The sequence below is a fragment of the Halomonas citrativorans genome, from assembly GCF_014898005.1.
GTDB lineage: Bacteria > Pseudomonadota > Gammaproteobacteria > Pseudomonadales > Halomonadaceae > Vreelandella > Vreelandella citrativorans.
In genome coordinates this window covers 1-54,615 of record NZ_JABUYX010000023.1, presented here as the reverse complement: position 1 = coordinate 54,615, position 54,615 = coordinate 1, and the positions used below count along the sequence as shown (strand labels likewise).

Below are 54,615 nucleotides of genomic sequence, written 5' to 3'. Positions count from 1 at the left end.
GGTTAGCTCAAAGCGGCCTGCAGGGCTTTTCATGGTCTTGGGAGAGCCCCCGTTTTTGCGGTTGGGCGTCTCTTGATTGTCGAGATGCGCGTCGAGCTCCGCCTGCATGGCAGCCTCGGTCAACTGCTTGATGAGCGGCGTCAGAATGCCCTCCTTGCCGGTGAGATCTTTCCCTTCTCGCAGGGCTTTCAGCGCCGCGTCCATGTCAAATGTTGCTTGTGTCATACATCACCTCTTTCCTCTTAGGGTAGAAGTGACACAGAATTCTGAACACTACCCATCTATTAGGTATTTCTACAACGTTAGTTAATTTTATGATTCGCGATGCGCTGACCCATTGCCGCCAGTCGATACAAGGTCAGTCGTTGCCAGATTAGTAAGCCTATGTTCCATCCCCTCTTTGTGGTCGCTTTGTTACAATGTCAAAGAACTACGATAGCGCTGAAATTCCTAGGCGTTTACCGAGTCGGTTGACCGATGGCAGGCAGCAGTAGCGAGGTTTGACAGTAACGATGGATAACGACAGCGGCGATGATGCCGTTTGGCAAACGGCGCTAGACTGGCTGATGCGCGAGCACGAAGAGGCGTTGAGTGATGCTGATCGCGAGGTGCTTCATGCGTGGTTAGCGGCTTCTTCTCAGCATCGCCGTGTATTTCGTGAAGCCGAACAGCTATGGCTGTTAACGGGGATGATTCCAAGTGGCGATGAGCGCAGCTAATGAGGCTCTTTTTTACTCTCCTTTTTCGATTGTTAGGCTAACTAAATAGTCGCTTGCTAAAGCTGCCTCCTACTGGTGGAATTTTTAGCCTGCCAAGAGTAATTCAATGCCGCTGCCCTAGCGGCTCCTTGTCTAGTTTTTCTATTTTATTCCTCCTTCGCGTTAAATTTTCACGTACCTCAGTCGTCATTAAGGAATGAGAAGTAATTGCTTTTTGTTTCTCATTCCTTAATGACGACTGAGGTTAGCCCCATGACAAGCTGTTTTGATCGTGAAGATGGTGTCTTCCGCGTATTAGTCAACCACGAAGAGCAGTACTCCCTCTGGCCCGAATGGAAAGCGATTCCCGCTGGCTGGACCGATACCGGCGTGCTCGGCGATAAGCCAACCTGCCTCGACTACGTCGAAAAAACCTGGACTGATATGCGGCCGCTGTCGCTACGCCAGTGGATGGATGCGCAAGCCAAAAGCGAGGCGGAGCAGGTGGATGCAGGTTAAGCGTTTAAGACTGCTCTGCCTGCCCTGCGCCGGGGCTAGCGCCACTATGTATCTGCGCTGGAAGCGTCAGTTTCCCGCCTGGATCGAGGTATGCCCCGTCGAGCTGCCTGGGCGTGGTGAGCGCCTGGGTGAGTCGCTTATCGATGACTTCGAGACCCAGGTCGTGCGGCTATGCGAAGAGCAAGCAACCCGGGTGCGCGGCGACTTTGCCCTGTTCGGTCACAGCATGGGGGCGTTGTTGGCCTACGGCATGGCGGCACGCTTGCGCGATGTGGGGCGCCCTCAGCCGCGGATGCTGTTCGCCTCAGGCAGCGCGGCACCCTCAATGCGTGACTCAGAGCGCTTGGCGGGGCTTGATAACGATAAGGCCTTAATCGCAGATCTGCGCCAACAGGGCGGCACTCCAGAGGAGGTTTTCGAAAGCCCGGAGCTGCTGCGACTTACCCTCGATATCTTGATGGCGGACTATCGCCTCTGCCGCAGCTTTCGCTATCGCGGTGGGACGTCGCTTGCTTACCCCCTACAGGTACTCGCCGGGCGTGAAGACGATATTGAGCAAGAGCGTCTGGAAGCGTGGAAGCGGGAAGCCGGCGGGGCGTTCTCTTTAGACTGGTTCGAAGGGGGGCACTTCTTTATTCGTCAACAGCAACCGCAAGTGCTGGAAACCCTAAAGCGGGCACTGGCCCGACGGCTTGAGGAGGTGCCTCATGAAGCGCCTGCGATTAGCTGAAGGGGTGCCTGAGGGGCTTGAGGTATGGCGCTTAGCGCTCGACCTGAATGCCCCGGTAGCCGACGACGATGATCGGCTGCTGAGCCGAGCCGAGTGGCAGCGCGCCCAGCGGCTTCGCCATCACGCCGATGTCGTGCGCGCCGTGGCAACCCGCGCTGCCTTGCGACGTTTGCTATCAGCGCACACCGGTATAGCGCCAGAAAAGCTGGAGTTCACTCAGAACGCTTACGGCAAACCCGCCTTGGAAAATGCTGATGGGCCTGCTTTCAATGTTTCCCACTCTGGCAATGTCGCCTTGATTGCACTAGCCCCCAGCGGCGCGGTGGGAGTTGATATTGAGCGTCGCCGACCCGAGGCCGAACTGGCGCCGCTACACGGGCTGGTGCTATCGCCGAGTGAGCAGCGCGACCACGCACGTGACAGCTCCGCGCTGCTCTTTATGGAGCGTTGGGTGGTTAAAGAGGCTGTGCTCAAAGCCCTGGGTCTGGGCATTGCTGATCATTTGCGGTTGCTCTCGATCACTTCCTCTTTAGGGCCGCCAGGCACCTACCGCCTTGAACACTCGCTTCCCGTTTTATCACCTTTGCAAGCATGGCCGCTGCCAGCGCCGAGTGGCTATTCCGCTGCTCTGGGTTATGTCGATATGGCGCATGTTACCTGCGGGGTTGGGACTATAAAGCGTGAGTACACCGCGGCACTGCCAAATTACCAACGTTATTTACTGACTCACTATCTCCAGGATTCGAACTTTTAGTAGGTACGCATATGGATACAAGGCACGCCCAGACAACTCGCAGTAGCCAGTCCCACAACGATGTTTCTAAAGACTATGTTTTTAGAAGCTATGTCGAGCATTTAAGTCGCCTGGCACGGGAAAGGCCCAGCGACAGGGCGCTGATTGTAGTGAACGCTCAAGGTGAGACCACCCTTGACTACGCCACCCTGGAACGGCGTTCCCGTGCCCTGGCCAGCGAACTCCAGCAGCGGTTCCCGGCTGGTGAGCGTGCCTTAATTCTGCTGGATAACGATGAACACTATGTGGTGGCGTTTTTCGCCTGCCTGTATGCCGGGGTGATTGCCGTGCCGGTCTTCCCTCCGGAGTCGGCCAAGCAGCAGCACCTGGCGCGTCTGCTCGCCATTGCCGCCGACTCCCAGGCTGCCTGTGTGCTTACCTCTACAACGATTATCGATGTGGTCGCATCTGCAAGCGAAGGCTTCGGCAGCGCCGAACTGATCCCCGTGGATGCCGTAGATGAGAGCCGTGCTGAGCACTGGATTGAGCATCACCCAAAGCGTAGTGATATCGCCTTTTTACAGTACACCTCAGGTTCCACGGCCACTCCCAAAGGGGTGATGGTGAGCCATGGCAACCTGATGGCGAACGAGCGTGCTATCGAGACAGGTTTCTCGATTGGTGCTGATGATGTTTTCGTCAGTTGGCTGCCGCTTTACCACGACATGGGGCTGATCGGTGGCCTGCTGCAGCCCATCTATCGCGGTATCCCTGCGGTATTGATGAGCCCCACTTTCTTTTTACAGCGGCCGGTACGCTGGTTGGAAGCGATCTCCCGCCATCGGGGCACCATTAGCGGTGGTCCTGATTTTGCCTATCGACTGTGCCTTGAGCGTATCCGTGATGAGCAGCTTGAGACACTCGATTTATCCAGCTGGCGGGTCGCGTTCTCAGGCGCCGAGCCGGTACGCCACGCAACCCTCACTGGCTTTATTGAACGCTTCCGCCCGGCGGGCTTCGCCGCTGATACCGCAGCCCCTTGCTATGGTCTAGCTGAAGCCACGCTGCTGGTTAGCTGTAATCCGCGCGGTACGGGCGTGGTGGGCAAGGCTTTTTCGCAACAGTCGCTGGCCGAGGGGAAGGCCGCTTCAGCGGTTGAAGGCAATATGCTGGTAGGCTGCGGCACCCCGGAGCCAGGTCACACAATCGACATTGTTGATCCCGAGGAGCTTCATTCTTTGCCCGAAGGAGACGTCGGCGAGATCTGGGTCAATGGGCCAAGCGTGGCACATGGGTATTGGCAAAATCCCGAAGCCACGGCCAAAACCTTTGTTACCCGGGATGGCGTTAGCTGGCAACGTACCGGGGCTGACGATAGCGACGCTTACGATACCAATGCACAGGGTCACGACGCCCAAGACGCTCGCTGGCTACGCACCGGCGATTTAGGCTTTCTGCACGAAGGGCAGCTGTATATCGCCGGGCGTATTAAAGACCTGATCATTCTGCGCGGCAATAACGTCTACCCCCAGGATATCGAGAGCGCTGTTGAGGCGGAAGTGGAAGCAGTGCGCAAAGGGCGCGTGGCGGCCTTTGCCGTGACCACGCCGGAAGGCGCTGAAGGAATCGGCGTTGCGGCAGAAGTCTCCCGGGGTATGCAGAAGCTGGTACCCGCTGAGAAGTTGATTGAGGCATTAAGGGAGACGGTGGGATCCGCCTGCCATGAGCCGCTTTCTGTTGCGCTACTACTCAACCCCGGTGGCCTGCCCAAAACCTCCAGCGGCAAGCTACAGCGCAGCGCCTGCCGTCAAGGCTGGGAGGCGGGCAGTCTTGATGCCTACGCCATTCACGCCTTTGGGCATTTTGTTAGCGGCGGCGACGATGAGGGCGCTGGTGGTGGAGAGTCATCACAATCTACTGCGGAATCAGGGAGCGAAACCGAGCAGACGTTAGCGATGCTCTGGCGCCAAGTGCTGGGAGACAACAAGGAAACGCCACTGGGAAGTAATGCTCACTTCTTCGCCAGCGGGGGTAATTCTCTGGCGGCGGTGCAGTTGGCTTCACGCATTAGCGATCATTGGGCGATTGATTTCCCTACTAGAGCGGTCATGGAAAAGCCGCGCTTTGGTGATGTGGTTGATGAAGTAGAGCGCCGGTTAGCGAATCCTTCGGTCTCCCATCAGGGAGGTGGTCAGAAGCCACTGATACCGATTTCCCGCCATGCGGAACTACCTTTAGCACCTGTCCAGCGTCGGCTCTGGTTAGTTGATCGCTTGGCGAGTCAGGCGGATGACCGTGAGCGAGCCGCCTACAACCTTCCTGCGCTGTTTTCCCTGACAGGGGAGTTGAATATAGAGGTTCTGGAACGAACCGTTAATACCATCGTTGCGCGACATGAAGCATTGCGTACCCACTACCCCGAAAGTGAGCGTGGCGATCCCATCGCGGTTATCGAAGATCAGCGAAACATCGAACTGCCTGTTTTGGATTGCAGCGATCTTTCAGAGCAAGAACAGCAGCGATATCTGCAAGATACTTTCTCCGAGTATGCGAACACACCGTTTGATCTTGTCACTGGCCCTTTAATAAAGGCGGGCTTGCTGCGTTTTGGCGCACAAGAGCATGCCTTGGTGCTGACTATTCACCACATTGTGTTCGACGGTTGGTCAACGAGCGTTTTCATTCGGGAATTTGCCACTTTGTACGGGGAATTACTGGAAGGGAAGGAATCTGAGTTACCCAAGCTGGGTATTCAGTACGTGGACTATGCCGCTTGGCATGAGAAAGCATTGTCGGGAGCGGCCTTTGAGCAAAGCGCAACCTTCTGGCGTCGCTATCTAAACAGTGCCCCACTGCTCTCAACTCTACCGGCGGACTTCGCCAGGCCCAGCCAAATATCGCATGCCGGTAGTGCCCTGAGCATGACACTGAGTCCAGACCTATCACAAGCGTTGAACAAGCTTGCCGCACAGCGTGGCACCACGCTATTTACGCTTCTATTGGCGAGTTTTCAGCTGTTGATGCATCGCCAGACCCGTCAACACGACCTGATTGTGGGAACCGATGTCGCTGGCCGTAGCCATCCCGATGTTGAGCCGTTAATTGGCTTTTTTGTCAATGTAATCCCGCTGCGGTCTCGTTTGTCTGATGGCCAGATTGATTTCGGCCACTGGCTTGAGCAAGTACAGACCAGCGTGCTGGATGCCTTCGATCATCAAAATGTTCCCTTCGACAAAATTGTCGAGCTTTCGGGGATTGGTCGTGAGCGCGACCGTCCCCCCCTGATACAAACCCTCTTCGTACTACAAAACACGCCAACCGAGCGGTTCTCAATTCCGGGCTTGGAAGTGGAGGTAATGCCTCAGCCTCGGCAAGAGTCGAAGTTCGATATGGCGATATTCGTCAATGAGAGTGACACCGGACTATCAGTCGAGTGGGTCTACGCCACCGCATTGTACCGACGCGAAACCATTGAGCACTTAACCGGTGCCTGGCAGTCGCTACTAGCGCAGATCGTGGAAGCTCCCAACACGCCCGTCGAGGAGTTTCGCTTACCCCAAATGGAGAAACACGCTATGCAAAACAAGCTTTCAAAAGGTTCCAAACTCAACAAGCTTGGCAGCCTGAAATCCCAGCCAGGTGCGCGCCCCTCGACCAACAGTGACTCACCGATACGAACGGCATTGCTCGACGAAAAAAGAGTCTTTCCTCTCGTGATCGAAGCGACGGACGCTGACCTTGATGCGGTGGCGTGGGCAACTTCCCAGCGTGACTTCATCGAGCAACACTTACGCACGCATGCAGGCATCTTGTTCCGTAACTTTGGTCTGACCACACCGCAAGAATTTGAAGCCTTTGCCGAGGCTATCCAGCCGGGCCTTTACGGCAATTATGGTGACTTGCCCAAGAAAGAAGGGGGGCGCAATACCTACCGTTCAACCCCCTATCCCGAGCGCCAGATGATTCTCTATCACAACGAAAGTTCGCATTTGGAGCGCTGGCCGCGCAAGCAACTGTTCTTCTGCGAATTCCCTTCTCCCGTGGGGGGCGCTACCCCGATCGTTGACTGCCGGGAGATGCTACGCCAACTGCCCTCCGATGTGGTGGAGGAGTTCGAGCGTAAAGGGCTGCTTTATGTGCGCACCTTCACCCGCAACCTGGACGTGAGCTGGCGAGACTTTTTCAAAACGGATAGCAAGGAGGAGGTTGAAGCGCGGCTCAAAGAAGCGGGAATCGAGTGGCAGTGGTTAGGTTATGACGAGCTGCAGACGCGCACGCGCTGCCCTGCGGTAGTCACTCATCCAGTGACCGGTGACCGGGTGTTCTTCAATCAGGTGCAGCTCCACCACGTTAGTTGCCTTGAGCCTGATGTGAAAGAAGACCTGCTTGGCATGGTTGGCCAGGAGCGCCTGCCGCGTAATGTCTATTTCGGCGACGGCTCCGTGATTAGCGACGAGATGATGAAGGTTGTCGGCGAAGCCTACGAAGCCTGTGCCGTGCGCTTCGACTGGCGCCGGGGCGATGTGGTGATGGTTGACAACATGTTAGCAGCCCATGCTCGGGATCCCTACGAGGGGCCACGCAAAATCGTCGTGGCGATGGGAGACATCTATGAGCGTTCGGCGCTGGAAGAGGCCCAAGGGGTAAATGCCGATGCCGAGTTGGTCGGTCAATGAAATCACGGGGTTCGGGAGTCAATAAATGAATGCGATAACGGAACAGCAGAGCCTTGCCCATTGGCCGCTTAGCCCTGAACAGCGCGCAGTGTTGGTGGCGGCAGAAGCTAATGAAGGTGATACCCAGCAGGCAGCATCGGCGCAGGCTAATGTCATGGTGGTCGATATCCAAGGTGCGCTTGATAGCTCGCGGCTGGAGTGCGCACTGAGCGACCTGAGGCAGCAGCATGAAGCCCTATCGACGGCTTTGAAGAGCGTGGCCGGGTACCGCGGGCTGCGGCACCAAGCGCTTGAAAGCCTTCCTGCCATTGAGTGGTGGCATAAGGACTTACGCGGCAGCGATGATAAGCCATCGCTGCTCAACGGTGATCTCAACAACGCTCTTAATGACTATCGCGAGTCACTCAAGCGCCGGCCCATGGCTATCGAGAGTGGCGAACTGCTGCGTCCGGCGCTGCTGCGAACTGGCGAAACAACCTGGGTATTAGTACTGGCTGTTTCGGCGTTGGTGGCGGATCGCGGCAGCCTGCAGTCGCTGTTCTCGGGGCTGGTGGAGGCTTACGATCAGAGCGGAGGAGCCGATGATGATCCCGCGCTGCAGTATTCCCAGTTTATCGAGTGGCGCGCTTCGCTTGAAAACGACGATGACGCTGAAGAGGGCCGTGAGTATTGGCAACGGCATCAGCAATATGCCGAGCAGGCAGGCGCATGCCGCTTACCTGCCCGGCAAGCGAACCGCCATGATGTGCGGGTAGAACATGAATATGTGGACTTGGAACTCGAACCAGACCTCGTAGCGCGTATCGATAGCCTGGCAGATGAGCTGCAAGTATCCGCTGAGGCAGTATTACAGGCGGCCTGGTGGGCGTTACTCGCCAGAATTAGCGGCAGTGAGCGTGTGCTAGGTGGTTGGCAACACGACTGCCGCCAGGATTACGAGGTGATGCAAGGGGCGATCGGGCTCTTCGACAAGGTGCTGCCGGTGCTGGTTGAAGGCGTCGCTGATAGCGACTTCTCTAGCTGGATCGCCTGTTTAGCAGAGCAGCTAGAGTCGCATACCCAGGCCCAAGAGTACTGGTCAATTGATGCGCTGCCTGATAAGCGCCACCTGGTCGCGGGGTTCGCATTTTCAGAAGGCGTGAGCGAGTTAGATACGGCAGGTTTGCAGTGGTGCTTGCAAGAATTGCCTGGGCCATCGGCAGAATTTGAACTTGCCTTGCAGATTGGCCGCAGTAAGAGCGGAGCGGTGACAACCCTTTACACCGACCCATCATGCTATAGCCGAGCAGCGGCTGAGTGCCTGCTGGGCCAGTACCAAGCGATGCTACAGGCGGGCCTGGCTGACCCCGCGCAAAAGCTATTTTCGGTGCCGCTGATTTCCCCAGAGCAACAGCAGGGATTACTGTCGAGTGAGGAGAGTGTGCTCGACGTGGGCGAGCGTAACGTAGCGGCCCATATCGCCGCTTGGGCTGCCTCTACGCCGGATGCCATTGCCATTGAGGAGCAGGGCCGCACGCTGAGCTACGCTCAATTAGAAACCCGCATTAATGGTATCGCGCAGTGGCTGGATAACCAGGGCGTCAAACATGGAGATTATGTAGCGCTCAACCTGTTCCGCTCCACCGATTTGGTCGTGCTGCTACTGGCAGTATGGCGTGTAGGTGCTGCTTACCTACCGCTTGATCCAGATTGGCCCTTAGCCCGTAAGCGGCGAATGCTTGAGGATGCCCAGCCCGCGCTAGTGGTGAGCGCTGAAAACGACGAGGCGGAACCCACTTCACTGGCCCTTCCCGGCATCCGCAGTGTGGGGCTGCCAAAAGAAGTGGATGAAGCGGGTAGCGCATTGTCGTTTCCAGAGCCTGACCTCGGCGAGGTGGCTTACCTTCTCTATACCTCTGGCTCCACCGGCACGCCAAAAGGCGTGGTGATTGAACATGGTCAACTGCTCAACTACGTCGCCGGTGCCACAAAGGCCATGGGGCTATCGGTATGCCAGCGCTGGGCACTAACCGGGTCGCTGGCCACGGACCTGGGTAATACGGCGCTGTTCGGTGCCTTGTTCAATGGTGCCCGCCTGATGATCGCCGTACCTGATGATATGCAGGATGGCGATCACTTTGCGCGCTTTATGTCGGCGGCCGGTATCGATGCGCTCAAAATAGTGCCGTCTCACCTGGAGGCCCTGCTTGAGTGCGACGCTCCACGGTTGCCAAAAACACTAATTCTAGGCGGCGAGGCCCCTTCACCTGCCTTACTTTCGAGCATCGCGCGGATCTCCCCCGAATGCCAGCTATACAACCACTATGGCCCTACAGAAGCCACGGTGGGCGTGATGGTACACCCGGTATCACTTTTGCAGGATATGGCAGGCCCGCTGCCGCTAACCCAGTTGCTGCCGAACTGCCGCTGCCGAGTGCTTGACGAAAACTTGCACGCGACCCCCACCGGTGGCGTGGGTGAGCTGTATCTGGGTGGCGCCCAATTGGCGCGGGGTTATCTCAATAGCGATGCTTCGGCGTTTGTCGAGGATCCCTTCATTGCCGGTGAGCGGCTCTATCGCACCGGTGATTTGGCGTGCGTGCTGCCCGAGGGAGGCGTACGCCTTATTGGGCGAGCTGACGACCAGATCAAGTTGCGCGGCTTTCGTGTGGAACCTGCGGAAATCGAAAGCGTGTTGCAAGCACAGCCAGGGGTTAAACAGAGCCTGGTTCGCCTGATGGGAAGGGGCGGTGATACCCAGGAGCTCGTAGCGTTCCTGATTGGAGACGCCGAGGCGATGTTTGCTGAGGGCCAGGCCCAGCTTCGCGAGCAACTGGCTGTGCTACTGCCTGAACCCATGCGTCCTTCTCGTTTTATCCCTGTTGAGCATTTCCCCCGCCTGGGTAACGGAAAGGTAGACACCTCCGCGCTGGAAGCCTTGGCCCAAAAAACTGCGGAGAGAAAAACCTTGGTGAAGCCCCGGGATGCCGTGGAAGCCAACCTGTGCCAAGCCATGGCCGAGCTGCTTGGTCGCGATGAGGTAGGCATCGAGGACGATTTCTTCGAGCAGGGTGGGCACTCCTTGCTGGTGATCAAGCTGGTGGCGCGTATCCGTAAGCAGTTCGGGATCGAGATTGCCCCAGGCGTGGTATTCGACCATCCCACCGTCGCTGAGCTGGGTGCCGCTCTACGCGAGAGTTGTGCTGAGACCAGCACGAGCGGGCTAGCTGAGCTTGATAGCAACTGAGATGCCAAGTTTGCCTAGTAACATCATTTGTAACGCGGTACAGGAAGAGGATTTAGCGATGAAGGAAGTGGCTCATCCACAAGATGTGGCAGCACCTGGTAATGGCAGGGAAGGGCAAGATGGAGTGTCTGAAGCAGTTCGTGAAGATGATGTATTGCCGTTGTCATACTCCCAGCAGCAGCTTTGGTTCCTGCATCGTTATTCGCCGGATCTTACCGCCTACAACCAGCCGCGTGCCTATCAGCTGACCGGGAACGTGGATGCAAGGGTGCTAGAGCGCGCCTTTCAAGCACTGATTCAACGCCATAGCGTATTGAGAACACGATTCTTTGAGCGTAACGGCGTGCCGCAGCAGGTGGTACTCTCCCGTGCTCCTTTTTCTCTGAGTCAAGAAGACCTCTCTGAGCTGGCTACACCAGAACAGGACAAAAGGCTGGCACGGTCGATTGAGCAAGTCGCGCAGCATGTATTCGACCTTGGTGAGCCACCGTTGCTAGTGGCTCGGTTGATAAAGATAGAAGAGCGCCGACACGTTCTGGTTGTCTGCCTGCATCACATCATTTCAGATGCCTGGTCTAACCGCATCATCGAATCCGATCTGAGTGAAGCCTATCGTAAGGCGTTGGGCCAAAACGGAGATGCGCAGCTTCCAGGCTTGCCCGTACAGTATGGTGACTATGTTCTGCAGCAACAGAAGAGAGTGGCAACGGGCGATATTGCTAAGGAACTTACGTATTGGAATGAGCATCTTGGAGACGATGTCCCACCGTTAGAAATCACCACTGACTATGGCTATCCCAAACAGCAAGAGTTTCGGGGGGGCGCAAAGCGTTTCGTGTTGGATAGCAGCCTCGCCAACTCCCTAAAAGCCTTTTGCCAACAACAGCGCTTTACTCCTTTCGTGCCACTCTTCGCTGCCTGGCAAGTAGTGCTGGCCCGCTACTGTGGGCAGCAAGACTTCGCTATTGGCGTACCGTCGTCAGGTCGCCAGCAAGAGGAATTTCAGGAGGTCGTTGGCTTTTTTATCACGACACTGCCTTTTCGAGTTCGAGTGAATCCAGCCATGACGCTGCGTGACGTATGCCGGCAGGTTAAACAGGATGCAGTGGGCTCGCTCAACTATGCTGATATGCCGTTGGACGTCTTGCTAGAACACCGAAAAGTAAAGCGGGATCCCGTTCGACAGCCATTGTTTCAAGTCATGTTTGGTCTCCAATTCAGATCTGACGAGGAACAGCTTCAGCTAGATGGTGTGTCTGTCGAACTGATCGACCTTCCTCAGACGAGTGCAAAGTTTGAGCTGTCGCTGGATATTGTCATCGAACAGGAGCAAGTAGTTGGTGCTCTAGAATTCAATACCGATCTGTTCGATGAACAGACCATCCAACGTTTGATAGGTTACTACCAGAAAGTACTGAAAATTTTATTAGAAAAGCCGGAAACACGGCTCACCTCTATCGAACTACCTGATAACGCGGAAAAAGCATTGCTGCTCGATTGGGGAAACCGCGCAGCAACCGATAATCCGGTCGAACCCATTCATCACGTGATAGAGCGCCAAGCTGCTGCAACCCCAGAGGCTACGGCACTAGTATTCGAAGATCAGTCGCTCAACTACACCGAACTCAATGCCCGCGCCAACCAGTTGGCTCACTATCTGATCGGTCTAGGCGTAAAACCTGAGACCCGGGTGGGTATTGCTGTTGAGCGCTCCATTGAGATGGTGGTAGGGCTGCTGGCTATTCTCAAAGCGGGTGGTGCTTATGTGCCACTAGATCCAGATTATCCGAGTGATCGGTTGGCCTATATGGTCAAAGACAGCGGCATCGAGCTATTGCTTACCCAGCAGCATCTTCGCGATGCGTTGCCGGTGGCCGATGGGCTGAACGTCATTGATTTGGATCGGTTGGAGGTTGCTCACCACGCGCCGACCAATCCGAATGTGGCCCTGTACGGCGAAAATCTTGCTTATGTGATCTACACCTCCGGTTCCACCGGGCGCCCCAAGGGCGCCGCCAACCGTCATGGTTCGTTGGTCAACCGCCTGCAGTGGATGCAGGAAGCCTATGGCCTAACGGCCGACGATGCGGTGCTACAGAAAACGCCATTCAGCTTTGATGTGTCGGTATGGGAGTTCTTCTGGCCGCTGATGCAGGGGGCACGGCTGGTGATGGCGCCACCAGGCGCCCATCGCGAACCGACACAGCTGGTTGAGCTGATTCGCACCCACAAGATCACCACGCTGCACTTTGTACCATCGATGCTTCAAGCCTTCCTGACCCATGGCGAGGTAGAAGCCTGCACCAGCCTGACACGCTTGGTATGCAGCGGTGAAGCGCTGCCTGCGGAGCTGCAGAATCAGGTATTTGCCCGCTTACCTCAAGTGGCACTCTACAACCTCTATGGCCCCACCGAAGCAGCTATCGATGTTACCCACTGGACTTGCCAAGACGATGGGCGCAATCAGGTTGCTATCGGCCAACCGATCGCCGGTATCCGCACTTACGTACTGGATGGCGATCTCAACATGACGCCGCCCGGGGTAGCGGGTGAGCTCTACCTCGGCGGTGTGGGTCTAGCGAGGGGCTACCTGCACCGCCCTGACCTAAGCGCAGAGCGGTTTATCGCCGACCCATTCACCGAAGGAGAACGCCTCTACCGTACGGGCGATCTGGTGCGCTGGCGGGAGGATGGCCAGCTCGAGTACCTGGGCCGCCTTGATCATCAAGTGAAAATCCGTGGCTTGCGGATCGAGCTGGGGGAGATCGAAGCCGAGCTACTCGCTCAGTCGGCGGTTCGCGAGGTAGTGGTGGTCGCCCAGGAACGCCCTGGCGGTTCGAGTCTGGTGGCTTATGTGGTTCCCCAAGCCGACAGTGAACTCGACACCAACTCACTATGTGAAGCGCTGGGGAAAAAGCTACCGGATTATATGGTGCCGGGCGTCGTGGTCACACTCGAGGCACTGCCGCTGAATGCCAACGGCAAGGTAGACCGCAAGGCGCTGCCCGTACCGGATTTGGCCAGTAGCTCTCAGTACGAGCCGCCTCAAGGTGAGGTGGAAGAATTGCTAGCGGAGATTTGGTCAGAGATGCTTGGCTTCGAAATGGTGGGTCGCCACGACAACTTCTTTGAGCTGGGGGGCCATTCGTTGTTGGCTCTGAAGGTGTTGGAGCAAATGCGCCATCGAGGACTGACGGCGCAGGTGCGTACTCTGTTCCAACACCCGGAACTGACATCCTTTGCTCTCGCGTTGATGCAAGCGCCCGAGCCAGCGGAGGTAAACCTCCCGCCCAATCTGATCCCTCACGATTGTCAGGCTCTCCTGCCCGAGATGATGACGCTAATCGAGCTCAATGCCGAAGAACTTCGTGAGATCGAAGCCGCTGTGCCCGCTGGCGCTAGCAATATTCAGGATATCTACCCGCTGGCACCACTGCAGGAGGGGATTCTCTTCCACCACCGGTTGCAGGAAGAGGGAGATACCTATGTCACCCCGCGTCTGCTTGGCTTCGACAGCCGAAAGCGGCTGGAAGCCTTTATTGCAGGTTTTAACCAGCTGATTGCCCGCCACGATATTCTACGTACAGCGGTGCTCTGGGCTGGGCTCCGCCAGCCTGTACAGGTAGTTTACCGCCATGCTGCATTAGCCCTCGAATGGTTAGACTTAGAGCGAGATGGTTCTCGCTGCGCCGCCGAACAGCTGAAAGCCGAGGTGGATTCTGAGCATCATCGTATTGATGTGCGTCGAGCCCCTATGCTACGGGCAGTTGCTGCATTCGATGCCGAGCAAAATCGCTGGCTGCTGCAGCTACCAAGCCACCACCTCGTCATGGATCACACTACCCTCGAACTACTGGTGGAAGAAATTTCCCTGATCCAGCAAGGCCGCGAAGATGAGCTGCCTCAACCACTTCCATTCCGCAATTTCGTTGCCCAGACCCGGCTAGGAGTAAGCCTGGACGAGCATGAAGCCTTTTTCCGCGAGCAGTTGGGTGATATTGAAGAACCGACCGCACCCTTCGGGCTACTAAACGTTCGTGGCGATGGCAACGATATCGAAGAAGTACGTGTTCCTTTGTCGACGGAGCTGGCCCAGCAGGTACGGCAACAGGCCCAGCGCTATGGTGTTAGCACGGCTAGCCTATTCCATCTAGCCTGGGCCTTAGTGCTGAGCAAGACCACTGGTCGGGACGATGTGGTATTCGGCACCGTGCTGTTCGGGCGTATGCAGGGCATCGAAGGTGCTGAGCGGGCGCTGGGGATGTTTATCAATACACTCCCTGTGCGTATCAAAATGGGCACTCAAGGTGTCAATCAGTCCTTGCGAAAAACCCACGAGGCTTTATCTGCCCTGTTGCATCACGAGCATGCCAGCCTTGGCCTTGCGCAGCGCTGCAGCGGGTTGCCCGGTGGAACGCCGCTATTTACCAGTTTGCTGAACTATCGTTATAGCGCATCTCAGCAAGAAAGAAGCCCCGCTCATAGCTTGGAAGGAATGGAGATACTGGGTAGCCAGGAGCGTACCAATTACCCATTCGGTATAGCGGTAGATGATCTGGGAGAGGGCTTCCAGCTAGTAGGGCAGGTGAGTCGCACGATTGGTGCACAAAGGTTATGTGATTACATGGAAGCTGCTGTAGCTGGCATTGTGGAAAGCCTGCAAACAGCACCGCAGCAAGCGCTAAGCGAGATCAACCTGCTAGGAAAAGAAGAGCAGCGGTTGTTAAACGAGTGGGGGGTGAACTCCCACCATCCCGATGCTCAGCCAGTCCATCAGCTGATTGAGTGTCAGGCTGCGGCAACCCCAGCGGCTACGGCGCTAGTATTTGAAGATCAGTCTCTCAGCTACGCCGAACTCAATACCCACGCCAATCGCTTGGCCCACTATCTAATCGGACTTGGCGTAAAACCCGAGACCCGAGTGGGTATCGCCATGGAGCGCTCCATCGAAATGGTGGTAGGGCTGCTGGCGATTCTCAAGGCGGGTGGCGCCTATGTGCCGCTGGATCCGGATTACCCCACCGAGCGGCTGGCCTATATGGTCGAGGACAGCGGCATCGAGTTGCTGCTTACCCAGCCGCACCTTCGCGATACGTTGCCGGTGGCCGATGGGCTGAACGTTATTAAGCTGGATCGGCTGGCTGTTACGCAGCATCCCTCGACCAATCCCGAAGTAGCGCTGCATGGCGAGAACCTTGCCTATGTGATCTACACCTCTGGCTCCACTGGGTGGCCTAAGGGGGTCGAAGTGAGTCATGGCCCCTTGTCGATGCACCTCCAGGCGATAGATGAACGTTATGGACTGACAATTAAAGATCGACTGCTGCAATTTGCTTCGATCAGCTTCGATGCAGCTGGTGAGCAATGGCTATTGCCGCTTTTAGCAGGAGCATCTCTAGTGTTGCCAAAAGGGCGCCTTCTTACGCCCAATAATCTGGAAGAGGTGGTGCGCGGGGGCAATGTCAGCGTGCTTAATCTGCCGCCAGCCTATCTGCGCTATTTGCATCAGAATTTTCCAAAAAATGCTTTGTCGGTGCGGCTGTTTATTGCCGGTGGAGAAGCCTTGTCACGTGAAGACTTTAAGAGAATTAGTAGAGTTTGTCGGCCTGAGCAAATCTTCAACGCCTATGGCCCGACCGAGGCAGTTATCACTCCAGTGCTGTGGTCTGATAATACTCCTTTAAAGCAATCGACCCAGGTTCCAATTGGCCGGCCAGTTGGGGGGCGAAAGGCATTGGTTTGCGACGTTAATATGAATTTGACACCCCCAGGGGTAACTGGGGAGCTGTACCTAGGGGGGGCATGTCTTGCGCGAGGTTATCTAAATCGCGGAGGCCTAACGGCGGAGCGCTTTGTGGCTGATCCCTTTGCAGTAGGCGAACGTCTCTACCGTACGGGAGACCTAGTGCGTTGGCGGGACGATGGTCAGCTTGAATATCTGGGGCGTCTTGATCATCAAGTGAAGATTCGAGGCTTACGTGTCGAGCTAGGCGAGGTCGAAGCAAAACTGCTAGCTCTGCCAGATATTTGCGACGCGGCAGTCGTCGCTCAAGAAAACCTTGGTGGTTCGAGATTGGTGGCGTACGTGGTTCCACAAGTTGAAGTAGCACTCAACACTAGCACCCTACGTCAGCAACTGAATCAACAGCTGCCGGATTTTATGGTGCCAAGTATGGTGGTGATGCTCCATGCCTTGCCATTAACGCCCAACGGCAAGGTAGATCGTAAGGCACTACCCGCGCCAGAGATGACCAGTGGCTTACAGTATGAGCCTCCCCAAGGAGAGGTGGAAGAGGCGCTAGCATCAATTTGGAGGGAGGTACTGGGTGTTGAGCAAGTGGGGCGCCATGACAACTTCTTCGAGTTAGGCGGGCACTCTCTGTTGGCACTGAAGATACAAGCCAGTGTAGAAGAAAATTTTTGCCTACGTCTCCCACTAAGCAGCTATTTCGAACGCGTCACTTTACTCTCTTTGAGTGAGTCTATTCAGGAGAGTAGGGAGGGAGCGAAAGAGAAGGAGAGCGCACAGCTCGAAAGAATGGCAGCGCTGCTAGATGGAATGGAGAGCTGATATGGAACTCAATAAACACACGATTGCTGAGCGCTTTGCACACCTGACACGAGATAAGCAGAGCGTATTTCTTAAGGCTTTAAGGCAACAAGGTATCGACTTCTCGAAGTTGCCAATCATTCCTCGAAAGAGTCAAGAGAGCTGTGAACTCTCCTCTGCCCAACTTCGCCAATGGTTTCTGTGGCGCCTGGATCCCCAAAGCAGCGCTTACCATATTACGGGTGCTCTAACCCTTAAGGGCGCGCTCGTTCCTGAAGCATTGTGGGGTAGCTTCTCCGCTTTGATCTCTCGCCATCAAGCATTGCGCACTGTGTTTCGTGATGATGGTGCAGGCGAGGTGATGCAAGTGGTGCAGGCCGAGAGCAACTTCGCATGGCATGAAGTTGACCTAGCTCATATGCCGAAGGATGAACGCCAGGCAGCGATAGAGAATCAGGTTGCTCTGCTTTGCAATGACCCTTTCGATTTGGAGCAAGGGCCACTTTTGCGCGTGGGGATGCTGCGTTTAGCTGAAGAGGAGCACCTGTTGGTGGTGGTAATGCACCACATCATCTCCGATGGCTGGTCGATGCAGTTGATCATCGATGAGTTTTCTGCGGACTACTCCGCTCGGGTAACGGGTGAAACGTGGCAGCCGCCAGCCCTGCCGATTCAGTACGCTGATTATGCACTCTGGCAGCGTCAATGGATGGAGGCTGGCGAGAAAGAGCACCAGCTCGACTACTGGCATACGGAACTTGGCGACGAACACCCAGTGCTGCAACTGCCGACCGATCGTCCGCGCCGCAACGATGGACATTATCACGCTGCGCGCCACCACATGGTGCTCCCTGAGTCATTGATAAACGAGCTGCGCAGGCGAACCCAAGCTCAGGGCGCCACCCTGTTTATGACGCTACTGACTGGTTTCCAAGCGCTGCTGTATCGATATACGGGGCAGGAAAATATTCGGGTCGGCGTGCCAATTGCCAACCGCCATCGGACGGAAACCCAAGGTGTGATAGGGCTTTTCGTCAACACGCAGGTGCTGCGCAATACGCTATATGGTCGCCTGAGCTTGAGCGAGGCGCTAGAACAGGGCAAACGTGCAGCACTAGGGGCTCAAGAACATCAGGATCTGCCGTTCGAGCAATTAGTGGAAGCGCTTCAGCCCGAGCGTAGCCTGAGCCACACGCCGCTGTTCCAGGTGATGTTCAATCACCAGCGGCAAGATCATGGATCGCTGCAGACGCTACCAGGACTGGAGTTGAGTACCTGGCCGCTGGAGCAGGGAAAAGCTCAGTTAGAACTGACGCTAAATGTGGTAGAGCGCAAGGATGGTTGCCTGGAGGCAAACTTCGTTTATGCAGAAGAGCTGTTTGATGCAACCACCATTGAACGTCTAGCTCAGCACTATACTGTCATTCTACAGACGCTGGCAGAGATGCCGGAGCTCGCGTTGAGCGATATCGAACTGCTAGATAAAGATGAACAGCTAAAATTAAAGGAATGGGGTGTAAACACACAACGGCATCCCGCTGCCCAGCCAATCCATCACCTAATTGAACGGCAGGCTGAGGCAACCCCAGAGGCTACGGCACTAGTATTCAAAAACCAGACACTCATCTACGCCGAACTCAACACTCGCGCTAATCGTCTAGCACACTATCTCATCGACCTGGGAGTTCAACCCGAAACGCGAGTAGGCATCGCCATGGAGCGCTCCATCGAGATGGTGGTGGGGCTGCTGGCGATTCTCAAGGCAGGTGGTGCTTACGTGCCACTAGATCCAGATTATCCGAGTGATCGGTTGGCCTATATGGTCGAGGACAGTGGTATTGAGCTGTTGCTTACCCAACAGCACCTGCGCGACATCTTGCCAGTTGTGGGGAGCCTGAACGTTATTGAACTGGATCAGTTGGATGTGACGCATCATGCGTCAACCAACCCACAGGTGCCACTGCACGGTGAACATCTCGCCTACGTGATTTATACCTCGGGCTCCACCGGGCGGCCAAAGGGGGCGGCCAACCGACACCATGCACTGACTAATCGCTTACAGTGGATGCAGGATGCCTATGGCCTAACGGCTGACGATGCGGTGCTACAGAAAACACCCTTCAGTTTCGATGTTTCTGTATGGGAGTTCTTCTGGCCGTTGATACAGGGCGCCCGACTAGTGATGGCGCCACCAGGCGCCCATCGCGAACCGGCACAACTGGTCGAGCTGATCCGTACCTACAAGATCACCACGTTGCACTTCGTACCTTCAATGCTTCAGGCCTTCTTGGCTCATGGCAAGGTTGAAGACTGCACTAGTCTGACACGCTTGGTATGTAGCGGTGAGGCGCTGCCGGCTGAGCTACAGAACCAAGTATTGGCTCGATTACCTCACACGGGGCTCTATAACCTTTATGGCCCCACCGAAGCGGCCATTGATGTTACCCACTGGACTTGCCAAGACGATGGGCGCAACCACGTAGCTATCGGCCAACCGATCGCTGGTATCCATACCTACGTACTGGATGGTGATCTTAACTTGGCGCCGCCCGGAGTCGCGGGTGAACTCTATCTTGGTGGCGTGGGCTTGGCGCGGGGCTACCTGCACCGCCCTGACCTTACCGCAGAACGTTTTGTTGCTGATCCATTTGTGCTGGGCGAACGCCTCTACCGCACCGGTGACCTAGTGCGTTGGCGGGAGGATGGCCAGCTCGAGTACTTGGGTCGCCTTGATCATCAGGTGAAGATTCGCGGCCTGCGTATTGAGCTTGGCGAGATCGAAGCCGAACTGCTCTCTCAGCCAGAGGTTCGCGAGGCGGTGATGGTCGCCCAAGAAGGCCCCAGTGGTTCTAGGTTAGTCGCTTATGTGGTTCCCCAATCGGACAGTAAACTCGACACCAGTTCACTACGTGAAGCGCTGGGTCAAAAGCTACCGGATTATATGGTACCGGGAGTTGTGGTCACCCTCGATGAGCTGCCGCTGAATGCTAATGGGAAGGTGGATCGCAAGGCCTTGCCTGCACCGGATTTGGTCAGTGGCTCGGAGTACGAGCCGCCTCAAGGTGAGGTGGAAGAAGCGCTGGCAGAGATCTGGTCAGAGGTAATTGGCGTCGAACGTGTGGGCCGATACGACAACTTCTTCGAGTTGGGGGGGCATTCGTTGTTGGCTCTGAAGGTGCTTGAGAAAATGCGGCACCGGGGTTTGATGGCGCAGGTACGTACTCTGTTCCAACACCCGGAACTAACAGCCTTGGCTCAAGCGTTGATGCAAGCGCCCGAGCAAGCGGAGGTTACCATCCCGCCCAATCTGATCCCTCAGGATTGCCAGATTCTCCAGCCTGAAATGTTGACGCTAATCGAGCTCAATGCCGAAGAGCTTCGTGAGGTCGAAGCCGCTGTGCCCGGTGGCGCTAGCAATATTCAGGATATCTACCCACTGGCACCACTGCAGGAGGGGATTCTCTTCCACCATAGGCTGCAGGAAGAGGGCGATGCCTATGTCACTCCGCGTCTGCTGAGCTTTAATAGCAGGGAGGGGCTGGAAGCATTTATTGATGGTTTTAACCAGCTGGTTGCCCGCCACGATATTCTGCGCACTGCTGTGCTGTGGGAGAACCTGCGTGAACCGGTTCAGGTGGTTTACCGGCATGCTGAATTAGCCCTCGAATGGCTAAGCGTGGATGGTATCCCATCACAAAGTGTTGCTGAACGGTTGAATGCCGAGGTGGATCCTGAGCGCCATCGCCTTGATGTGCGCCGAGCGCCGATGCTACGGGCGGTGGCTGCCTACGATGCTGAGCAAAACCGCTGGTTGTTGCAACTACCTAGCCATCACCTCGTCATGGATCACACCACCCTCGAGCGACTGGTGGAAGAAATAGCCCTGATCCAGCAAGGCCGCGAGGACGCACTGCCCAAGCCGATCCCATTCCGCAACTTCGTAGCGCAGGCGCGTCTGGGGGTAAGCCTGGAAGAGCACGAAGCCTTCTTTAGAGAGCGGTTGGGCGATGTTGAAGAACCGACAGCGCCCTTCGGGCTACTAGACATTCGTGGCGATGGCAGCGATATCGAAGAAGTACGCGTTCCTTTGGCTGCGGAACTAGCCCAGCAGGTGCGGCAGCAGGCCCAGCGCCATGGTGTGAGCACGGCCAGTCTGTTCCACTTGGCTTGGGCGTTGGTACTGAGCAAGACCACCGGGCGGGACGACGTGGTATTTGGCACCGTGCTGTTCGGCCGTATGCAGGGTACTGAGGGCGCTGAGCGGGCACTGGGGTTGTTTATCAATACGCTTCCGGTGCGTATCAAAATGGGCACCCAAGGTATCGAGCAATCCCTACGACAAACCCACGAGTCCCTATCAGCGCTGCTGCATCACGAACACGCTAGCCTTGGTCTTGCGCAGCGCTGTAGTGAACTAACTAGTGGCATGCCACTCTTCACCAGTTTACTTAACTATCGCTATAGCGCACCTAAGAACGAAGCTAGTCCCGTTCATAACTGGGAGGGGATGGAAGTGCTGGGCGGCCAGGAGCGTACCAACTATCCGATTGGTATGGCAGTGGACGATCTAGGAGAGGGCTTCCATTTAGTCGGGCAGGTGAGTCGCACGATTGGTGCACAGCGACTGTGTGATTATATGTGTTCGGCTGTAGCCGGCATCGTAGCAAGCCTGCAAAATGCGCCGCAGCAGGCGCTAAGCGAGATTAGCCTGTTAGGGGAGAACGAGCAACAGCTGTTGAGCGAGTGGGGGGTGAACTCCTACCAGCATCCCGATGCTCAGCCAATCCATCAATTGATCGAGCGCCAGGCCGCGGCAACCCCAGCCGCTACGGCGCTAGTATTTGAAGATCAGTCGCTCAGCTACGTTGAACTCAACGCTCGTGCCAACCAGCTAGCCCACTATCTGATTGGTCTAGGCGTGAAGCCCGAGACTCGAGTGGGCATCGCCATGGAACGCTCCATCGAAATGGTGGTAGGGCTGCTGGCGATTCTCAAGGCGGGGGGCGCCTATGTGCCGCTGGATCCCGAGTATCCCTCGGAGCGACTGGCCTTCATCGCCGACGATAGTGGCATCGAGCTGCTGCTGACTCAGCAGCACTTGCGCGAATCATTGCTGGTAGCTGATGGTCTAAGCGTTGTTGAGCTAGATCGGCTGGACGTTGCACATCACGCTTCTACCAGTCCAGCGGTGACGTTGCATGGCGAGCATCTCGCCTATGTAATTTACACCTCGGGCTCTACCGGTCGGCCCAAGGGCGCTGCCATCCGCCATGATGCCCTGACCAACTGCATGGTCTGGATGCAGGAGACCTACCAGCTCACCGATAGTGATGCCGTACTGCATAAGGCGCCATTCGGGTTCGACGTCTCTGTATGGGAGATTTTCTGGCCGCTGAGTGTTGGGGCACGTTTGGTGATCGCTCAGCCGGGCGATCATCGGGATTCCGAGCGTATCATCGAGCTCATCCAGCGGCACGGCGTTACTACGCTCAATTTTGTGCCCTCAATGCTCAAGGCCTTCCTGGCTTATCCTGATATTAAGGCCAAGACGCGGCTCAAGCATATTATGTGCGGTGGCGAGGCCGTTCCAGCCACGCTACAGCAAGATGTGGCTGAGTGCCTTGATGGTGTCCACCTGCATGATCTCTATGGCCCCACCGAAACCACCATCCATGTTACTCACTGGTGGTGCCGAGATGAGGCTCATCGCCAGATCCCCATTGGGCGGCCCATTAGCGGTACCCGAACCTACGTCTTGGATGGTGAACTGAACCTAGTACCACAGGGCGTTGCGGGAGAGCTCCATCTCGGTGGTGTAAGCCTTGCCCGTGGATATCTCAATCGCAGTGATCTGACAGCGGAGCGCTTTATCGCCGATCCGTTCACGGAGGGAGAGCGCCTCTATCGCACTGGTGACCTAGTGCGCTGGCGGGAGGATGGCCAGCTTGAGTACCTGGGCCGTCTTGATCACCAGGTGAAGATTCGCGGCCTGCGTATCGAACTGGGCGAGATCGAAGCCGAACTGCTCTCTCAGCCTGAGGTTCGCGAGTCAGTAGTAGTCGCTCAAGAAAGCCACGGTGGTTCTAGGTTAGTCGCTTATGTGGTCCCTCAAGTCGGTAGTGAGCTCGACACCAGCTCACTACGTGAAGCGCTGGGGCAACGACTGCCGGACTATATGGTACCGGGTGTTGTGGTCAGGCTTGAAGCACTGCCGCTGAATGTCAATGGCAAGGTGGATCGCAAGGCGTTGCCCGAGCCGGATTTAGCTAGTGGATCGCAGTTCGAGCCACCTCAGGGTCGAGTGGAAGAAGTCTTAGCAGAGATCTGGTCTGAAGTATTGAGCGTAGAGCGTGTTGGCCGTCACGATAATTTCTTCGAGCTGGGGGGCACTCGCTACTTGCTGTGCAGATGGTGGCTCGCGTTCAAGCTGACATGCAAGTTGAGCTCAAAATCTCTGAAGTGTTTAAACACCCACTACTTCGCGACTTAGCAAAATGTATTGCTGCACTAAACAGTGAATCCTCCTTTGAGCAGTCGCTCTCCGACATTGATTCCTTCATCGACAGCATGGATACCGTTCAATGAGTCACATCGATACCCGTCGTATTGCGGAGCGTTTTACCAGATTGTCAGTCGAACAACGCCGCGTGGTTTACGACAAAATTCGTACTCAAGGGTTGGGCATCGGTCAGTTTCCCATTCTTGACCGCCCTGAATCGCAACAGAACATTTGCTCAGCCTCCTATGCCCAACTTCGCCAGTGGTTTCTTTGGCGTCTTGATCCTCAAAGTAGCGCCTATCATATTACTGGTGCTCTGACTCTCAATGGCTCGCTGGATCCTGAGGCACTGCGGAGTAGCTTCGCCGCTTTGATATCTCGTCATGAGGCATTACGCACGGTGTTCCGTGACGATGGCGAGGGTGGTGCAATGCAAGTGCTGCAGGCCGAGAGCAACTTCGTATTGCACGAAGTTGATCTAGTTCATATGCCCAAGGGAGAGCGAAAAGCAGCGATAGACAATCAGATTGATCGGCTTTGCAATGACCCTTTCGATCTAGAACAGGGGCCGCTGTTACGGGTGGGGCTACTACGCTTAGCAGAAGAGAAGCACCTTCTGGTCGTGGTCATGCATCACATCGTCTCTGATGGCTGGTCGATGCAGTTGATCATCAACGAGTTTTCCGCAGATTACGCTTCTAGAGTGACAGGAGAGGCCTGGCAGCCACCAGCCTTGCCGATTCAGTACGCTGATTATGCGCTATGGCAGCGCCAATGGATGGAGGCGGGCGAGAAGGAGCGCCAACTCGCCTACTGGCAGGCGGAACTGGGTGACGAACATCCGGTACTGCAACTGCCAACTGATCGACCGCGTCGCAACGATGGACATTATCACGCTGCGCGCCACCAAATAGTGCTCCCGGAATCACTGATTAACGGGCTCCGCCAGCTAACCCAGGCGCAGGGTGCCACCCTGTTCATTACGCTACTGACAGGTTTCCAAGCGCTGCTGTATCGCTATACCGGGCAGGAAGATATTCGGGTCGGTGTACCGATCGCCAACCGTCACCGAACGGAAACCCAGGGAGTGGTGGGTTTTTTCGTTAATACCCAGGTATTGCGCAACCAGTTGAATGGTCGCCAGAGCTTGGCCGAGGCACTGGAACAAGGCAAGCGTACAGCACTGGGGGCGCAGGAATATCAGGATCTACCCTTCGAACAGTTAGTGGAGGCACTGCAGCCTGAGCGCAGCCTGAGTCACACACCACTGTTCCAGGTGATGTTCAATCACCAACGCCAGGATCATGGCGCACTGCAGACGCTACCAGGGTTGGAACTGGGCAGTTGGCCACTAGAGAAGAAGGAGGCGCAGTTTGAGCTGACTCTTGATGTGGTAGAGCGCAAGAATGGTTGCCTGGAGGCAAGCTTTGTTTACGCTGAGGAACTGTTCGAACCAGCCACTATAGAGCGTTTGGCACAGCACTATGCCGCCATCCTAAAGGCATTGGCTGAGATGCCAGAGAGTGCATTGAGCGATATTGAGCTGCTTGATAAAGACGAGCACCTTCAATTGCAGAAATGGGGGGAAAGCTCTCAACAGTATCCCGATGCTTCGCCTATCCACCATTTGATTGAGCGCCAAGCTGCGGCGGCCCCTGAGAAGACCGCGTTAGTATTCGAAGATCAGTCACTTAGCTACTCCGAACTCAATGCCCGCGCCAATTGCTTGGCCCACTATCTGATTGATCTAGGCGTAAAACCTGAAACCCGGGTGGGCATCGCCATGGAGCGTTCCATCGAGATGGTGGTGGGGCTACTGGCTACTCTCAAGGCGGGTGGCGCCTATGTGCCGCTGGATCCGGATTACCCCACCGAGCGGCTCGCTTATATGATCGAAGACAGCGGCATTGAGCTGCTGCTGACCCAATCGGGACTAACGACGAAGCTCCCACAGCGCGAAGAGTTAACTGCTATCGCATTAGATAGCCTGGACGTTACAGAGCGACCAGCGCACAACCCTAGGTTAGTACTGAGTGGTGACAACCTCGCCTATGTCATTTATACCTCAGGCTCTACCGGCCAGCCTAAAGGTGTGCAGCTGTGTCACGCCAATGTGACGCGATTACTTGATGCTACGGCGAGGTGGTTCGATTTTTCCGGGCAAGACACCTGGACACTGTTTCATTCCTATGCCTTCGACTTCTCGGTATGGGAGATATTCGGTGCCCTTTGCACGGGCGGCAAGTTGGTCGTGGTGCCGTTCTGGGTCAGCCGCTCCCCCGAAGAATTCCTCGAGCTGCTATGCCGGGAACAAGTGACGGTACTCAACCAAACGCCATCAGCCTTCCGTCAATTAATCAACGTACCCGGTATCCAAACACGCAAGGATCTCGCTCTGAGGTTTGTCATCTTCGGCGGCGAAGCCCTGGAGCCTGCAATGTTGCGGCCATGGATCGAGTGCTTCGGCGATACGCATCCGCGCCTTATCAATATGTATGGCATCACCGAAACGACGGTTCACGTTACCTATCGCCCGATCATCGCCGCAGATCTGCAGGGTCAGCGTAGTCCGGTGGGTGTCGCCATCCCCGACCTCGGTATCGAAGTGCTGGATAACGACCTTAATCGCGTGCCGATCGGCGTTGTCGGCGAGCTCTTCGTGTCGGGCGCAGGACTTGCCCGTGGCTATCTCAAGCGCGCCGGTTTGAGTGCCGAACGCTTTGTTGCCAACCCTTTCGATAGTGAAGGTGGGCGGTTATATCGCACCGGCGACTTAGGGCGCTGGCGTGATGACGGCCAACTCGAGTATCTGGGGCGTGGCGACCAGCAAGTTAAGATCCGCGGTTTCCGTATCGAGCTCGGTGAAATCGAGGCCTGCCTGTTGGCTCAGCCGGAAATTCGTGATGCTGTGGTTGTGGCTTGTTCAGGGCCGGGAGGTGACCGGCTGGTTGGGTATATAGTTGAGGCCGTGGCTGAAGTCGACACTCAGGTACTGCGCAAACGGCTGAGTCACCATCTCCCCGACCATATGATACCCAGCGCGCTAGTCGCCATGGACGCTCTGCCGTTAACCGCCAATGGCAAGCTTGATCGTGCTGCGCTGCCCGATCCCGACATTGGCACCGGGAATGGCGAGTTCGAGGCACCGTGCAGCGAGTGGGAAGTCAGCCTGGCAGCGCTCTGGTGTGAGGTGCTGGAAATCGAGCGTGTCGGCCGCCACGATAATTTCTTCGAGTTGGGCGGGCATTCGCTGCTCGCGCTGCGGCTGATTGCGTGTTTGCGAGAACGTGGCCGGGACATCGCCATCCGTGAGTTGTTTGAGCACCCGCGTCTAAGCGATTTCGCGCAAGTGCTAGAAGCGGCGAACAACCTCCGTAAGGTGGAGGTTCCGCCCAACCTAATTCCTGAGCACTGTGAAACCATCGAGCCCTGGATGCTACCCCTAGTATCGCTCGACCGGGAATCGATCGCGCGCATTGAATCGACGGTGCCGGGTGGTGGCGCCAACATTCAGGATATTTATCCTCTAGCGCCGCTACAGGAGGGCATCCTCTTTCATCATCTGCTGCACGCCGAGCGTGACGCTTACATCACTTCATACACCATGCGTTTCGACGACCGCGCCCGCATGGCGAGTTTCATCGATGGTTTTAACCAAGTGATGGCGCGTCACGACATCCTGCGCACTGCTTTTTTCTGGGAAGGGCTCGACGAACGGGTACAGGTTGTTCTCCGCCAAGCACCGCTGGTGGTGGAGTGGCTCAAGAAGAGCAGCGACGACACTGAAGACTTAATGCTGCCTACCTTGGAACGGTTGCGTCACGCCGCCGATCCTGGTCGTTGCCGGATCGATGTGCGCCAGGCGCCCTTGATGCGAGCCGTGGCTATCGAGGACACGACCGATGGCGAGTGCCTACTGCAGCTACTTATCCATCACTTAATCGATGACAACATGACAGTCAAGCAGGCCGTCAAAGAGATCGCGCTGATTGAACAGGGGCGTTTTGCGGAGCTGCCCGAGCCCCTGCCATTCCGCAATTTCATCGCTCAGGCTCGCTTGGGTGTGTCTGACAGCGAACACCAGGCTTACTTCCACCGTCGCTTTGGCGATCTTGACGAGGGTACGCTGCCCTTCGGTCTCAACGACGTTATGGGTAACGGTGATGACATCGACGAGCAGCGCCTGGTGATTGACGGCGAACTGGCGGCGGCGATTCGCGATCAGGCTCGGCGCCACGGCGTCAGCGCGGCGGCCTTCTTCCATCTCGCCTGGTCGCTGGTAATTGCCAAAGCCACCGGCAAGGACGATGTGGTGTTTGGCACGGTGCTTTCTGGACGTATGCAAGGCATCGAAGGCGCTGAGCGAGCGCTAGGGGTATTTATTAATACGCTGCCGTTGCGCATTACACTGGGTTCTCAAGTTGTCGATGAATGCTTACGGCAAACTCATGATGCTCTCTCTGAACTACTGCACCATGAACATGCCAGTCTTGGCCTAGCGCAGCGTTGCAGTGGCTTACCTGGCGGCGCTCCGTTGTTCTCGAGCTTGCTGAACTACCGCCAGGCTGCGCCTCAACGGGGCGAGAGTGTCGCCCCTACTTGGGAGGGGATGGAGACTCTAGGCGGCCAGGAGCGCACCAACTACCCAATCACTATGGCGGTAGATGATCTGGGAGATGGCTTCCAACTGGTAGGGCAGGTAAACCGCACGATTGGTGGGCAGCGGCTCTGTGCTTATATGAGAGCTGCTGTGGATGGCATAGTGGATAGCTTGCAAAATGCATCTAAGCAAGCGATCAGTGAGATTAGCCTGCTAGGAAAGAACGAGCAGCAGCTGTTGAGAGAGTGGGGGGTGAGCTCATACCAGCATCTCAATGCCCAACCAATCCATCAGTTGATTGAGCAGCAGGCTGCTGCAACCCCAGAGACCATGGCACTAGTATTTGAAGATCAGTCGCTCAACTACAACGATCTCAATGCCCGCGCCAACCAGTTGGCTCACTATCTGATCGGTCTAGGCGTAAAACCTGAGACCCGGGTGGGTATTGCTGTTGAGCGCTCCATTGAGATGGCGGTAGGGCTGCTGGCTATTCTCAAGGCGGGTGGTGCTTATGTGCCACTAGATCCAGATTATCCGAGCGATCGGTTGGCCTATATGGTCGAGGACAGTGGCATTGAGCTGTTGCTTACCCAGCAACATCTGCGCGATGCGTTGCCGGTGGCAGATGGGCTGAACGTCATTGATTTGGATCGGTTGGAGGTTGCTCACCACGCGCCTACCAATCCGAACGTGGCCCTGCACGGCGAAAATCTTGCTTATGTGATCTACACCTCCGGTTCCACCGGGCGACCCAAGGGCGCCGCCAACCGTCACCATGCACTGACCAATCGCCTACAGTGGATGCAGGAGGTCTATGGGTTAACAACCGACGATGCGGTGCTACAGAAAACACCATTCAGCTTTGATGTGTCGGTATGGGAATTCTTCTGGCCGCTGATGCAGGGGGCACGGCTGGTGATGGCGCCACCAGGCGCCCATCGCGAACCGGCACAGCTGGTTGAGCTGATTCGCACCCACAAGATCACCACGCTGCACTTTGTACCATCGATGCTTCAAGCCTTCCTGACCCATGGCGAGGTAGAAGCTTGCACCAGCCTGACACGCTTGGTATGCAGTGGTGAAGCGCTGCCTGCGGAGCTGCAGAATCAGGTATTTGCCCGCTTACCTCAAGTGGCACTCTACAACCTTTATGGCCCCACCGAAGCGGCCATTGATGTTACCCACTGGACTTGCCAAGACGATGGGCGTAACCAGGTAGCTATCGGCCAACCGATCGCCGGTATCCGCACTTACGTATTGGATGGCGATCTTAACTTGGCACCGCCCGGAGTCGCAGGTGAACTCTATCTCGGGGGTATTGGTTTGGCGCGGGGCTATCTGCACCGGCCTGACCTTACCGCAGAACGTTTTGTCGCTGATCCGTTTGCGCAGGGCGAACGCCTCTACCGCACGGGTGATCTGGTGCGCTGGCGGGCGGATGGCCAGCTCGAGTACTTGGGTCGCCTTGATCATCAGGTGAAAATCCGTGGCTTGCGGATCGAATTGGGTGAGATCGAAGCCGAACTATTAACTCAGCCGGAAGTTCGCGAGGCAGTAGTGGTCGCTCAAGAAGGCCCCAATGGTTCCAGGTTGGTGGCCTATGTGGTTCCCCAAGCCGACAGTGAACTCGACACCAGCTCGCTATGTGAATCGCTGGGCCAAAAGCTACCGGATTATATGGTGCCGGGAGTTGTGGTCACCCTCGATGAGCTGCCGCTGAATGCTAATGGGAAGGTGGATCGCAAGGCCTTGCCTGCACCGGATTTGGTCAGTGGCTCGGAGTACGAGCCGCCTCAAGGTGAGGTGGAAGAAGCGTTAGCGGTAATTTGGTCAGAAGTATTGGGCGTTGAACGAGTCGGCCGTCACGACAACTTCTTCGAGCTGGGCGGGGATTCGATTCTCAGCCTGCAGATCGTCTCTCGGTTACACCGGGCCGGTTGGATGATTACTCCTCGTCAAGTCTTTGAGTATCAGAGCGTGACGAAGCTGGCGATGGTCGCTGATCCCGTCGAGGCTACGCCGCCCGAGCATGCCGAGGCGTTGCTCGAGAGCTTGGCAGATTACCTGGATCGCGCGCAGTTGGATAATATCGACGCCCCCGCACCGGAAGAGATTGAGGACGTCTATCCGCTGTCACCCACTCAGGAGGGCATGCTGTTCCATTCGCTCGAGGCGGAAGGAGAAGGGCTGTACATCAATCAACTCAATGTCGATGTTGTTGGCCTGAATGTTGACCGTCTTATCGAAGCTTGGCAACAGATGGTCACCAGGCAGCCGATACTGCGCACAGGTTTTCTGTGGCAGCCGGGCATGGAACGCCCGTTGCAAATCGTCTTCAAACAAGCCACCCCCGATGTAGAGGTGATGGACTGGCGTGATGCGGGAGACACTGTAGAGGAGGATCTGAACCACTATGCACGACAGGAGCTTGTCAGGGAAATAAACTGGTTGAAGCCACCTCTGTCAAAAATCCGCTTGATCCATTTGGAGGATAATCGCTACCGGCTGATATGGACGCAACATCATATTCTCTCGGATGGTTGGTCGGATTCGCGGCTGCTGGGGGAATGGTTGACGCTGTACGCCGGTGAGTCATTATCTCCGCTGGGGTCAGTGTATGGTCGCTTCATCCGCTGGATGTATGATCAAGACGAGGAGGCCGCGCGGAGCTTCTGGGCAGAGGAACTGCAGAGTTTGTCTGGGCCGATGCTACTGGCGGATGCACAGAAAACATCCAGTGATCGGCGCGGGTTCGCCAAGATCTACACGCATTTCGATCGTGGCACGACACGAACGCTGATGGATGCCGCGCGGGATCAGCACGTGACGCTGAATACGCTCGTGCAGGCGGCGTGGGGACTGGTTCTGAAGTTATACGGCGAGCGTGAGGATATCGTCTTCGGTGCCACAGTCTCTGGGCGACCACCTGACCTGGAGGGAGTGGAGGAGATGCTGGGGCTGTTCATCAACACGGTACCCATCATCCTGAAAATTGAAGCGAAGGATAGCGTAGCGAGCCTGTTACAGCGTGTGCAGCGTACCAATCTCCGTGTGCGCGAATACGAGCACGTGTCACTGGCGACTATTCAGCGTTGGGGGGGGCAGTCGGGGCGTGCGTTGTTCGACAGCATTATCGTATTCGAGAACCATCCTATTGACCAGGCGCTGCGCAATACCCAGCGCTATGGGCTGGAGTTTGGTAATGCACAGGGTGAAGGGATTACTGGCTACGCCATGGATCTGCAGGTGACGGTTGGTGAGTCGGTCGAGGTTGAGTACTGCTACAGTCGCGAAAAGTTCGCTGATGATGTCGCCGAGAATATGCGTTGCAGCCTGGAGGCAGTTCTCCAGCAAATGGTCGCTGATCCCATGCGACGGATCGGAACGCTCAACTGGCAGGCCGACGCGGATCGTCATCGGCTCGTTGAACTGGGCAGGGGATCGACTGGTTCGACGTCTGATGACGACGCTCGGGTGCACAGCTGGATAGCCCGCCATGCAGTCAAACGCCCTAATGCTCTCGCTGTGTCGATGGGGGAGTGGAGGCTGGATTATGCTCAGCTTGATGCTAGGGCCAATCGCCTAGCGCACTGCCTACTCGAGCGCGGCATAAGATGTGGTGACATCGTTGGTGTGGCCATGCGGCGTTCTCCGGATATCCTGGTTAGCTTTCTGGCGGTACTTAAGGCAGGAGCCGCCTATTTACCGTTAGATCCCGCCTATCCCGGCGAGCGGCTGGCATTCATGATGCGTGACAGTGGTATGGTGCTTTTGATCAGTGAGGGAGAGGTGCTGGCCGCCTTACCTAAACCTGCGGTAGCGTGCCTGACCTGGGATAGTCTGCACTTGACCGATTACGCTGACAGTGATCCGTGCCTAGCAGTTCCTGAACAGGCCCTGGCCTACGTGATCTACACTTCTGGATCCACAGGGACTCCCAAGGGCGTTGGTGTCGCCCACGGGCCGCTGGCCATGCATTGTCAAGCTATCGCTGAACGCTATGCGCTACCGTCCAGCGCGTGCGAGCTGCACTTTATGTCGTTCGCCTTTGATGGAGCTCACGAGCGCTGGCTGACCGCATTATGTAGTGGCGCAAGCTTGGTGCTGCGCGACGACGAGCTGTGGGCCCCTGAACTGACCTGTACTGCGCTGCGTGAACATTGCGTCGACAGCGTGGCCTTGCCTCCAGCCTATCTTAATCAGCTCGTTGATTGGGTCGACAGCGGAGCGGCAGCGCCTATGGTTGAACTCTACGTGTTTGGTGGCGAGGCGATGCCCAAGGCGGCTTTCGACAAGGCGCGTAAGGTCCTTTCCGCCAAGCGTTTCATCAACGGCTATGGCCCTACCGAGACGGTGGTTACACCACTGTTATGGCAGTCCCCTGCTGAGGCAAGCTTTGATGGAGACTACGCTCCGATCGGTCGCCCAGTCGGTGAGCGTGCGCTGTATGTACTGGATACTGATCTGAACCTCGTGCCGCGAGGTATGGCGGGAGAATTGTATATCGGCGGCTACGGTCTGGCGCGTGGCTACTTGGGGCGTAGTGCATTGACGACAGAACGCTTCGTGGCTGACCCCTTCGCTGCTGATGGCGGACGACTGTATCGCACTGGTGACCGGGTGCGCTGGCTGGCAGACGGCAACCTCGAATACTTAGGGCGTCTCGATGATCAGGTCAAGGTACGTGGCTTCCGTATCGAGCTGGGCGAGATCGAATCAGCGATACGCAGTATTGATGGCGTTGCCGATGTTGCCGTCGCGTTACACGATGCACAAGGGGCGCCACGTCTGGTCGCCTATCTGGTGGCACGAATGGAAAGCGCTGCTGGTGGGCTAAGCGAACGGGTCAAGCGTCATCTACTCAACACCCTACCCGAGTACATGGTGCCAGCGCACCTGATGACGCTCGGCGGCCTGCCGCGGATGGTTAATGGTAAGCTTGACCGCGCTGCGCTGCCCGCACCGCAGGCGGATACGCAGCGAGAATTCGTTGCTCCGGCATCGCCTCAAGCCGAGCGGCTGGCCGCGATCTGGCAAGAGTTACTTGGGATTGAGTGCGTCGGTGAGACGGATAATTTCTACGAACTGGGTGGAGATTCGATCCTCAGTCTGCAGTTGATCTCACGAATCCGTCAGGCGGATTTAGGGATTGCCCTTAGGCTGCGAGATCTGATGCGTTATCAGACCATTCGGGCGCTGCTCGAACACTGCGGCGAGCAGACGGCCGACTCAGTTTCGGCTGGGGAAGCAGTGGTCGACAATGACCGTCCTTTCGCATTGACGCCAATCCAGCAGTGGTTCTTCCAAACCATTAACACTTCTCGCGATCACTTCAACCAGTCCATCATGTTGCGCCCTAAGGCAGCGATCAACCGCAAGGCGCTGGCTGGTATGGCGCATCACATCATTGCTCATCACGAAGCGCTGCGTATGTATTTCCGTACGGATAATAATGGAGGATGGTCGCAGGCGTACGGCGATGCTCAGGCTCTCGAATTGGTGAACTATCACGAAGTGGCGGATGTTGGGGAGATCTCGGCCATCGCTGATGCGGCGCAGCGTAGCTTGGATATTGCGAGTGGGTGTGTCGTGCGCTTTGTGCACATCGTCATCAAAGGGGACGAGGAACGCCTGCTGATCGTTGCTCATCACTTGGTTATCGATGGTGTATCTTGGCGTGTTTTGCTTGAGGACATGGCTCGAATCTATGCCGCCTTGAGCCGTGACGAGATGGTAGAACTGCCGCCTCGGACTTCTCCATTATCACAGTGGTCGCGCCACCTGCATGAACTGGCAGCGTCGCCTGTTCTGGCTGCCGAGGCCGATTACTGGCGGGCGCAATTGGCCGATGTCGCCGATCTACCCGTGGATGGCGACACTCCACCGGGTATCTTCGGCGATGTGGCGCATCACGAAAGACGCCTGAGCGCTGAGCGCACGCAGCGTCTGCTCAGGGACGCGCCCAATGCTTACTCGGCAACGATTGACGACTTGCTACTGGCGGCGCTGGCGAGGACTCTGTGGCGCTGGACTGGCGAGCGCGACTTCCTGGTCAATATGGAGGGACATGGTCGTGAGGCTGGCGAGGCCGATATTGATTTATCGCGCACGGTGGGTTGGTTCACCTCTATCTACCCTCTACGGCTGACGGCCGCCGATGAAAGCCCGGCCGAAACCATCGCTCGGATTCGGGAACGCCGCCAGGCAGTGCCCCTTAAGGGGCTGGGCTATGGGGTGCTGCGATACCTGCAGAGGCAGGACAGTGTCCCCGAGTTACCCGACAACCGGGCTCGGATCAATGTCAACTATCTCGGCCAGTTTGGCGGTGAGGCCACCGAGAATCGACTTTGGGAGGTGTACGACGACGGTAACCGCAAAGGGCGCGAGCGCAGCGATGAAATGCCTTTGGCGAACTGGCTAGAACTGGTTTCTCACGTACACAAGGGGGTATTCACCAGTAAGTGGATCTACAGCACTCGTGTTTTTGATTCGGAAACTATAGCGAGGTTGCAGGCGATCTATCACGAGGAGTTAGCCTGGATCGTCGATCACTGTGCGGAGGTGTTGAGGGTCGTCGAGCCTTCCTCTTAGAGATCTGTCTTAAAGATGGCTATTGAGTGTTGGTGGTTCTTTGGACTGCCAGCTCTTTAGTGATTGCACTTTAGGACTGGTACAGTTGGTCATGTACGCACCGGTGGCTTTTGCTGGCTCTGGTGCGGGAGAACAATCTTAGGCGGCACGCGAGAAGCAGCCATGGCCGAGTGCTATTAGGCCAGGTTGGCAACCACGCTATTGCTACTGTCTGTATGGCGTGTGAACTAATACATCTCGCACCTAACGGCAGGTATTTACAGTATCTTGCTGGGCGGGGAGATGTTTGTGCTTCGAAGCACAGTGATGTCAACTGCGGTAATTTGTTAGCCGGGCAGGGTAGCCGGAGGCCTGATTTACAGGCGATCTTGAGTCTCCAGGCGATCCATTGCCGGTGTTTTTATTCTATTACTCGCTAACGGTTAGCTTTGTCTGAGATTAAACAGTGTCGAAGAAATTGGTGATGTTAGGTATGATCCGCATGTAATGTCAGATGCCGTGACGTCGCAAGAATGTTAATGTATTAAGAACTCGGAATGCCAGTATAATCACAGCCTCTGTTATTTCTAGTAGCTAAATGTCAACTGATGAGTATAGTTTCTAGGGTCTCCATAGTAGTTTTGCTAAGTATTAGCTCAGACCGTTGAGTAATGTTTTTCATAAATTGGCCTGTTGTCTTTATAATTAAAGTCCAGACTTTTATTGGATTGTTAAAAAAGCTCGTTGATATCAGCGAGCGAGATAGGAGAGAAGTGGCTATCGAGTTTTATAATAGGCTACTGATGGCTGTAAATAAGTTGGATGCTGCATTTTCTTTTTTCAACGATAAGGTTCGAAGTCTGATAAACGTCTAATTGCTTTTCGTTTTTCCTCCTGTTGCCACTCTTTATATATTGTTAGCATATTCATGGGTTTGCTTCGACAGTACTGTTGGCTTTGCCACCTTCAATAACATGGCTAACAAGGTTGTTGGCGAAGCGTAGAGCTGAGGGAAACCCTCCCCATTGCCAATAGTTGAGCGGTAGAATTACATAGTTATTTTGTTTTACGCTTGGGAGGTGTCTCCACTGACCATCAGAGAGTAGTTGCTCCTGAAATCCAGCGGGGTCGAAGGGGCTTTCAAGAAATATAATTTTAGCATCGATGTTAAAGAGAGAGCTTACACTAGCATTCGTAATTCCCCATTGACCCATATCATCCTGCCAAGCGTTCTGGAGACCAAGGCGAATTAGCACCATGCCTTCAACGCCTCCTTTACCAAAAACACGGGCATGACGCTCATCCACTAGACGAACTATTAATAAAGGTTCGTCGATGCTATTAAGCTGTCTTTTTAAATCGTCAAATTGGTGATTGATTTGATTAATATAGCGCTCCGATGCGTCAGGATCATTGACTAGGATACCAAGCTGACGAGTCAATTCCTCTACTATTTCCCAGTGGTTCTGATCATCATTACTATCGGAAAAGTTATAAATTGGGTACTCCTTAATACTAGAAATTTCTCTGAGCTTGGGTAGTAAGTTGATATGGAGAGGAGGTGAAATCAAAATATGTTTTGGTGGAAGGCTTGCAAGAAGCTCAAAGTTAGGAAAGTGCCTACGGCCGAGGTTAGTCGCACTGGGGAGAATGCCATCATGACGTAAATATGTCTCGTACTCTGTGAGACCTGATAGAAAGCCAGGCGGGTGACCAATCGCGGTGAGTGTTTCGGCGATTGCGAAATCAAAGGTTGCTAAAGGGGCTACGCTGTTATCATCGCTTGCCATCGAAAAATTGCTAATTAACAAACCGATTAGCAAGGCGACTGATAAGGGAGTTTTTTTATAGCGAATAGAACGATAGATAATATCACTTTTATGTTTCACTATTATTCCTGTGTTTTGCGTATAAAGAGGCGTCATGATGGTTGTTAATTGTCCATGTTTAAGAGCAAGGCCAGTTATTAGACAAAGTTACAGCGGCCAGGGGTGGTCTGACCGCTGTTTTTTTATGCATGAAGCGTAGGATGGTTTTTCTACGTTCGTCGTCTAATGATCACATCCCAACATGATGTGTTGCGATTACCTCCGGTCACCACTGATAGGACGCCGTGCCGACGATACTGCGAGGTTCTCCGTAGTAACAAGCGAAGGTGCAGGACTCGATATAGGTTTTGTCAGTAAGGTTGGTCGCATTTAACGAGAGCAACCATGATCCTGTCTCATAGCTAACCATGGCGTCAAAAAGGGTAAAACCAGAGACTTTTCCATCAAGATAGGCGTTAGGAAGCGTTGAGCCAACATAACGTACGCCAGCGCCCAGCTTCAGGCTAGGTAAACCAAAATTGCCAAAGCGGTAATCACCCCATAATGAGAATTGGTTATAGGGTGCTTGACCGGTTCGCTCGCCGACTTTGTCGGGAGTAGCTGGACTGCTTTTCGTTGTACGCGCATCGGTATATGCATAGGCTGCGACCAGATTAGCGTTAAGGCCTATCTCTGTTTTGGCTTCCAGCTCGACGCCGCGAGAGCGCACCTCGCCTATTTGTGCTTGGAAGCTGGTATCCACCGGATCAGCAACTAGCACGTTTTCCTGAGTTAATTCATAAACGCTAGCGGTGAGCATGGTATCGCCCCCTTCGGGCTGATAGCGAATGCCTGCTTCAAACTGTTCCCCTCGGGTGGGCTCGAACTGATTGCCGCTGCGGTCGCTGCCAGTCGCTACTTCAAAGGATTGACTGAAGCTGGCAAAGGGAGCCAAGCCGTTATCGGCCAAATAAACGAATCCAACGCGGCCGGTGAAGGCATTGTCATCCTGCTGCGATCCTTGGGATGGATCGAAGTACCGCGAGGATTCTGTGTCGATCCAGTCCTGACGCCCTCCAAGCATGAACACCCATTGATCGGCAATCTTCATCTGGTTCTGAAGATACAGACCCACCTGTTCTTTGTGGTTGACTAGGGAGTAATCAAGAGGAATACGCTCACCGAGTTTGCCGCTTCCATAAATAGGATTATAGAGATCTAGAGAAGGGGCGGTTTGCTGGTAACGTTCGGTTTCGTGACGTTGGCGGACATAGTCGAGGCCGACCAGAGTAGTGTTGTCAGTCGCTCCGTACCCCCAGTCATACTGCAAGGACGTGTCGGAAGAGAGTGCCCTGGAGGCATCACGCCGATCAAATGCAGTTCTGGAATAGTGACGTCCAGCTGAGCTCTCAGGGCTCTGAACAATACTAGTGAGGTCATAGTCTCGATCAGAGTGGAAACTGCGCAAATTGTGGCGCAATTTCAATCTATTGGAGAAATCGTGCTCGAACAAATAGCCAAGGGAATAGCTTTCGTTATCGTAGTCATCGAAGCCGGGCTCGCCAACGAATCGCTCCCGAGGGATATCGCCGTTGGGGTTGGGTAGAATGGTGCCGCTGGCGGGTAACCCATAGACATAAGTCGTCTCGTCCCGCTGATACTCGCTGAGTAGGGTTAGCGAGGTACCCTCGTTTGGTTGCCACTTAAAAGCAGGTGCGATGTAGGTGCGATCATCCGGCACATGGTCGATAAAGGTATTGCTATCGCGGCGGAGCATGGTTAAGCGGTAAGAAAACTGCCCTTCTTCATCCAGGGAGTCGGAGAAGTCTGCAGAGACCTGACGCCGATCAAAACTGCCTACCTGTAGATTAACTTCGCGCAAAGGTTCGCTGATAGGGCGCTTACTGACCGCATTGATCAACCCCCCAGGAGACGCCACGCCATAGAGAATTGACGATGGCCCCTTTAGTACCTCCAGCCGTTCCAGACCATACAATTCCTGCTGGCCATCAAAGGTATTGGCTTGATATTTGCTGCCATCCCGGTAACCAGTATGCACGCTGAAGCCGCGAATCATCATGCTGTCATGGGTTGTATCAGCACCTCCCCCGCCATAAGAATTTGCCACGCCCGCAGTATAGCCTAGCGCTTGGTTGACGTTCCGCGCACCATAATTGCGGAATTCTTGACTGCTGACCACTGAGATAGACTGTGGCGTTTCAATAATAGGTGTGTCGGTTTTGGTGCCTGTTGCGCTGCGAGTGGCTGCAATACCTTGTACAGGCCCCGTTGCTTCTTCATAGAGACGACTTTCGGTTACTTGTAAGGTAGGCAGTGTGGCTCTTGTGTCGCTATTTTCAGCAGTGCCTTGAGCGAGCACAGCCGGTGCTGCGAATAGTGTCGCAGCACAAGTGTTGGCAATGGCCGCAGAGAGAAGATGCCTGCGTAGACCACTACGATGAAGATAGTGCATGGTAATCCCCTTGAATGATATTTGTATGCTAATAGTAATTGTTGTTATTAGTATTATGTTCTTAGTTTGTATTGGCATGCAACACTCTGTTGCCCAAAGTGGTACGTGGCAGTGAATGGCGTCATATGAAGGCCTTATTGGACTGCCACCACATCTACTGTGTGGGATGGTTGGTAAAATGCTGCTGTAGCGCCTTTGCGATATCCGCGCGCACCTGACCGGTAGCGTCGGGCGTAATGCTGCCCAGGCGTGCGAAGTCGTGCACCATGCCGGGGTATATGATCAGCTGGGTATCCACGTTCGCTTCCTGTAAACGGTTCACGTAGGCGATGCCTTCATCGATCAGGGGGTCATGTTCAGCTAGGGCAATAAACGCAGGTGGTAGGTTTTTGAGTTCTGCAGCCTCCAATGGCGCAAAACGCCAATCGTGGCGTTCCTCATCGCTATTTAGATAGTGGCCAAACATCCATTGCAGGGTGTCTGCTTCCAGCAGGTAGCCTTGTGCGTATCGACGATGAGACTCGCTGTCCTGCCAGGCACTGGTGCAGGGGTAGAGTAGGATCTGGCAGCGTGGAAGGTGCCAACCATTATCGCGTGCTGACATGCAAAGGGCCGTGGCGAGAGTGCCTCCTACACTGTCACCACCGACGGCGATACGTGAGGTATCGATGCCCATCGCTTCTCCATGCTTCAGCAGCCAGCAATAGGCATCTTCAGCATCGTGAAACGCCGTCGGAAACTTGTGCTCGGGGGCCAAGCGATAGTCGACGGCAAGCACTGTGTAGCCAGTCGCCTGGGCGATGCTTTGGCAGAGCGAATCATGAGAATCCAGGCTGCCTAATAGGTAGCCGCCGCCATGGAAGTAGAGCAAGGTGGGTGATAAAGCCTCTTTGCCTTGGTAGTGGCGTAGTTCAAGATGGTATCCATCTCGGCAGGTGATACTCAATGATGTTGCGTCGTTAGAAATTGGCTCATCAAGCATCTGTGATGATGCTTCGTAAGCAGCGCGTGCTTGTTGTGGTGAGAGCGAGTGGAAAGGTGGGTTGCCGCTATCGGCGACCAGGTCTAAGAAAGCGGCGATATCAGGATGTAGGGACATCATGGGTGTAAGTCTCAGTATTTGGGGTCGCCCTGAGAGAGCGACCATGCTTTGATGGGCTATTAGTCTGTGGCTACCAGTGATGGAGCTGGGGTATCTGAATGGGCTGTTGATAGTGCCTCATCAAGCACTTCACAAATCTCACTTGTCCGTGCCGCCAAAATAGACAGCAGGGTATCGCTCAAGCCATGGGTGGGTTCGCAACAGCCCTGCAAGAAAATAGCCGGTTTGAACGAAGGTTTGGTATAGAGCTGATAGCTGCGGTTAACGGCAAATTCCGGCAAGAACTCAGCTATTGGGGCCAGCAGCCGTTTATGAGTGTCGCGTACATAGCCGGTGGCTAACACTACTGCGTCGTAGCGGGTGGGCTCTGTGTGACCGCTCTCCAAATCTCGCACAAGTAGCTCAACGCCTTCGGTAGTTGCTTCGCTGCCAATCACCTCATGGCGACGGCGGAAGCGGTGGCGGGCCTGGCCGGTTACTTTTTGCTGATAGAACACATCGTAAATCTCCTGAATCAGCGCCAAGTCAGGGGCTGAGTAGTTGGTGCTTTTGTACTCCTGCAGCAGCGCTTCCCGCTGGCCGGTGGGATTGTTGAATACGTAGTCGGTGTATTCGGGGTTGAAAATCTCGTTGACGAAGGGGCTATCATCGGAGGGTTTAAAGGCCCACGCCCGGCTAATAAGATCCACCTGAATGCCTTCACGGCCGTGTAAGTCAAGGAATATCTCAGCGGCGCTCTGGCCTGCACCAATCACAGCGATGCGTTTGGGAACGTCTTGCTTCGCCAGCTCACGAAGGTAGTGGCTGGAGTGGAAGACCCGCGGGTCGTCTTTTAGCCCGGCGAAGCATTCAGGCACATTGGGCGCGCCACCCACACTGATCACTAGCGAGCGAGTGAGCCTTTCATGCACCGCACCACTCGCATCCCGTGAACGCACGCGGAGGTAGGCGACCTCGTCATTATCAGTTTCGGGCAATACTTCAAACACATCCTCTCCATAGGCGCACTGATGTTCAAAGTGGCTGGCAGTCCAGCTTAGGTAGTCATTGAACTCATGGCGGCTGGGGAAGAAGGTTTGTAGGTTGATAAAGTCCTGCAGGCGGCCTTTGCTGTGGAGGTAATTGAGAAAGCTGAAACGGCTGCCTGGGTTACGCGGAGTGACTAGGTCTTTGAGAAAAGAGATTTGCATATGGGCATTTTCCAGCAGCATATGCGGGTGCCAGGCAAAGCAAGGCTGGCGCTCAATAAACAAGGCATCCCGCGCTTGCCCTGCCTGGTGTTGCTCGTCAAGCGCAATGGCTAGGGCAATATTGGAGGGGCCGAAGCCGATGCCGATCAAGTCGTGAATATGCATAAGAGTCCTCGTGGCTGACGTGTTTATGGGGTGAAGCGTGCATCGGGTCGTGGCGCTGACCCAGGGTGAGGCGGCAGTGGAACCCAGCAGCGCTCGTTGAAAAAGTGTTCGCGTAGCTGCATGCCGAGCATGGCCCGCTTGTGGGGAAAGTCGAACGCCTTAACATGGGCATAACCGCACTGGGCAAGGTTGCGCAGCATCTTGGCGTTATCCACGCGGGGTTCAATCACCAAGCGCTGAGTGCGGCAGTCGTCGAGGAACAGGTAGTGCGAGATAGAGGGCATCCAGGCGGCGACATAAGGCCGCCCGCGAAAAGCGGCTTCGCCGATCAGTACGTGCCAGCCGCGATCAAAGTCACCGGCAGCGTAATAAGCGCCGATACGATCCTCCTTGGCCCAATAGGTCTCGAAGTAGCCGAAGGGTTTGCCGTCAATACAGCCGATCAGCGGTACCACACTGGGATTTTGCAACGTGCTTTCCAGCCGCTCGCGGTGCTGTTGCAGAGCACCCTGTTCTTCCCAGAAGTGGGCGACAACTGGGTCATTCATCCAGCGGTTGAAGCGCTCTAGGTCAAGCTCCAGGTCAAGTGCGCGAAAACTCAGAGTGGCATTCAGCCAGGGAATATGGCGTTGATAGACTGTTCCACTGGGGCGCGGCGGGCGGCGTAGATGGCGCTTTCCACTCTCCAAAATGGGCTGTTGCGGGTAGGGACGCATGGAGGGGGAGGTGAGCCAAAGGGTTGGCAACTGCCAGAATAGCTCCGCGTAGGCCCAGAGTTTGCCATGGGGATCTTTTACCGCGATTCCATTGGCACATAGAGTAGTATGTAAAGCCGAGGGGAGCTGCAAGTGAAGCGCTACAGTACCTGAGTGAAAGGCAAAAGCCCCTTCGATAGCAGCAAGTAATGCCGGGAGAGGCGGTGCTGAACGCTGTGACCATTGCAGCATCAAGGTGCTGTTATCGTCTACTAATGACCACTCAAGACGCTCTTGATGTCCTTCCACATAAAGTGTCTGCGTGGTTACCTCATAGGTAACTTGATAGGTGCACCCCTCAGGGCGTGAGAGCAGCGAGGCCACCGCGGGGCTTTCATAGGGTACGTCTACCTGTGTTTGTGCCTGGACAGAACTGGACACCGCAAAGCTCCTATCAATAAGAACGAATCACAAAAACGAATCGAAAAATCAAAGAAAAAGCAGCCGTAAAAATTACCTGCCACGGGCGGCATTACTGACTTCCTTATCTAAGGACGAATGAGAATGAGGCTTGTTTACATGAAAATTGATTAACTTTTTGCGGGAGTGATTCGTCTTTAGAGGTAGCTGCCGGTTTTCAATCGCTTTCCAACGAGGTGAATGTGCTTTCCTATCTGTTTCGTCGAACCCGCGGGCTGATGACCGCCGCTGCCCTGGCCAGTATTCTCTCGGGGCTTTTCAGCGTGCTGCTGATTGCTCAAATTAATACAGCGCTAAACAGCGATGCCGCTAGCCGTGCCAGTGCGGCTTGGGGCTTCGCGGGGATTGCTGTGGCCCTAATGGTCTGTCGGATGGTGTCGACGGCGCTGTTTGAGCGGTTGGGGCAGCGTGCTCTGGCCGAGTTGCGCAGTTTTGTCGCCCAGTGCGTGGCCGAGACCCCCTTTGCTCGGTTCGAGCGTGTTGGTAGCGCGCGGATCCAGTCGGCGCTCACCGAGCACAGCAACAATGTGGCGGTACTGTTCGTTAGCTTGCCGGTGATTTTGACCAATACGGTTATCGTGGTGGGGTGCTTGGGCTACCTGGCAATGCTCTCATGGCAGGTGTTTTTATTTGCACTTGGGGTGATTGGGCTGGGCGCTGTCGGCTACCATCTGGTGCACTTACGCGCTATTCATTACCTCCAGGATGCCTCGTCAGAGCAGGATCGCTTGTTTGGACATTTCCGCGCGCTGACCGATGGTGCAAAAGAGTTGCGGCTACACCAACGCAAGAGCCGGGTCTTTATGGATCAGATATTGGGGGAGTCGGTTGAAGGCGTGCGGCGGCTGCGTACCTATGGCATGTCGCTGTTCGTGATCTCGACCAGTTGGGGGCAGTTCCTGATGTACGCCTTTATCGGTCTGGTGCTGTTTGTGTTGGCGGGCGATGGGCCTAACCAAACCCAGGTAATGACCGGATTTGCCCTGGTGTTTGTGTTTATGGTGACCCCCCTTGAAGGCTTGCTGATCAATATCCCGCGGATCAATATGGCGCGGGTAGCTGCTAGTCGAATTGATGACATCACACGCGAGATGCCCCAGGGGCAGGAGAGACAAGCGACTACCCAGACTACCCAGGTGCCTGCTTTGCAGCATCTTGAGTTGCGCGAAGTCACCCATCAGTACTACCACGAGCAGAGCGATGACTTCTTTGAGTTGGGGCCGATTGATCTGAGCTTTACGCCGGGGGAAGTGGTGTTTCTGGTGGGGGGCAACGGTAGCGGTAAGACCACGCTGGCCAAAGTGGTAGTGGGGCTTTACCCGCCGGAAGGTGGCGAGGTGTTGCTCAATGGCGAACGTGTCGAGGCGGATAGTTGGGATGCCTACCGGCAGCTCTTCTCGGTGGTGTTCTCGGACTTCCATCTCTTTGAGCGCCTGTTAGAAGCGCCGCGGGAAGGCTTGGACGAGGAGGGTAATCGCCTGCTGGCCAAGTTGCACCTGCAGCACAAGGTGCGGGTTGAAAACGGTGCGTTCACCACCCAAGCACTCTCTCAGGGGCAACGTAAGCGCTTGGCGCTTGTCGTGGCCTACCTTGAGGATCGGCCTTTCTTGGTGTTTGACGAGTGGGCGGCGGATCAGGATCCGTTATTCAAAGAGGTGTTTTACTGCGAGGTATTGCCCGAGCTAAAACGCATGGGCAAGGCAGTGCTGGTCATCACCCACGATGACCGCTATTTCCACCTCGCGGATCGGTTGGTGCGGCTAGAAAGCGGTAAGTTGTTGGCTGCCGTGCCTGAGGCTGTCAGAGAGCCGAAAGCGGCCCACTCACCGGTCATTTGAGCCAGCCATACGTGCCAAAACCTTATCCTTGAGCCAAAAGCGGTGAATCAGCGCTATCGCGATGTGGCCGATGACTAATCCTAATAGTAGCCATGAGAGCGGGCCGTGGAGAAGATCGGCGGGGGCGATCATCCAGATGATGTCGCGCTCGGCTTCTGGTAGTAGTTCCAGGCCATAAAAGCGCAGCGCTCCGCCGCGCCCATATTGGCGCAAAATAGCGAAAGCGGGCAGCCACAATAACAGCCCATAAAATGTGACATGGACGACGCGCGCCATGTGCCCACCCAGCCCTGGCGCTTGTGGCGGGCGCTGCTTGCGGTTAAGCCATGCCCAGCCAAGCCGGGCCAGGGTGACGGTCAGCATTAGAAAGCCTAATGAACCGTGGGGCCCGATACTCGCTAAGAGAAGCGTGATACTGCTTTCGCCTATTCCTCGCCACGCCAACAAAACGGTAAATTGCAGTGTGACTAGGGCTGCGGTTAGCCAATGCAGTGCCCGGCTGACCCGCCCATAGCGGTTTGGGCTGTCTCGCCAGCGCAAAGACGCATGAGCTGATGAACTTATGTGGTCATTGCTCAATGTCGTGTTGTTTGCCATTCCCTTAACCATTGGCTTTGCCCTGGCGCCAGTAGCCCATGCTGGTAACGTACTGCTTAGGGAGCCCACACTCGTTGACCAAATAGCGACGCAGCTTCATGGCGACCTTGGTTTCAGCGGCGATCCAGGTGTAGAAGGGTGCACTGTCGTCCAGGGTGGCGGGTTCCCAGAGCGGGGCATTTTCATCCTGGTCTAGTTCATCATGGCTGGGTGCTCCTTCACTGCCTTCATTCTCGCAGCCGCTGCTCGCGGTTAAAGGAGTGCCCCCTAGTGCAACAATCTCTTGCTGCAAATCGATATCGCGCAGCGCTCTCATCAGTAGCTCACCATGCTGGCATCCGGGCTCGGCATCGCGGGCCAGCCAGTGCAGCTTGGCGGCTTGGGGAAGCGGCTGGACATCATCTCTATGGGGGACTTCGAGAAGGGCTTCGACCTTGGGTTTTAGGGGTAAGCCATCAAGGGTTTCCAGAATGCCTGCCGCGGCGGGAAGAGCGGTTTCATCAGCGATGATAAGAATACGGCGCACACCTTGGGGTGGCTTCCACTCGTAACCCTGTTTTGGACCTTCCGCATTGGCGGCTGGGGCCGTCATGGCAAGGCGATCACCTGGACGGGCGTACATTGCCCAGCGCGATGCAGGGCCGTTATCGCCATGGAGTACAAACTCTATATCCACCTCAGCCTGCTCTGAGCGTAGGGCGCGAATGGTGTAGGTGCGCGCAGAGGGGCGGTGGTTATCCGGCAATGCACGGTAGGCGCCGTACCAATCGTGCTCTTCCAGCTTGGCAATCTCGAACAACGGGTCGAGATTGCCGCCGCCTTCAGGAAAGAACAGCTTGACGCGTTGATCTGGTGCGTAGGTCGCCATTTGACGGACATCAGGGCCAGTAAATGTGAATTTAACTAACGAGGCGCTGACCTGGGTACGCCGAGCGAGAGTGATATCAAAAAGCTGGTAGCTTTGCTTGGCCGCCATGGTAACTGTCTCCTTTAATAAAGGCGCCAATTGTAGTGCTAATCGTTATCATTTAGAATCCTTATTAATCATTCCATTACCTACTTTCAGATACTTTTAAGGCTAATAAAATGACGCTGTTGCTTATCGCGCCCCGCATGGCGTTATGTTCGTCTAACAAAAAAGAGTATTCGCTATGTTAGGCGCCGGACAATTTGCCCAGAGAATGGGGACGATGTCGCCCGCTAAAGCCTGCTTATTGCTTAGTCTGCCAATGGTGGTGCTGTTTTGGGTGGAGCTGCAAGGCCAAGGCGGTTTTGCACGGGGCTTACAGGCATTAGTAGCCCCTTCTTTTGAGAACGTTGACGAGCTGCTGCTTTACTACGCTTGGTGGCCGCGCCTCTCTATCGCCCTGCTCGCTGGGGGCGGCTTGGGGTTGGCAGGCGTGCTCATGCAGCAGGTGCTGCGCAACCCGTTGGCTTCGCCCACCACCCTAGGGGTGGCATCGGGCGCTAACCTGGCGTTGATGACCGCCACCTTGCTGGCGCCGGGGCTGCTTGTCGCCGGGCGCGAATGGGTCGCCTTATTGGGCGGTGCGCTAGCGGTTGGATTAGTGTTTCTGCTCTCCTGGCGGCGTGGGTTGGCGCCGATCGTGGTGGTGCTGGCGGGCTTGGTGGTCAATCTGTACTTGGGGGCGCTCTCTACGGCACTGTTATTGTTTAACCACGAGGCGCTCTCGGGACTACTTATCTGGGGCGCGGGATCGCTGGCGCAAAATGGTTGGGACGGGGTTGCGGTACTCTGGCCCCGGCTGGCGATTAGCTGCGTGGCCGCGTGGTTTTTGCTGCGCCCTTTGGCGGTGCTGGAACTTGATGATGCGAGCGCCAAGAGCCTGGGCGTCTCACTTGCCTATTTACGCTTTGCAGGAATGGGGTTGGCGGTATTTATTACCGGCAGCATTGTTAGCGTGGTGGGCATCATCGGCTTTATCGGCCTGGCAGCGCCCAATATTGTACGCATGGTCGGCGCGCGACGCTTAGGTGCGAGGTTGCTTTGGTCGACGTTGTTGGGAGCCGTGTTGTTGGCCACCACTGATCTGTTGCTGCAGCAGTTCTCTGGTATGGCTGCAGCCTTTATTCCCACCGGGGCGATTACCGGTGCTTTGGGAGCACCTCTTTTAATGTGGCTGATTCCACGCCTAAAACTTCAGGGCGACCAGCCGCCGAAAGGGGCCGGGGTTTTTGCACATCGTCATCCTGCGCCGTCACGTTTAGCCACCGGATTACTGCTGGCGTTACTGGGTGCAACGGTTCTTGGCTTGCTGTTTGGGCAGGGCGTAGACGGCTGGTATTGGCTGGCGCCCAATAACTGGAATGTCATGCAGTGGCGCATGCCCCGCGTGATGGCGGCCGCGGCTAGTGGGTTAATGTTGGCAATTGCGGGCACGATTCTTCAGCGCCTTTCCGCTAACCCGATGGCCAGTCCCGAAGTATTAGGGATTAGCGGTGGCTGTGCCATTGCGCTGATACTGGGAATTTTCCTGCTACCTGCACCCACCAATATGATGTTGATTGTCGTGGGTACCCTAGGGGCTTTCGCGACGCTGCTGGTGTTGGTGGGTATTAATCGCAAGAGTGGTTATCTCCCCGAACGTTTGCTGCTTACCGGGGTGGCGGTCAGTGCTCTGTTTGATGCAGTGCGCAGCGTGATGCTGGCGGGTGGCGACCCTAGAGGTCAGCAGGTGATTGCTTGGCTTGCGGGTTCTACGTATTACGTGGATGTTACCAATGCGATAGTCGTAGGGGGTATTGCAGCCGTGCTGGCGTTGGTTACGCTGCCCTTCACTCGCTGGCTGGATATCCTGCCATTAGGCGCACCAACGGCGAAGGCTCTTGGAGTGTCGCTCAATCGGGCCCGTTTGGCCCTGCTGTTATTGGTGGCGCTGCTAACCGCCTGTGCCACGTTGGTGGTGGGGCCGCTTTCGTTTATTGGCCTGCTGGCACCGCATATGGCGCGTTTGGTGGGCTTCTCCAAGGCTAGACAGCATCTGCTGGGAGCGGCGTTAATCGGTATGCTGCTGATGGTGCTGGCCGATTGGGTGGGGCGTCAGATTATTTTTCCCTATGAGATTCCTGCAGGATTGGTTGCTTCGTTGATTGGCGGTGCCTACTTCATGTGGGGGCTGCGGCGGCTATGAGAGAGGCAGCGAGTGCGCTATCGGTCGTGAACCCAGCAGACGCGTTGCTGGCGCTCTACCGTCAGCCGCCGTTGAATAACTTAAAAGCGCCCTGCTTTGGTCGGCCTGATGTTCCTACGCTGGGAGCCTCGGAACTGCTGGATCGGGAGGTGCTAAACGCGCAGTTGGCCCGTTATCGCCGATACCACGGTGACGATGCCGACTTTCTGGCAGTCGCTTCGCTGTGGTCGAAATTTCATTTCGGCAGCGTCTCAATTCCGACTCTGGTGGCCAATTTGTTGTTGGGCTACGACTTGCCGGTGGGTGGGGATGAGTTACGGCTGGCATTGGATGATCACGGCCTGACAACGCGTGTCTGGCTGCCTCACGGTGGCGAACCGTTGGCTTCTAACGCACTCCAGGCGCGCTTCAGCCGTCTATTCGATGACCACTGTGCGCCGCTTATTGACGCGCTGGCCGAGGTCTCTGGGCTTTCTGCCAAGGTGTTCTGGAGCAATCTCGGCCATTATGTGGAATTTGTGGGCAGAACCTGCTCACAGCATCCTGCGTTTATCGGCGCTGGTGAGCCACTGCTGGATTATCTTGCTACCCAGACATTAGCAAACGGGCGGCGCAACACGCTTTACCAGCCGGTGCGCTACCTGGAACTCGGCGGAGAAACGCCTGCTCGCGTGCGGCGGCTGTGCTGTATCAAGTATCGGTTACCTGGGGAGCCACTGTGCGGCGGCTGCCCGCTGAAACCTGAAAATCGTCCGGCTAAGCGCCAGCGCTAGCGGTGCGCCATCCCACCTTTTGAATCGCCAGGAGATCTATTGCATGGAGCTATTGAGGATTGTATGGCGTGATTACCGCTGGCCGTTTGTCGGTGTAGTGCTTCTTAGTTTGACAAGCGCTGGCCTGGGTATTGGTGTCATCGCTTTTATTAATCAACGATTGCTGGGCTCGTTCGCCGACCCCTGGCGCATTCTGCCTGAGTTTCTGGGGCTGATAGCATTATTACTGGTTATTACCCTGGCGTCACAATTGGCGCTGACCACGCTGGGCCATCATTTCGTCTACCGGCTGCGGGGGCAGTTGGTTAAGCGAATACTGGATACCAGCATTGAGCGCGCCGAGCAGATTGGCAGTGCGCGTTTGTTAGCGAGTCTCTCCACCGACGTAAGCTCAGTGACCGTTGCGTTTATACGCTTGCCGGAACTGGTGCAGGGCGGGGTGCTGACGGTAGGTGCTACGCTTTACTTGGCATGGCTTTCGCCTACCATGCTGGGCGTCACCGCGCTTTGGGTGATCGTGACGGTTTTAATTGGCATACGCCTGGTGGCTCGTGTCTATGGGCATATGGCCAAACTTCGCGAGATACAGGATCGTCTCTATGCGGATTATCAGGCGGTTATTGAGGGGCGCAAAGAGCTGGCGCTCAACCGCGACCGCGCCGAATGGCTGTATCGAGATGTCTATACGCCTAACGCAAAGGATTGTCGGCGCCATTTTATTCTTGGAGATACCTACCATCTAAGCGCGGTGAACTGGTTCAACATCATGATGCTCGGGGCCATTGGTGTGGCGTTCTTTTTGGCCAACGGTTTGGGATGGGCATCGGTACAGGTCGCCACTACCTTTTCACTTACGCTGCTGTTTTTACGCGCGCCGCTTATCCAAGCGATCGGTGCTTTTCCGACGCTGATTAACGCTCGTGTGGCATTCGAAAAGATCAGCAGTTTAGACTTGGCCGAGCATCGTGAGGCATTCGGGCACTCTGCGTTGCGTCATGACTGGCAAGCGCTGATCCTGAAGCAAGTTAGTTATCGTTATCCAGATGAAGAATCCCGGCCGGGCTTTGCTATCGGCCCTATCGACCTGACCTTGAGACGAGGCGAGGTGGTGTTCCTGATCGGCGGTAACGGCAGTGGAAAATCGACGTTGGCGAGGCTGCTTACCGGGCTTTATCAGCCCCAAAGCGGCTGTGTACAGGTTGATGGAAGGCCGCTGGAGGAGGACGACTGGACGCGCTATCGCCAGCACTTCTCGGCGATTTACACCGACCTGCATCTGTTTGACCGCCTGATGGGGCCAGCTGGCGAGTCACCTGACCCGGCGCTGATGGAAGAGTGGCTTGCCGCACTGGGCATGCATAGCAAACTCGATTTCGACGGCGGCCGTATCACCAATATCAATCTCTCTCAGGGGCAGCGCAAGCGTCTGGCGATGCTGCTGGCAGTCGCTGAACAACGCGACCTGCTGCTGCTTGACGAGTGGGCCGCCGACCAAGACCCCCAATTCCGCCGCGTTTTTTACCGTGAGCTATTGCCGAAGCTTAAGGCGCTGGGAAAGACAGTAGTCGTCATCAGCCATGACGATCACTACTTCGATCAAGCTGACCGCCTGCTGGAAATGCGCCAGGGGCAGTTGGTAGAGCTTACCGGTGAGCAGCGAGAAGCGGCCAGCCGCGATGCAGTGGCCCAGGTAAGCGGGTAAGCGGGTAAGTGAGGCTGAAATATCATGGTTTAAGGGGGCAAGGATTTTGTTTTACAAGCCTCGCTACTCTAAGTGATCAGCCACCTACTGCTGTTTAAAATACGCCTCCATCACCTCAAGCACTTTATCGATATCGGCATCGTCAATATCACGGTGAACGACAAGGCGCGTGGCATATAAAAGCTCAATTAAAATGCCGTGCCCTTTAAGCCAGGTTGAAAGAGGCGCTACGTGTTCGTCTGGAATGCTTACAAACACCATATTGGTGGCTTGAGAGGTAATCTCGACGCCCGGTAGCGCGGCCAAACCTTGTGCTAAACGTGTGGCACGCTGATGATCTTTTGCCAAGTCATCCATATGATGATCCAAAGCATACTGGCATGCCGCCGCAATAATTCCTGCCTGGCGCATACCGCCACCCACAACTTTGCGCCAGCGCCGGGCGCGTTCGATAAACGCCTGAGAGCCTACCAGGGCAGAGCCAATGGGCGTTCCCATTCCTTTTGAAAAGCATAGTGAGACACTGTCGAACGGCGTGCAAAGCTGTTCCAACGACGCTTGAGACGCCACCGCGGCGTTAAACAGGCGTGCGCCATCCAGATGCGTTGATAAACCGCGCGAGCGGGCAAATTCGGTTGCCTGGCGCACGTAATCTTCAGGCAGCACCTTGCCGCCAATGGTGTTTTCCAGTGTTAAAAGGCGCGTGCGGGCAAAGTGAAAATCATCGGCTTTAATCGCCGCGCTGATTTTTTCCAGTGGTAGGCTGCCGTCGCTGGCGTTCTCAATGGGCTGCGGCTGAATGCTGCCCAGCACGGCGGCGCCACCCCCCTCGTAACGATAGGTGTGAGCGGATTGGCCCACGATATACTCATCACCGCGTTCGCAGTGGGCCATCAGGCCGACTAGATTGCTCTGTGTGCCGCTGGGGAAAAGCAGCGCCGCCTGCTTGCCGGTGATCGCTGCCAGGTTTTTCTGAAACGCATTTACCGTCGGGTCATCACCCCAAACATCGTCGCCTACCTGTGCACTCATCATGGCTTCCAGCATGGCCGGGGACGGGCGAGTTACCGTATCGCTACGTAAATCAATCATGAAATGTTCCTTTTATAAATAAGTGATTTCTACGACAAGCAACTATTGTTAAAGCTATCGATACCACACTCTGTAAAGGGAAGAAGATGGATCTTAAAAGCGGCTATCCGTTTTGGGCAGTAAAAAATGGTTTGTTGGCTACTTTCCCACAGCTAACCCATGACCATCAATGTGACGTAGCGGTGATTGGTGGCGGGATTACCGGAGCACTGATTGCCAATGAGCTAAGTCAGCATGGCCACCACGTGGTGGTACTCGAGCGTCGAGACATCGGCTGGGGGAGTACGGCGGCGAGTACCGCGCTGTTGCAGTATGAAATTGATACTCATATGAGCGAGCTTGCCGAGCGTTACGGTGAGGCGAATGCGGTACTTGCCTATCGCGCCTGTGCCGAGTCGATTCTTGAGCTTGAGGCCTTGGCGCTTGGGCTGGAAGACGTAGAGTTTGAGCGCCAAAAAAGCCTCTATTTTGCAAGCAACGAAGACGACGTCGCATCTTTAAAAGCGGAGCTGCTGCTACGTAATAAAAACGGCTTTGAGGCCAGCTGGCTGGAGCGAGCAGCGCTTATAGAACGCTATGGTTTCGACGCGCCTGGGGCTATTTTAACGGAGCTTGCGGCAAGCATGGATCCTTATCGAATGGCCTATCAGCTGTTTAGCAAGATAGCCACACGGGACAGCGAGGTGTATGACCGTACCCAGGTTGAGCGCATGACCCAGCATGACCAGCATATAGCGCTTACGCTAACTAATGGCGCAACGCTCACCTGTCAGCAGGTAGTGGTTGCTGCAGGCTATGAGTCCCAGGCGTGGCTGCCTGAACCCGTGGCGAAAAATCGCAGCAGCTATGCGTTTATTACCGACCCGCTGACGCCTGAAATGCTGGGTGAGCTACAACATACGCTAGTCTGGGAATCGGCGCGGCCGTATCTTTATCTGCGTACCACTCAAAATGGGCGCCTGCTGGTGGGTGGGGATGATGACGAGCAGGATATCCCCAATCGCCGCGATGACCGGGTACTGGAAAAAGCCCAAGGGCTGGCTGATAAGGTAAAGGCACTTTGGCCGTCATTAACAATTAATCCTACTTTTAGCTGGGCGGGCACGTTTGCTGAAACAAGCGACGGACTGCCTTATTTTGGCCCTCACGATGCCCATGGACCCAACGTGCATTTTGCCATGGCTTATGGCGGCAACGGCATTAGCTACAGCATGATCGGCGCAAAATTATTGCGTGCGTTAATTGAGGGGAAAGAGCATCCTTTAGCCGAGCTATTTTCTTTTAAACGCCATGTTTAAACCACGTTGTGGCTATTTGAGTTATTACGACAGTCAATAACCACTACACGATGAGAGCAGTATCCATGAGCCATCTACTTTTTTTACGTGCGCTGGAACGTAGTGACCTACGTTTCGTGCATGAGTTAAATAATAATCAAAGCATTATGTCTTACTGGTTTGAGGAGCCATACGAGTCGTTTGATGAGCTAGAAGAGCTTTATAATAAGCATATTCATGACAATGCCGAGCGACGCTTTGTAGCCGAAGATAGTGCCGGTGTGGCTATTGGGTTGGTGGAGCTGATTGAAATCGACTACATCCATCGTAGCGCTGAATTTCAAATCATTATTACGCCAGACCATCAAGGAAAAGGCTTTGCTCGCTCACTGATCCGTCAAGCCTTGCATTATTCCTTTACTATTTTAAATATTCATAAGGTGTTTTTAATTGTGGCAGTGGAAAATGTCAAAGCAATCCACCTTTACGAAGAGAGCGGGTTTATCGAAGAAGGACACTTGGTTCAGGAGTTCTTTATCAATGGCAAATACCGCGATGTAAAGCGCATGTATATTCTGCAGGATACTTATTTGACGCAGTTGGAGGAATAGTAAGAGAGGAGCAGTAAAGTAGTGTGAAAGTGCTTTTTAAATATATGATACTGAAATTTTATAAATTAATATAAAGCATTAAATGTGAAGAGAATGTCAATTATTAAGTCGTGTTGGTTTTTTAGATCGGTATGCGAGTTGATTAAACGATTTTTTAATTGAGGTGTTATACATCATAAAGCAGTACTCCTGCCATCAGCATCGTGGCTATCTGGCAGGAGTAAATAAACGATTGCTTAATTAAGCGTGGTTTCTAAGCGACTCGCACGATCGCCAGCGGCTGGGTGGCTAGAAAAGAAGCTACTATTATTACCATATTTGGCTTCAAGTTTGCGCAGCGCAGTGATTGAGGCCTCAGCATCCATATTATGCTCCTGTAGAAGCTCAATGGCATAGTCATCAGCTTCATTTTCCTGACGCTGAGAGAACTGGGCATTAATAAGCTTTTCTCCTAAATCGCCAAGTTCAGAAGTAGATAGGACGGCGGCGGTGCTGCTGCCGCTTGAAGCCGCAGCTTCACGTGCCGCAGACGCAGCGTAAGCGACCTGGAAAGCCCGCTTGGAGTGTCCTAAAGCGACATGGGTAGTGTTCAGAATTCTGTGTCACTTCTACCCTAAGAGGAAAGAGGTGATGTATGACACAAGCAACATTTGACATGGACGCGGCGCTGAAAGCCCTGCGAGAAGGGAAAGATCTCACCGGCAAGGAGGGCATTCTGACGCCGCTCATCAAGCAGTTGACCGAGGCTGCCATGCAGGCGGAGCTCGACGCGCATCTCGACAATCAAGAGACGCCCAACCGCAAAAACGGGGGCTCTCCCAAGACCATGAAAAGCCCTGCAGGCCGCTTTGAGCTAACC

General features: G+C 55.3%; 25 protein-coding genes and 2 pseudogenes. 17 read left to right on the top strand and 10 right to left on the bottom strand.

Going from position 1 to position 54,615, the window contains the following annotated elements:
• Window positions 1-225 (bottom strand): annotated as a pseudogene (locus tag INT20_RS15285) (IS256 family transposase); the annotation flags it as partial.
• Window positions 226-500: 275 nt separating this feature from the next.
• On the opposite strand from INT20_RS15285, the gene INT20_RS15280 reads away from it, so the two are divergent.
• The 10 genes from INT20_RS15280 (at window position 501) to INT20_RS15240 (ending at window position 34,822) form a co-directional block, all read left to right on the top strand.
• The gene (locus tag INT20_RS15280; RefSeq protein WP_226912201.1) at window positions 501-719 is read left to right on the top strand and encodes a FecR/PupR family sigma factor regulator; all 219 of its coding nucleotides are present in this window, start codon (window positions 501-503) and stop codon (window positions 717-719) included.
• A 252-nt stretch (window positions 720-971) separates the two neighbouring features.
• On the top strand, window positions 972-1,217 hold the full coding sequence (locus tag INT20_RS15275; protein WP_144810397.1) for an MbtH family protein: 246 nt from the start codon (window positions 972-974) through the stop codon (window positions 1,215-1,217).
• A complete protein-coding gene (locus INT20_RS15270; protein WP_193057221.1) occupies window positions 1,207-1,947 on the top strand; it encodes a thioesterase II family protein in 741 nt (246 codons plus the stop codon). The genes INT20_RS15275 and INT20_RS15270 overlap by 11 nt, the downstream gene beginning before the upstream one ends.
• Complete coding sequence (locus INT20_RS15265; protein WP_193057220.1) at window positions 1,925-2,701, top strand: 4'-phosphopantetheinyl transferase family protein; 777 nt, start codon at window positions 1,925-1,927, stop codon at window positions 2,699-2,701. The genes INT20_RS15270 and INT20_RS15265 overlap by 23 nt, the downstream gene beginning before the upstream one ends.
• Window positions 2,702-2,712: 11 nt before the next feature.
• Entirely contained in the window at window positions 2,713-7,356 is a 4,644-nt protein-coding gene (locus tag INT20_RS15260) for a condensation domain-containing protein (RefSeq protein ID WP_193057219.1), read from the top strand.
• A gap of 25 nt (window positions 7,357-7,381) precedes the next feature.
• Complete coding sequence (locus INT20_RS15255) at window positions 7,382-10,582, top strand: non-ribosomal peptide synthetase (protein ID WP_193057218.1); 3,201 nt, start codon at window positions 7,382-7,384, stop codon at window positions 10,580-10,582.
• A 58-nt stretch (window positions 10,583-10,640) separates the two neighbouring features.
• The gene (locus INT20_RS15250; protein WP_226912200.1) at window positions 10,641-17,153 is read left to right on the top strand and encodes a non-ribosomal peptide synthetase; all 6,513 of its coding nucleotides are present in this window, start codon (window positions 10,641-10,643) and stop codon (window positions 17,151-17,153) included.
• Between the two features lies 1 nt (window position 17,154).
• The gene (locus tag INT20_RS15245; RefSeq protein ID WP_226912199.1) at window positions 17,155-23,622 is read left to right on the top strand and encodes a non-ribosomal peptide synthetase; all 6,468 of its coding nucleotides are present in this window, start codon (window positions 17,155-17,157) and stop codon (window positions 23,620-23,622) included.
• Window positions 23,541-23,717, top strand: a complete 177-nt coding sequence (locus INT20_RS18390) for a hypothetical protein (RefSeq protein WP_407647906.1) — start codon at window positions 23,541-23,543, stop codon at window positions 23,715-23,717. Before INT20_RS15245 ends, INT20_RS18390 begins: the two co-directional genes overlap by 82 nt.
• Window positions 23,714-34,822, top strand: coding sequence for a non-ribosomal peptide synthetase (locus INT20_RS15240; protein ID WP_193057216.1), 11,109 nt, complete (start codon window positions 23,714-23,716; stop codon window positions 34,820-34,822). The genes INT20_RS18390 and INT20_RS15240 overlap by 4 nt, the downstream gene beginning before the upstream one ends.
• A 905-nt stretch (window positions 34,823-35,727) precedes the next feature.
• Here the strand turns inward: INT20_RS15240 and INT20_RS15235 are convergent.
• The 5 genes from INT20_RS15235 to INT20_RS15215 form a co-directional block, all read right to left on the bottom strand.
• Window positions 35,728-36,690 carry an ABC transporter substrate-binding protein gene (locus tag INT20_RS15235; protein ID WP_193057215.1) on the bottom strand — a complete coding sequence of 321 codons (963 nt, stop codon included), beginning with the start codon at window positions 36,688-36,690 and terminating at the stop codon, window positions 35,728-35,730.
• A gap of 205 nt (window positions 36,691-36,895) precedes the next feature.
• On the bottom strand, window positions 36,896-39,082 hold the full coding sequence (locus INT20_RS15230; protein WP_193057214.1) for a TonB-dependent siderophore receptor: 2,187 nt from the start codon (window positions 39,080-39,082) through the stop codon (window positions 36,896-36,898).
• A 154-nt stretch (window positions 39,083-39,236) separates the two neighbouring features.
• Window positions 39,237-40,184 (bottom strand): alpha/beta hydrolase, encoded by a 948-nt coding sequence (locus tag INT20_RS15225; RefSeq protein WP_226912197.1) that lies wholly within the window; start codon window positions 40,182-40,184, stop codon window positions 39,237-39,239.
• Window positions 40,185-40,243: 59 nt separating this feature from the next.
• Entirely contained in the window at window positions 40,244-41,539 is a 1,296-nt protein-coding gene (locus INT20_RS15220) for a lysine N(6)-hydroxylase/L-ornithine N(5)-oxygenase family protein (RefSeq protein WP_193057213.1), read from the bottom strand.
• A gap of 23 nt (window positions 41,540-41,562) precedes the next feature.
• On the bottom strand, window positions 41,563-42,675 hold the full coding sequence (locus INT20_RS15215; protein ID WP_319022076.1) for a GNAT family N-acetyltransferase: 1,113 nt from the start codon (window positions 42,673-42,675) through the stop codon (window positions 41,563-41,565).
• Window positions 42,676-42,896: 221 nt separating this feature from the next.
• Between INT20_RS15215 and INT20_RS15210 the strand changes: the two genes are divergently transcribed.
• On the top strand, window positions 42,897-44,552 hold the full coding sequence (locus INT20_RS15210; protein ID WP_193057212.1) for a cyclic peptide export ABC transporter: 1,656 nt from the start codon (window positions 42,897-42,899) through the stop codon (window positions 44,550-44,552).
• On the opposite strand, the gene INT20_RS15205 is transcribed toward INT20_RS15210, so the two are convergent.
• Together INT20_RS15205 and INT20_RS15200 are read right to left on the bottom strand one after the other, a co-directional pair.
• Window positions 44,538-45,149 (bottom strand): cytochrome b, encoded by a 612-nt coding sequence (locus INT20_RS15205; RefSeq protein ID WP_225736306.1) that lies wholly within the window; start codon window positions 45,147-45,149, stop codon window positions 44,538-44,540. The two genes, INT20_RS15210 and INT20_RS15205, sit on opposite strands and share 15 nt — an antisense overlap.
• A 4-nt stretch (window positions 45,150-45,153) precedes the next feature.
• Window positions 45,154-46,125, bottom strand: coding sequence for a siderophore-interacting protein (locus tag INT20_RS15200; protein ID WP_192539503.1), 972 nt, complete (start codon window positions 46,123-46,125; stop codon window positions 45,154-45,156).
• A gap of 175 nt (window positions 46,126-46,300) precedes the next feature.
• Between INT20_RS15200 and fhuB the strand changes: the two genes are divergently transcribed.
• The 3 genes from fhuB to INT20_RS15185 are packed head-to-tail and all read left to right on the top strand — an operon-like array spanning window position 46,301 to window position 50,776.
• Window positions 46,301-48,301, top strand: coding sequence for a Fe(3+)-hydroxamate ABC transporter permease FhuB (gene fhuB / locus INT20_RS15195; RefSeq protein ID WP_193057211.1), 2,001 nt, complete (start codon window positions 46,301-46,303; stop codon window positions 48,299-48,301).
• A gap of 26 nt (window positions 48,302-48,327) precedes the next feature.
• The gene (fhuF, locus tag INT20_RS15190) at window positions 48,328-49,074 is read left to right on the top strand and encodes a siderophore-iron reductase FhuF (protein ID WP_319643861.1); all 747 of its coding nucleotides are present in this window, start codon (window positions 48,328-48,330) and stop codon (window positions 49,072-49,074) included.
• Between the two features lie 43 nt (window positions 49,075-49,117).
• A complete protein-coding gene (locus tag INT20_RS15185) occupies window positions 49,118-50,776 on the top strand; it encodes a multidrug ABC transporter permease/ATP-binding protein (protein WP_192539506.1) in 1,659 nt (552 codons plus the stop codon).
• Between the two features lie 84 nt (window positions 50,777-50,860).
• Here INT20_RS15185 and ltaE read toward each other — a convergent pair whose 3' ends face one another.
• Entirely contained in the window at window positions 50,861-51,868 is a 1,008-nt protein-coding gene (ltaE, locus tag INT20_RS15180; RefSeq protein ID WP_192539507.1) for a low-specificity L-threonine aldolase, read from the bottom strand.
• Between the two features lie 86 nt (window positions 51,869-51,954).
• Here ltaE and INT20_RS15175 point away from each other — a divergent pair, with 86 nt between their 5' ends.
• Both INT20_RS15175 and speG read left to right on the top strand, forming a co-directional pair.
• Window positions 51,955-53,166, top strand: a complete 1,212-nt coding sequence (locus INT20_RS15175) for an NAD(P)/FAD-dependent oxidoreductase (RefSeq protein WP_192539508.1) — start codon at window positions 51,955-51,957, stop codon at window positions 53,164-53,166.
• 65 nt (window positions 53,167-53,231) lie between these two features.
• Window positions 53,232-53,756, top strand: coding sequence for a spermidine N1-acetyltransferase (gene speG, locus INT20_RS15170; RefSeq protein ID WP_192539509.1), 525 nt, complete (start codon window positions 53,232-53,234; stop codon window positions 53,754-53,756).
• Window positions 53,757-53,992: 236 nt separating this feature from the next.
• Here the strand turns inward: speG and INT20_RS15165 are convergent, their stop codons facing one another.
• Window positions 53,993-54,349: a M48 family metalloprotease gene (locus INT20_RS15165; protein WP_226912202.1), complete on the bottom strand. Its 357-nt coding sequence runs from the start codon at window positions 54,347-54,349 to the stop codon at window positions 53,993-53,995.
• Window positions 54,350-54,390: 41 nt separating this feature from the next.
• On the opposite strand from INT20_RS15165, the pseudogene INT20_RS15160 reads away from it, so the two are divergent.
• A pseudogene (locus INT20_RS15160) lies at window positions 54,391-54,615 on the top strand (IS256 family transposase); the annotation flags it as partial.

Excerpts from the sequence above, each read along its gene's own strand:
- fhuB (WP_193057211.1), top strand. The coding sequence starts at position 46,301 with ATGTTAGGCGCCGGACAATTTGCCCAGAGAATGGGGACGATGTCGCCC.
- INT20_RS15275 (WP_144810397.1), top strand. The coding sequence starts at position 972 with ATGACAAGCTGTTTTGATCGTGAAGATGGTGTCTTCCGCGTATTAGTC.
- INT20_RS15255 (WP_193057218.1), top strand. The coding sequence starts at position 7,382 with ATGAATGCGATAACGGAACAGCAGAGCCTTGCCCATTGGCCGCTTAGC.
- INT20_RS15205 (WP_225736306.1), bottom strand. The coding sequence starts at position 45,149 with ATGGCAAACAACACGACATTGAGCAATGACCACATAAGTTCATCAGCT.
- INT20_RS15220 (WP_193057213.1), bottom strand. The coding sequence starts at position 41,539 with ATGCATATTCACGACTTGATCGGCATCGGCTTCGGCCCCTCCAATATT.
- ltaE (WP_192539507.1), bottom strand. The coding sequence starts at position 51,868 with ATGATTGATTTACGTAGCGATACGGTAACTCGCCCGTCCCCGGCCATG.
- INT20_RS18390 (WP_407647906.1), top strand. The coding sequence starts at position 23,541 with ATGGTGGCTCGCGTTCAAGCTGACATGCAAGTTGAGCTCAAAATCTCT.
- speG (WP_192539509.1), top strand. The coding sequence starts at position 53,232 with ATGAGCCATCTACTTTTTTTACGTGCGCTGGAACGTAGTGACCTACGT.
- INT20_RS15175 (WP_192539508.1), top strand. The coding sequence starts at position 51,955 with ATGGATCTTAAAAGCGGCTATCCGTTTTGGGCAGTAAAAAATGGTTTG.
- INT20_RS15185 (WP_192539506.1), top strand. The coding sequence starts at position 49,118 with ATGGAGCTATTGAGGATTGTATGGCGTGATTACCGCTGGCCGTTTGTC.
- INT20_RS15260 (WP_193057219.1), top strand. The coding sequence starts at position 2,713 with ATGGATACAAGGCACGCCCAGACAACTCGCAGTAGCCAGTCCCACAAC.
- INT20_RS15200 (WP_192539503.1), bottom strand. The coding sequence starts at position 46,125 with ATGGCGGCCAAGCAAAGCTACCAGCTTTTTGATATCACTCTCGCTCGG.
- INT20_RS15240 (WP_193057216.1), top strand. The coding sequence starts at position 23,714 with ATGAGTCACATCGATACCCGTCGTATTGCGGAGCGTTTTACCAGATTG.
- INT20_RS15265 (WP_193057220.1), top strand. The coding sequence starts at position 1,925 with ATGAAGCGCCTGCGATTAGCTGAAGGGGTGCCTGAGGGGCTTGAGGTA.
- INT20_RS15250 (WP_226912200.1), top strand. The coding sequence starts at position 10,641 with ATGAAGGAAGTGGCTCATCCACAAGATGTGGCAGCACCTGGTAATGGC.
- INT20_RS15230 (WP_193057214.1), bottom strand. The coding sequence starts at position 39,082 with ATGCACTATCTTCATCGTAGTGGTCTACGCAGGCATCTTCTCTCTGCG.
- INT20_RS15225 (WP_226912197.1), bottom strand. The coding sequence starts at position 40,184 with ATGATGTCCCTACATCCTGATATCGCCGCTTTCTTAGACCTGGTCGCC.
- INT20_RS15245 (WP_226912199.1), top strand. The coding sequence starts at position 17,155 with ATGGAACTCAATAAACACACGATTGCTGAGCGCTTTGCACACCTGACA.
- INT20_RS15270 (WP_193057221.1), top strand. The coding sequence starts at position 1,207 with ATGCAGGTTAAGCGTTTAAGACTGCTCTGCCTGCCCTGCGCCGGGGCT.